Here is a 54,258-nt window from a genome sequence, read left to right on the forward strand (position 1 = left end):
GCCCTGCCGACGTCGTCAAACCCCACTTTTCAAGGCATTTCAGGATTAAACGCTCTCTAAGACCTTGTCTCAAAACTCGGCGTGTCGCCAGGTGAACCAACGGCCCGCCCCTGGCTCCGCACCGCCCGCCTGTGGGCCCGGCCCGACGGACCGGAGGTCTGTCAGGGAGACTGGGGGCCAGTGCCCGCCCTCTCGACCTGGAGCCTTTGATGCTGCAAGGGACCGTCCGTTGGTTCGACGCCGAACGGGGTTTCGGCTTCCTCGCGCCCGAGGACGGCTCGCCGGACGTGTTCGTGCACGCCTCCGAGATCGTCGGGGACGGCGGCGCGAAAGTGCTCCGCGAGGGTCAGGCCGTCGTGTTCGAGGTCGGCGAGAACGACCGCGGGCCCCAGGCGCTGCGCGTTCGCGTCACCGCCGATGCGGCCACCGGCAGCGCCGTGGGCCTGCTCGGCACCGTCAACTGGTACGAGCCGGGCAAGGGGTACGGCTTCGCGTCGCCGGACGGCGGCGGCGCCGACATCTTCGTGCACAGCTCCGCCATCGTGACCGGCGGCGTGGTCACCGAGGGGCAGCGGGTGGCCTTCCTGATCGTCGAAGGCGAGCGCGGCCCGCAGGCCGGGCACGTGATCCCGCTGGGAGCAGGGGCCGGCTCACCCGCTGCGGCTGGTATCGCGGACGGTGCCGACGGCACGGTGGCCTGGTACGACGAGGACAAGGGCTTCGGCTTCATCAACCCCGACTCCGGCGCCGGGGACGTCTTCGTTCACGCCCGGGCCCTGGCCGAGGGGCTGACGTGGCTCGCGGAGGGCGACCGCGTCGCCTACGAGGTGGCTAGTGGAGACAAGGGCCCGCAGGCCCGCGACGTGCACCTGGTCCGGGCCGCAGGGCCGGCGGCGCGGGACGTGCCCGTACGAGGCGGCGAGGGCGTCGTCGCGCGCTACGACCGCGACCGCGGCTTCGGCTTCATCACCCCGGACGCAGGCGGCGACGATCTCTTCGCCCACGTGTCCGTGATCATGGGGTCGGAGCCGCTGCAGAAGGGTGACCGGGTCCGGTACGCGGTGCGTCAGAGCGACCGGGGCCCGCAGGCCGACCGCATCGAACGCCTCTGAAGAGGCGGCCCCACCGATGGCTGATCACTTCCCGACGAGAGTGCTCGTTCATCCCCGTCAATGGTGCCGTCAGCAACGCGGCTGCAGCCTCCTCCAGGAGATCGATCTCCCTCGTGGTGACGGGGCCCCCTGCCGCCCCGAGGACCTGCTCCGCGCTCAGAAGCTCACCAGTCACCCCCACCCAACGACACAGAGCTACCGATGTATCCCAAACGAGTGAATGGATGCGTTAGGCCTGGTCGCAGAGCTCGATCTTTATGAGCCGACGGACGTTGATCACGGTGCAGGCCAGCGTGAGTAGCGCCAGCGTGGTGCGTTCGGTCCGGTCGCAGCGCAGCCCGAGGCGTTTGAACCGCAGCAGCCAGGAGATGGTGCGTTCGACGACCCAGCGGACCCGGCCGAGGCGGGACTTGCCCTCAATCCCGCGCCGGGCGATACGCACCTTGATACCGCGGCGGGTCAGGTAGCGGCGGCAGCGGCGGTAGTCGTAGCCCTTGTCGGCGTGCAGCTTGTCCGGTCGGCATCGTGGCCGGCCCGCCCGGCCGTGGTGGCCGCGCACGGTCGGGTTCGTGTCCAGCAGCGGCTCGAACAGCATGCTGTCGTGGGTGTTTGCCGCCGACAACATGATGTGCAGCGGTAGCCCGTTCGCGTCGCACAGAACGTGGTACTTGGAGCCAGCTTTACCCCGGTCAGTGGGGCTGCGGCCGGTCAGCTCGCCCCCCTTTTCGACCGCGCCGACACCGCGTCGACGCAGCCTCTGGTCCAGTCGAGCTCGTCGATGTTGGACAGCTCGTCGAGCACGAGCTGGTGCAGCCGGTCCCACACGCCGGCGTCCTGCCACTCACGTAACCGCCGCCACGCGGTGTGCCCGGAACCGCATCCGAGCTGCTCGGGTAGGTCTCGCCAGCGGCAGCCGGTGTCGAGCACGAACAAGATCCCCTCTAGCGCGGCACGGTCATCGATCCGGGGCCGCCCACCCGGACCGCGCGGCGCTGGTCGGGACGGGATCAGGGGTTCGATCAGCTCCCAGAGCCGGTCTTCGACCCGCCGCTGCTGCGTCGTCTTCGCCACGACTGCCCACGATCGACGACCAGGACCGGCAGGTTATGCAGTGACACACCCTTAAGTTTTGAGACCAGGTCTAAACCACGCCAGCCAACAGCCACGCCAGCCAACAGCGACAGCAGCCCGAGCACCACAAGCCCGGGCCGATCCGCTCGACGAGCCGTCCCCTGCGGCGCCGACCGCGCCCCAGCAGGGGGCGGCCTGGTCGGCGAAGTCGTTGTCCTGCAAAGGTTTCCTGGCCGAGGGCGCGTCAACCGGCTCGCGAACCGTGGCCGAAGCACCGCGGCATGCCGAAGGCCCCGCCGGGGTGGCGGGGCCTGGTGGGCGCGGGCGGGGTCACCCGACCGGCGGGGCCATGACGAACCAGTTGAAGTTCTCGATCATCTGGCGGGTGGACGCGACGTAGCGCGGGCCGGTGAGCTCCCAGCGGACCACGGTGCGGTAGGTGCCCGGCTGCAGGCTCTCGTCCTCCGCGGTCTCCTCGTTGTCGGTGACCGGCACGTACTCCTTGATCGACTTCTTCGTCAGTGTGACGTCCAGCAGCTCGTAGTCGGACTGGGTGGCCAGGTAGTCGCCCTTGCCGTGGTCACCTGCGCGGCCCGGGTCGGACAGCTTGAGCTGCACGGTGTTGCCGTTGAACGAGCCCTTGGCCGCGACCACGGTCACGATGTGCCCGCCGCTGCGCTGGAGGCTGCCGGTCTCCGGGCCCTCCTTGTAGCGGCCGTATGCGATCTGCAGCGGCCCCTGGTTCAGCCGTTTCGCCAGCTCACCGGCGAAGTCGGGCGAAGTCGCGGTGCTGACGTTGCCGACACCCGTGCTCCACCCGGCGTCGCGGGCGGGCTTGGTCGCGATGTTCCACGCGGTCTGCAGGTTGCTGAGCTTGGTGCCGCCGTCGTACTTGGAGTCGACGCCGATCCGCCAGATCGAGTTGGTGACCACGTTGTAGTCGGCCTGGTTCTTCGGGTCCAGGTTGCCGACCTTGGTGGTGAGCCAGCCGACCGGGGCCTTCTTCACGTGGCCCCAGTAGTGCAGCACGTTGTACAGCGACGAGGGGCCGCAGTAGGCGTTGCCGTTGTTCTCCAGTCCCGCCCGGAACTGGTCAACGTCGCTGACGCCGCACTGCTTGACGTCGAAGTCGGGGCCGGTGACGTCGCTGAGCTTCACGCAGGGCTGAGGGGTCCCGATGACGCCGTCGGCGAACGCGGTGCCCGGAACCGAGACCGCGCTCACGGCGGCGGTGGCAGCGGCTGCGAGGATCAGGGTGCTTGCCTTGCGCATCATGGGTCCTACCTCCTGTTGAGAGCCACCCTCCGTGGCGGTAGGACAAGATTCGCTTCGCGGACCCCCCAAAGGCATGAGGGGCGATCCCTCACATCCGGCACCCCCAGGCCCCAGGGGGTACCCCCGCACCCCTCAGGCGAGTGCGCGGGCCAGCTCGCGGCGGCCGTTGATGCCGAGCTTGGTGTAGATCCGGCCGAGGTGGTTCTCGACGGTCTTGGGGGTGACGAACAGTTCCCTGGCGATCTCGCGGTTGGCCCGCCCGCTCGCGGCGAGGTCGGCGACCCGGCGTTCGCTCGCCGTCAGCGACTCCCGCCCGACGAGCACCAGCCGCCGGGGCCGGTCTCCCAGCGCCTCCAGCGCTTCCACCGCGCGCCTGCGCAGCACCACCGAACCGCACTCACCCGCCAGGTCGATGCCGCGGTTGAGCGGGGCGCGGGCGTCGTTGCGGCGCCTGGCGACCCGCAGGGCCTCACCCAGGTCCACCAGCGAGCGGGCCAGCTGGAGCCGCGCCGGGGAGCCCTCCAGCACCGCGACCGACTCGGCGAGCAGGTCGAGCCGGTTGTCCGCGTCCGCGTGCGCGAGCAGGCGCAGCGCGGCGCCCACTTCCGTTGCCGCGCCCCACTTCCTGGCGATCTCGACCTGTTCCCGCGCGAGCACGAGCGCCGCCGCCTCGTCGCCGAGCAGCATCGCCGCGCGCACCGCGGGCTCCCGCCACGGAACGGTCGGCGGGTCGAACCTGGCCGCGAGCATCGCGTCGCGTTGCAGCAGCGCCTCGGTCCTGGCCAGCACCGGGTCCCCGGTCGCGAGCGCGACGAGCGCCCTCGGCTCGTGCAGCCACATCGTCGGCATCATCGCCGGTCCGCCCGCGTGCTCCGCGTCGAACCTGGCGAGTGCGGCGGCCGCGCACTCGACGTCCCCGCGCTCCAAGGCGGCGTAGGCGGTGAAGTGAGTCGCCGTGGCCCGCAGCGCGATCACGTGCGGAGCCGGCTCCTCGTGCTGCACCGCGGCGAGAGCGCCTTCGGCCTCCGCCTCCACGGAGCTCACGTTGCCCACCCGCCAGTCCAGGAACAGCACGGCGTTGGCCACCATGGCGAACTCGATCGGTGACCCGTGCGCCCGCACCCGCTGCCGCGCGCGATCGACCTCCCTGCGGGCGTCCTCGGTGCCGTCGGTCGAGACCAGGGCGAGCAGCGCGACCAGCCACGCGACCATGGCGTCGGTGCTGCCGGTGGCGTCGTCGAAGTACGCGCCGTTGGCGAGGGCGCGCCGCGCCGTTGCCGCCACCTCCTCCGCCCGCCGGACCTCGTAGCGGCCCATCTGCGCCAGCAACCCGAGCAGGGTCCGCTCGTCCGGGGTGCCGCCCGTCAGCGAGGCGTAGCCGCTCAGGTGCGCCGAGGCCACCTCGCGCTGGTCGGCGAGGAACGACCGGACGACCGCGAGCCGCGCCTCCAGGTGCATGCGGCCCGCGTCCCCGGGGCCACCGGGCCGCTCCTTGATCGCCTTGGTCAGCTCGGCGACGGCGGCCTCCGGTCCGTCCACCACCATGGTCGCCGAAGCCGCCGCCGCGACCAGCTCGGCGTCGGGAAGACCGGCCGCCGCGGCCCGGAGCTGCTCCCGCGCCTCCTCAGCACGTCCGCTGCGCAGCAACGCCCGGCCGAGCTCGGCGCGCAGCCCCGCGTCCTCGGGGCTCTCCTCCACCGCGCGCGCCAGGTGCGCCGCCGCTGTCCGCGGGTCACCCGCCGCCAGCAACGCCGTCGCGGCCGTGCGCAGCACCCCCGCCGCGTTCGGCAGCGTCCTCCTCGGGGCTTGGGCGAGGTGCGCGGCGACCCGGTCGGCGGGTGCCTTGGCCGCCCACAGCTCCTGGGCGGCGCGCGCGTGCAGCCCGGCGCGGGCGACCGGCCCGAGATCGGCGAGGACGGCCTCGCGCACCACGGGATGCACGAACACGAGGTGGTCGGAGTCGCTGGTCAGCACGTTCGCCGCGACCAGTGACTCGACGGCGACCGACAGCTCCATCGCGTCCAGGTCGGCGAGCGCCCCCGCCTGCCACGGGTCGCTGCCGACGCCGAGCACGGCCGCCGCGCCCGCCAGCCGCACGGAGTTGGCGGGCAGCCTGCCCAGCGCCGCGCGGAACACCGTGCTCGGCCCCAGCCGCCCGACCCGCTCGGCCGTCGACGCCAGGTCCAGCGGCAGTCCGAGCGCGTCCAGCTCGTCGACAAGAACCCTTGCCAGGAAAGGGTTTCCGCCGCTCGCCGAGTGCAGCGCGGCCACCACCTCGGCGGCGGGGGAGCCACCGCGAGCCGACACGGACGCCGCGAGCGCCGCCGGGGTGAGCGGTCGCGGCAGCAGGCGCTCGGCCTGCCGGGAGTCGCTGAGCTGCGCCAGCGGCCCGGTGTTCTCCGCCGGCGGCCGGGTGGCGACGACCAGGGCGATCGGCAGGTCGGCGATCCGCCGCGAGAGGTAGACCAGGAACTGCAACGACGACAGGTCGGCCCAGTGCGCGTCGTCCACGGTGATCAGCAGCGGCCGGGTCGAGGAGAGGTCAACGGCCACCCACCACAGCGCGTGCAGCGTCCGCGCGAGCTCGGCCTCGCTCGGGTCGGCCGCCGCCGCGTCCAGCGCGGCCAGCGCGTCGCCGGACGGACCGGCGAGGATGCGCTCGCGGATCTCCCCGGTGTAGCGGGAGACCGAGCGCTCCACCAGCTGCCGGACCACACCCCACGCCATCGCGCTCTCCAGCGCGTCGCCCACCGCCTGGAGCCTGCCGAAACCGCGGGCCTTGGCGAGCTCGCGCGTGTCCTGGACCAGCCGGGTCTTGCCGATGCCCGCCCGTCCCTCGATGACGACGACGTGGCCCTTGCCCCTGGTGGCGGAGTCCAGTGCGGCCGAGATCCGGGTGCGCTCCTCCTCCCGCTCCAGGGTCAGCTCGTCCCCGGTCATCGGAGCAGGCGCGCGAGGCGGTCGGGATCGCGCGCCGGTCTGCCGTGCCCGAACAGCACCAGCCGGGGGCGGAGCGCGGCCAGCCTGCGCATCGACTCGCGGTTCAGGTCGCGGTCCCAGGTCAGGATGTCCGGGGGAGCGGTCGCACCGAACAGGCCGAAGAACACGTCACCGCACAGCAGCACGCCGTCGCGCTCCCGCCACAGCGCGATGTGCCCGGGGGAGTGGCCCGGCACTTCGAGCACGGTGAACCCGGCGACCTCGTCACCCTCGCAGAGGCCACGGGCGACGGGATGCGGATCGGGCATCTTCATCCGGGACAGCAGCTGGGGAATCCTGCCGGGTGCGGTGGCCGGCGTCGCGGTCTCGATCGCCGTGACGTCCTTCTGCCCGGCCCACAGCGGAATGCCGAACTCCTCGCAGACCGCGTGGCTGGACCCGAAGTGGTCGGGGTGCGCGTGGGTCACGACGTGTGCGCTGAGCGGCTGCCCGCGCAGCTGCCGGATGATGCGTCCCCGCGCCTTCGGGGTGCCCGAATCCACGAGCACGTCCTCCACCAGGTACACGTTCATGAAGTGGGGAGGACGGCCCAGAAGCTGACGCACTCCGGGTGCTAGCAGACGCACCGCATGATCGTAACGGTCACCTCGGCAACAGCAGGGTCACGATTTCCGCTGGAGAGAGACCTGATCGGGGGCCGGTGCCACCGCATCGGCGAAAGCCCTGGTCTGGCGCGCCGGGCCGCCCGCGCCGAGCACCCGTCGGGGTCAACGCGAGGCGTCAACGCTTCGGCCAGTGCCAGGCGGGCCGGTCCAGCCGCCCCTGCCCGGCCAGCACGGTCGCGCCGAACTCCTTCTCCAGCTCCAGCGAGCCGATGTCGCCGTCGATGACCTCCAGCGCGCGCACCAGCGGCCGCGCGTGCGAGACGACCACGAGCTGCGCCTGCTTCGCCGCCGTCGAGATGAGCACGGCCAGCGCGGGCAACAGGTCCGGGTGCAGACTCGTCTCGGGTTCGTTGAGCACCAACAGCTCCGGTGGCCTCGGGCTCAGCAGGGCGGCCACCCACAGCAGGTAGCGCAACGTCCCGTCGGACAGTTCGGCGGCGCCGAGCGGCCGCAGCAGGCCGTCCTGGCGGAACCGCACCTCGAACCGGCCGTCGTGGTTGACCTCCACGCTGAGCCGCGAGCCGGGGAACGCGTCGTCGATCGCCCCGGCCAGCGCGTCCGCGTCGCCGATCTCGATGATGGTCCGCAGCGCGGCGGCCAGGTCGGCGCCGTCGTGGCCGAGCACCGGTGTGCGCGTGCCGACCCGCAGCTGCCGCGCCGGGGCCTCGGCGTCGGTGCGGAAGTGGTCGTAGAACCGCCACGACCGGATCCGCTCGCGCACGACCATCACCTCCGGCGCGGTGCGCGGGTCGGCGAACTCGCTCAGCATGCTGTCGGTGAGCCCGATCCGGTGCGCCTCCTTCTCCCACCCGCCGCTGCGGCCACGGGTGCGCACCACGGGGCCCGCGCGGTCGGCCAGCAACGTCACCTGGCGCAGTACCGGGCCGCGCCACACGCACTCCCGCTTGAACTCCGGATCCAGGTTGAACGCCGTCGTCTGGTCCGGAACCGGGATCCCGAGGTCGAGCGCATAACCGAACTCGTTGCCCGCGAAGCCCAGCCGCAACCCGACCGGCTTCGACCGCCGCGTCCCCTGCACCGGCGCCCGGCCCTCGCGCACCGCCCGCCCGACCGTCTCGGGCCCCGCCCACAACGTCGACGGCAGGCCGCCCTCCCTGGCGAGCGCGGCGACGGCACCGTTCCTGGCGGCGTCGGCCAGCAGCCGCAGCGAGCGGTACAAGCTCGACTTCCCGCTCCCGTTGGCCCCGGTCACCACGGTCAACCGGGACAACGGCAACACGAGGTCGCGCAGCGAGCGGTAGTTCTCGATGGCCAGTGTGGTCAGCACCCCCCGACGCTAACGGGTGCCGGTGACAACCCGCCCGCCGCGTCTAGGACAGGAACTGGCCTACACGGGGCTTAGGTTCCCCAGCGCCGCACAACCCGTTGAAGGAGCTCGTGATGAGTCGGATCGTCCACAACCAGCCGTTCGGCACGCCGACGTGGATCGACCTCGCGGTCACGGACCTGGAGAGCGCGAAAGCCTTCTACGGAACCGTGTTCGGCTGGTCCTTCGCCGCCGCCGAGCACGGCACCTCCTGCCTGCTGCGCGGCCTGCCGGTCGCGGGTCTGCGGCACGTCGCGGATCGGTCGGAGGCGCTGCACGGCTGGGACGTGCACCTCGCCACCGACGACTGCGACGACACCGCCCGACGCGTCACGGCCGCGGGCGGCACGGTGCTCCAGGCCCCGCACGACGTCGCCGACCTGGGGCGCGCGGCGTTCGCGGTTGACCCCGCTGGTGGCAGATTCGGTCTGTGGCAAGGAAAGAACCACCCGGGATGCCGTCTGGTGAACGAGCCCGACGCGCTGGTCCGAAGCGACCTCGTCACCGCGCACGCTGCGACCGCGCGTGCTTTCTACGCCACGGTTTTCGGGTTCACCCTGGACGGCAACGAAGACCTCCCTGGTCTCGACTTCACGTTCTTGCGCCGCCCGGACGGACACGAGATCGGTGGCGTCCTTGGTCAGGCGGACGCGCCAAAGTCGTTGTGGGCGAACACTTTCGAGGTCGCTGACACCGACGCGACGCTGGCGCGCGCGAGGGCGGCAGGTGCCGTCTCGACGCCGCAGGAGGACACCCCGTACGGCCGCTCGGCCACGGTCACCGATCCCTTCGGCAACGAGTTCTCGGTGATCGCCCGTCCTTGACCAGCTACTCGCGGCGGGCGCGGGCGCGGCGTTTGCCTTCCTGCATCGCTTGCACCCGCGCGACCGGGATCGCCCGCCCCTCCTCGATGAGGTCGTCTGCGAGGCGTTGCGGCTCGGGCATCTCCTCGGCCCAGGGATCCCGGTCGCCCAGCAGTCGCAGCGCCGTGCGCATGGTGAACTCCGCGGGCGTGACCTGGTCGAGCTGGTCCCAGGACAGGGGGAACGACACGGGCGTGCCGGGCCGGACCCTCGGGCTGTAGACGGACACCACGGTTGCGCCGCCCGCCCTCGTCGAGTCGAGGAAGACCTTGCCGTCACGGTCTTCCACGATGAACGCGGTGGTGGCGACCGCCGGATCGAGGCGTTCCGCCCGCGCGGCGATCGCGCGGGTCGCCGCGGCGACGTCGTCGACCGGAGCGCGGCCGTCGACGGGGACGAAAACGTGGACTCCCTTGGAGCCGCTGGTCTTCACCGCACCGGCCAGCCCCGAGTCGGCGAGCGCCTGGCGGACGAGGTGCGCCGCCTTGACCACGAGTCCGAAGTCACCGCCCTCCGGCGGGTCGAGGTCGATCACGAGATGGGTCGGCCGGTAGACGTCCCCGGCGAGCCCGAGCGTCACGTGGTACTCGACGGCGCGCTGGTTGGCGAACCAGAGCAGCGTCCGGCGGTCGTCGCACAAGGCGTAGGAGATCTCCCGCCGGGACGCCTCGGCCCAGATCTTCGTCGTGCGCACCCAGGGCGGTGTGTACTTCGGAACGTTCTTCTGCATGAAGGGTTTCTGGCCCCGCAGCACGCGCACCACCGACAGCGGGCGGTCACGCAGGTGCGTGATCATCCGCTCGTGCACCCCGTCGAGGTAGTCGACGAGATCCCGCTTGGTCGCTTCGGCGCCGTCGAACAGCGGCTGGTCGAGATTGGTCAGGTCGACCTCGCCGCGCACCTCGTCCTTTCCCATCGGGCAACCATGCCGACCCGGTCACCCCGTGGCAACTCCTGCGGCGGTCCCGGTCGCCAGCAGGTCCCCGGAGTCGGTGCGCCGGTAGACGACTCGGCGGCCCACGCGCTCGCCCACGGCCAGGTTCGCGTCCCGCAGCACGGCCAGGTGCCCGCCGCCGGGTAGACCAGCGCGTGCCGTGCCGGAGGCGCGTCGCACAACCAGGTACCGCGTGAGCAGCTGATCGGCACGAACACCATCCCCTCGTCCCCGACAACGCGGTCGGGGGCCTCCTGGTCGCTGAAGCGGATCGCGTCCACGCCGACCCAGGTGCTCCGACGGTTCATGCGCTTGTTGTCCTACACAGCGATTCCGGTCGGCCAGCTGTGCGTCGGGCCACTGGCCGACGCCTTCACCGTGGCCTTGGCGGCCGGTGTCGTGCACGCGGCGGTGGCGGTGCTCCCGCTCGCCTCCGGAGCCGTCCGGCGACTACGGCACGCCGTGCCCAGCCGACGGGACTGAGCTGCGCGCGTGGCAGGTCATGTGCCAGGGTCGAGCTCGCAGGACGAGCGCGGGAGGGACGTCATGAGCGGGGAACCGATGCTGACGCCGAGGGCGGGTTCCCCGCTCATCGTGGACACCGACGCCGGCGGCGATCCGGACGACGCGGTCGCGCTGGTGCTCGCCGCCGCCGAGCCGACGCTGGCGCTGGTGACCACTGTGGACGAACTGGGCGGGAGGAGGGCCAAGTTCGTCCGCCACCTGCTCGACCTGGTCGGCCGCCCGGACGTGCCGGTGGTCGCCGGGGCGGACCTGGGTGGCACGCGGATGGACTGCATCGACGGGTTGGTGCCGGACTCCGTTGCGGCGCAACCGGTCGGCGTGGTTGACGCTGTCGCGGCGGTGTGCGCCAGGACGGAGGGGCTGGTGCGCTGGGCGGGCTTGGGGCCGGTGACGAACCTGGCGGAGGTGCTCACCACGCGGCCCGATCTCGCCGAGCGGCTCGTCGTCACCCAGATGGGAGGGGCGCTGAACTACCGCGACCCCGAGCGCGCCGAGCACAACTTCCGGGTCGACCCGGCGGCCGCCGAAGTCCTGCTGCGCGCGGCCCGGCAGCCGCGGCTGGTCATGTCGGACACGACGTTCACCCCGGAGATCGAGATCGTCGAGGACTCCGAGCAGCACCGTCGCCTCGCCGACCCGTCGGCGCCCGAGTGGGCGAGGCTGGTCGCCGCGCACATGGACCGGTGGTTCGACCGTTTCCACCCCGGCACGATCCAGCACGACGCGCTCGCCCTCTCCGCCGCGCTCCAGTTGCCGTACGTGGGACTGCGGCGGGAAAGGGTGGTGCTCGACGCGATCGGCCGGATGACCGCCGCACCCGGCGGTCACCACGTCTGGATCAGTGCCACCGCTGACTACCGCGCCTTCATGGCCTGGCTCGGCAAGGGGCTCGGAACGTCCTCCGGTTCCGCGCCGAACCCCGTTTCGTAGGGTGGTGTCAGGCCGGTCAGCCGTTGTGGTGGTGGTACTGGGTGCAGACGAAGCGGGTCCCGCCCGCCGGGCTTCCCGCGCACACGCTGTACCTGTCGGGGTGGGTGTAGTAGGTCGACGTGTTCAGGGAGCGCACGTTCGACTGGGCGATCACCGTCTCGCGGATGGTGTAGTTGCGATCCATCCGGACCATCTCCCCCTTGCGCAGGTTCACGCCCTGGCCGTGGAGCCCGCGGGTCCGGGTGTTGAGCCACAACCGCGCCGTCACCCCTCCGCTGCTGGCCTCCTTGAGCAGGATGAACTTGTCGGCCGCCGCGGCGCTGGACGCGCCGCCGACCATCATCGCCGCCGCGACGGAGGCGACGGTGAGCGTGCCCGCGGTCAACGAGTCCGGTTCGAACAGCGTTGTTCCGCCGTCCCGGTAGGAGGTTCGGTGTCCGAGGACGGCTGGGGCCGCGCGGGCAGCTGCTAGAGCTCGTCCGGGTGGAGCTCCGCCTTCCTGCTCCGCAGGATTCCGATTCCCGGCAGTGGTTCCACCAGTGATTCGAAGAAGGCGGCGAACCCGGCAGTCCAGACATTTTTGCTGATTCGTGAGAGCCGCGTGAAGTTGTGCGGTGAAGTGTGAAAGCGGTGGGCGCGGCGGATGTATTTTGCTTTGGTGGGGTGAAATTATTAGTACCTGATATCGAAACGGGTCCTCGGCGGGGCTGGCTGTGGGTTACTGTTGGTGTCTCGTTCGGAAGGATTCACTATGGTGCGACCGTGGATGGCCGGCGACCACCTTTGTCTTTCTTTTGCCGCGGACGATGAGAATCGTCAGGCTTTGGTCGTGCAGTTCGTCGCCGCCCTGGAACACGGCGACAAGATCGCTTATGTCACTGACGACGCGTCTTCGGACGGTTTCCTGAGCTGGATCGCCGACGCGGGACCGGGCGTGGAGTCGGTGATCGCCAGGGGACAGGCGGTGGTCTTGCCGACAACCGAACTCGCCCTGACCCGGGACGCGTTCGATGTGGAGCGTGTGCTGAGCCTGCTCTCCACCTCGGCGAGCGAGGCCGCGAGTGACGGCTTCGGCGGCTTGCGGGCGTGTGTGGACATGCGCGCGGTCTCGCGCGGGACCGGCGGCGTCGCCGGGGTGGTCGAGTACGAGCAGCGGTTGCGCACGCTGTTCGCCGAGGACCGGCCCGCTGGGTTGACGTTGGCCTGCCACTACGACGAGCGAGAGTTCTCCCGGGATCTCATGGACACCGTGCGGCGGCAGCACACCGTGGCGTTGACCGCCGAACAGGTCCAGCAACGGGAACCCGTGATTCGGATGACACCGCTTTCCGATGTCCCGGGGCTGCGGCTGGCCGGGGAGCTCGACAAGTCGAACATCGCCGAACTGTACGCCGCACTGGAAACCGCCTTCCGTGACGACCGCGAATTCCATCTCGACCTCACCGCGGTGCACTACGCCGATGTGACCGCCGTGAGCACGATCGCCCGGGTCGCCAGTGGTCTTTGCGTGGACTGCCGGTTCGTGTTGCGCTCACCGGCGCCGATCATCCGCACGATCCTGAGGATCTATGGATGGGACCAGTTGCCTGCGCTGCGCCTCGTAGAGGGGATGACCAACTGATGAGCCACCAACAGGCAACGGCTGCCGGAGCAGCGTTCGTGCACCAGGCGTGCTTTTACGGGTCCAACGACGAGTTTCTGGCCATGGCCGTGCCGTTCGTCGAGGACGGCCTGGCGCGGAACGAGCCCGTCCTGGCCGCGGTCACCGCTGCCAACATCGACGTGCTGAACGAGGCCCTCGGATCGTGCGCCGACGACGTGGAGTACGCCGACACGGCCTACTTCGGGCGTCGCCCACCGCAGCGGGTGGCAAGCTTCGACCGCTATTGGAAGCGCCGCTCCACTCCGGCGGCCGAACACGTTCGCATCCTGGCCGAACCGGTCTGGTTCGGGCGCTCCCGGCAGGAGGTGGTGGAGTGGAAGCGCCTGGAGTCCGGCCTCAACAGCATCCTGGCCGCCACCAACATCTGGATGATCTGCCCGTACGACACGCGGGTGGTGGACCCGGCCATCATCGCCGACGCCCGGCGGACCCATCCCGCCCACGTGCAGGGGCATGCGGCCCACACCTGTCCGGAGTTCGTCGAGCCGCAGGAGTTCGCCGCGCGCTGCGACGCCGACCCCCTGCCGCCGCCTCCTGCCCGCGCCGCGGCCCTGCCCTTCACCGGAGACCTGCGGAGCGTGCGCGAGTTCGCCACGACCCAGGCGGACGTGCTGGGACTCACCGGTGGGGCGATCTCCCTGTGGACGGTCGCCGTTGGGGAGATCGCCGGTTACGTCGCGAGCCACGGCAGCGGGCGCGCCGCCGTCCGGGTGTGGGCGCACCGGGGGAACCTCGTGTGCGAGGTGCACGACCCCGGCGGACGCCTCCCGGACCGGTTCCTCGGTTACCGGCCACCCGCCGTCGAACCCGAGCCCGGCGACGAGCTCTGGTTCCCCTTCCAAGTCTGCGAACACGTGGACATCCGGTCCGGAGCGGCCGGTTACACCGTGCGCCTGCACTTCCCCGGGCCACGTTCCGAGCAGACGTTGCTGGCCGCTATCGGTTCTCCCGGCTGAGGAACCCGGTGGCGGTCGGGGTGGTCAACGGGACCGCGTGACCCCGGTGGGGACACCAGCGGTCTCGCGGTCGACCGTCGACCGTGCCGAGCCTTGCCCTGGCAGCAGGGAAGCTGAACCGGGTCGGGGAGCTGGTGGTCTGAGGGCTGCGCGAAGTGCCGGTACGGTGGTGACCGTGGTGACCGACGTCGGCAGAACCTCACGGGCGGAGCAGGTCGGCGCCACCCGCCAGCAGATCCTCGCCACCGCGGAGCGGCTCTTCGCGGAGCAGGGGCTGTACGCGGTGTCCAACCGCCAGATCAGCGCGGCCGCGGGGCAGGGCAACAACGCCGCCGTCGGCTACCACTTCGGCACCAAGGCCGACCTCGTGCGGGCGATCGTGCGCAGGCACACCGAGCGGATCGAGTCGCTGCGCCTGGACATGGTGTCCGAGGCGGGGGAGTCCGCCGACGTGCGGGACTGGATCGCCTGCCTGGTCCGCCCGGTCGCCACCCACCTGGACTCGCTCGGCGATCCCACGTGGTTCGCCAGGTTCGGCGCGCAGGTCATGACCGACCCGGCCTTCCGGGGGATCATGGTCGAGGAGGCCATGGCGACGTCGTCGCTGCGCCAGGTGCTCAGCGGGCTCGACGGGTGCCTGCGCGAGCTGCCCGCCGAGGTGCGCGCTGAGCGCAGCGACATGATCGCCCACCTCATGGTGCACGTCTTCGCCGAGCGCGAGCGCGCCCTCGCCGACCGCACCGCGACGGCGAGGGCGACCTGGGACGAGGCGGCGACGGGACTCGTCGACGCGATCACGGGGCTGTGGCTGGCCCCGGTCACGCGAAGGTCCTGACAGCTCACCCCGAGCCGCTCCAGCGGGTGGTCCACGGCGCGCGGCAGGCGATACCGCGCACCGGGTGCGTCCGGTTCGCCGGAGCTGAACGGACATACCCCCCAGCGCGGCATCGGCCGATCACCAATTTAAGTCAGTCGATTGACTCAATTCGCCGAACCCGCTTAGCTGGGGGTGAACAAGATCGACGCGAGGGGGTCGCCGGGGTGCGAGCCGAGCGCCGTGTCCAACCGGCAGGTCGAGGAGGTGGCGGGGCAGGGCGACGACTTCGCCGTCGGCTACCACTTCGGGACGAAGACCGGCCTGATCGCCGCGATCGTCGGGCTGTGGCCGGCGCCGGTCACAGCGACCGGCCGGTGACACCGGCCAACGAAGGAGTGCAACAGATGAAGGTCTCAGTGGACGAGGGCAAGTGCTGCGGCGCGGGGTCCTGCGTTCTGGCCGCGCCCGACGTGTTCGACCAGCGCGACGAGGACGGTGTCGTGGTGCTGCTCGACGCCGAGCCGGGGGAGCACCTGCACGCCGTGGTCCGCGAGGCCGCCGACGTGTGTCCCGCGGCGGCCATCTCGCTCAGCGAGAAGGCGTGAGCAAACCCTCCGGCGTCCTGGTCGTCGGAGCGTCCGCCGCCGGTCTGGCCACTGCGGAAGCGTTGCGCCGCAAGGGGTACACCGGCGAGCTGACACTGCTGGGCGAGGAGTCCCGTCGCCCGTACGACCGGCCGCCACTGTCCAAACAGGTCCTTGCGGGGGCGTGGTCGCCGGATCGCGCCCAGCTGCGAAGTGAGGACGTGCCGGACGCGCTCGGCGCGCGGTTCGTCCTCGGTGACCCGGCGGTCGCCTTGGACGTGCCCACGCGGACCGTCTCCACCGCAGGAGGGCTCGCGCTTCGCGCGGACGCCGCCGTCGTGGCCGACAATCTCCTTGGCGAGCAACGGTTCTATGCCCCGGTTCCGTACTACTGGACCGATCAGTTCGACGCCAGGATCCACGTCCACGGCGTGCCGACCGCCGACGCCGACGTGACGGTCGTGGAGGGAGACCTCGCCTCCCGCCGCTTCGTCGCGCTCTACCACCGCGACGGTGACCCCGTCGCTGTTCTCGGCTGGAACATGCCCAAGCAGGCGCGGCAGCACCGCCAGTCCCTCCTCGGCGAACCGCGCGTGCCCCACCTATCGGAAGGACGACGATGACGAGCACGGCGGACCCGGCCCGGATTCCCGAGTACCCGATGCCCAGGGCACAGCGTTGCCCGTTCGACCCGCCCCCGGGACTCCGCGACCTCCAGGAGCAGGGGCCGCTCACCAGGGTCCGGCTCTGGGACGGCAGCACCCCGTGGCTGGTCACCCGGTACGCCGATCAGCGCGCCGTGCTCACCGACCCCCGCGTCAGCGCCGACATGACCCATCCCACCTACCCGCGCCATGCGCCCGGCAACGCGAGCCTGAGCTTCATCGGCATGGACGACCCTGAGCACGCCCGGCTGCGGCGGATGGTCGGCGCCACCTTCGCGGTGAAGAAGGTCGAGGCGATGCGGCCCGCCGTGCAGAAGATCGTCGACGACGCGATCGACGAGATGGTGGCCGGTCCCAAGCCGGTTGACCTGGTTGAGGCGTTCGCGCTGCCCGTGCCGTCGCTGGTGATCTGCGACCTGCTCGGCGTCCCCTACGCCGACCACGACTTCTTCCAGAGCAACAGCAAGACGCTGATCAACCGCAACTCCACGCCCGAGCAACGCGCGGCGGCGTCGGGCAGGCTCGCCGAGTACCTCGGCGCGCTCGTCGGCGCGAAGCTGGACAACCCCGGCGCGGACCTGCTCTCCAGGCTCGGCGAGCGGATCAAGGCGGGGGAGCTGACCCACCAGGGCGCGACGGAGATGGCCGTGCTGCTGCTCATCGCAGGGCACGAGACCACCGCCAACATGATCGCGCTGAGCACGCTGACCCTGTTGCGGCACCCCGACCAGCTGGCCCTGGTCCGCGACTCCGACGACCCGAAGGTCGTCACCGGCGCGGTCGAGGAGCTGCTGCGCTACCTCAACATCACCCAGGGCGGGCGCCGCCGCGTCGCGCTGGAGGACTTCGAGGTCGCGGGCCGGCTCGTCCGCGCGGGGGAAGGGCTGGTCCTGCCCAACGACATCGCCAACCGCGACCCCGAGGCCTTCCCGGACCCCGACCGGATCGACGTCACCCGCCAGGCCCGCCACCACATCGCCTTCGGCTTCGGGGTGCACCAGTGCCTCGGCCAGCCCCTCGCCCGGCTGGAGCTGGAGGTCGTCTACCGCACGCTGTACCGGCGCGTTCCCGGTCTGCGCCTGGCCACCGACTTCGACCGGATCCCGTTCAAGCACGACGGGTTCGTCTACGGCGTCTACGAACTGCCCGTGACCTGGTGACCCCGGACAGCGGAAAGCCCCCTTCGGCGTGCCGGAGGGGGCTCGTTCTCTTGCCGGTCAGACGTAGATGGATCCCTGCGTGGTGGTGCAGGTGGGGTCCGCCTCGCCGCGGACGTCGAAGGTGATCTTGATCTTGAAGTAGTAGTCGTTGCCCTTCGCGCGCTTCTTGATGGTCTTGTTCACCTCGCGCTTGGTCCGGCCGGCCTTGACGTTGTCGCCGGACTTCCAGTGGTCCACGACGGCGTCCGCTCCGGGCTGGACCCGCATCAGCCAGTACTCGACGTTGTTCTTGTTGCCGTGGCCGCTGTCGATTTCCCAGTAGTACGAGAGGATGCTCACGCCGTTGCCGTTGTGCCGGTAGCGCACCTCGAAGTCGGCGGAATGGCCCGACTTCGAGCAGGTGCCGAACAGGCCCCTTTCGGTGCCGGCACTGGCAACCGACGCGTTGGTCGCGATCAGCGCGGTGGTCAGCACCAGGGCGCGCGCGGTCGTCCGCAGTGCGCGGCTCATGTTTGTGATCACGGTCCGCCCGACGAGAGGGGCCGGGACGCGGTTGCGTCCCGCCCCGGCATTTCGCGCTCGACCGAAGTCTTTGTGCCACAACGGGTAGTGGCCAGCGAAACACAGTGTCCACTGTGGACTCCCGATGGTGGAGCTGCACCCGGTTCAGCCAGGGCTGAAAGGTCTCGGCCGGTGCCCATGTCGCGAGGGGCGCGGCGTCCTGTTCGCCTAGCATGACGACGACAACGGCGAGGAGGGCGGCATCGACGCGATTGGCCGATACCGGGTGTCGGGCCTGCTGGGCACGGGGGGATTCGCCACGGTGTGGCGCGGTCACGACGACGTGCTCGACGCTCCGGTGGCGATCAAGGTGCTCGCCGACAACTGGTCGCGGCACCTCGACGTGAGCGAGCGGTTCCTCGCCGAGGCGAAGCTGCTGAGGCAGGCGGACTCCGACCGCGTCCTGCGAGTGCTGGACTACGGGGAGCTGGAGGACGGCCGTCCGTACTTCGTGACGGTGCTGGCCGAGGACGGCAGTCTTGAGGACCTGCTCGGCCAGGGCGAGCTGCCGGTGGACGAGGCGCTGCGCCACCTGGTCGAGGTCGCCGAGGCCGTTGTCGTGCTGCACTCGATGCACGTCGTCCACCGAGACCTGAAACCCTCGAACGTGCTGCTCGACCGGGGCCGCGTGGTGCTGGCCGACCTGGGGCTGGCGAAGGCGCTCGCGCACAGCTCCGGGCTCACCCAGGTCGCCGGTTCTCCCGGCTACATGGCTCCAGAGCAGGCCGCGCCCGGCGGAGTGGTCGACGAGCGCACCGACGTCTACGGGTTGGGCGCGCTGGCGCACCGGCTGCTGGCGGGCAGCACCGTGGGACAGCCACCGAAGCGTCCCCTCCCGGGGAGGCTCGGCAGGGTCGTGCGCCGCGCGCTGCGGTCCGACCCGCGCCACCGGTGGCCCTCGGCTCGCGTCCTCGCCGACGAGCTCAGGGACCTGGCCGAGCACGGGTGGGGGACGGGCAGGGGACGGGTGGCCCTGGTCGGTGGCGCCGCTGTGCTGACCGCGACCGGCGTCGTGGTGTCCTGGTTGCTCTGGCCCACCACCCACGACCAGCACGCGGTCGTGGACCCGAACCTGTGCCGGGCCGCCGACGTGAAGGTGGCGATGGGACCGGTCGACACGAACCCCTACGAGTACACCCAGCGGAAGTCGTACCTGACGATGGGCTGGACCGGTCGGCCCTGTCAGCTGTTCGGCCGTTTCCGCGACGTGCGCTTCGTCCTCGGCGACGGGTCCGCACTGCCCTTGCGCTTCGGCGACGGGACCGGAGAGCCGATGCCCGTGGAGATGCTGGACGACTTCGCGGCCGAGATCCCCATCAGCTGGCACATCGAGGACAGGAACGGGGCCACGCCGCCCAAGGTGCCGGTGCGGCTGGAACTGGGGCTGCCGCAGGTGCCCGACGTCGTGACCATGCCCTGGACCTACGGTCCGGTGGGTGACCGCGGGCAGGTGGAGATCGATCCCATCCGGCCCGCCGCGAACTAGCCTCGCGCACGTCGGCGCCGCGTGCGCGTGGACCTGGCCGGCGTGGTCAGTTTTCGCGTTGTGTCACCTTGATGCGCAAGAGAGCGCTCCCATTTCGCATCAAGGTGACAAAACGCGAAAGGAGGGGTGGGTGCCGGGCGCCGGGGATGGCGAGGTGGTGTCACCGCTTACAGGACACGGCCTAGCCTCGTCCGTGCCGCCGTGCACGTCAGCGGCGTTGGGGGACAACGGGTTCGCGGATGCGGTTCCCGGCTCGGGTCGCTTCGAAGCCCTGCTCCGCAGGTACAGGGCGCTCACCGCCAGCGCGCTCGCGAAGATCACCAGGTACAGGTTGCCGAGGAAGGCGATCACCAGCTCGGGGGTCCGGGGGTCCAACGGCGTCCCCGGTGGGGGCATCCCGATGCGGACCACCTTCGGGAAGGTCAACGCCGTCAGCCCCACCAGGGCGGCCCAGAGCGGCCACCGGTGGCTCTGGAGCAGAACCTGGTGGGCGGCGAAGACCAGCAACGGCACCAGCCACACCCAGTGGTGCCCCCACGACCACGGGGACACCGCGGCCGAGCACAGGCCGCACAAGGTCACCGCGAGCAGCTCCGCGCCCCGGCGGCTCGCCCACGCCGCGACCGCCAGCCCGGCCGCCGCGACGGCGAGCACGACGACCAGCCACGCCACCTGGGTCGTCGCCGAGTCTCCGAACCAGCGGACCAGCAGCCCGCGCACCGACTGGTTGCCCGGATCGGTCGGATCGGTGAAGACCCTGGCGGGGCTGGCGAACGTGCCGCCGAGCCAGAACGTCGCCGAGTCCGCGGGCAGCAGGACGAACCCGGCCACGACGGTGCCGACGAAAGCGCCGAGAGCCGTTGCCGCGGCCCGGAACCGCCTTGTCACCAGCAGGTAGAGCACGAAGAACAGCGGAGTGAGCTTGATCCCCGCTGCGATCCCGACCCAGATCCCCTTGGCCGGCCCGCGGTCGTCCCGGAGCAGGTCCACCAGGACGACCGCGAGCAGCAGAAGATTCACCTGACCAATGTGGACAGTCGTCTGCACCGGTTCGAGCACCAGTGCCACGCTCGCTGTCATCAGGCCCAGCGCCGTCGTGGTGCTGCGCCGGTCGGTGCCGAGCGCGCGCCACGACGTGCACGCCGCGAAGACCAACAGCGCGCTGTTGCCGAACACGGCCACGGCGTCGCCGACCCCCTCCGGCACCAGTGCCAGCGGGGTGAACAGGATCGCCGCCCACGGTGTGTAGGTGAAGTTGAAGCCCGGCAACAGTTCCCGCTCGTACAACGCCCCGCCGCCGAGCACCGTTCGACCGGCTTCCCGGTAGACGAGGAGGTCGATGTGATCCGTCAACAGGGAGCGGACCACCAGCACCAGTCCGACGGTGCAGACGACAACGACGAAAGCGCGGACGGCATGCGGATTTCTGGTGATCCGGAGGAGCTTTTCCACTGACGTCCCTTGCGTTTCGTCGCCGACCGTGACGGCGGCAGCCGCTGGCCACGGCGTCTTTCCCGTGATCTCCTGCGGGATCCCCGTCGCCGAGGCACTCGCATTCGCCGCGTTCGTCATGGAGTCTGGCGGCGCTCCGGGCTCGTGTCCGCCGGGGCAGCACGAGAATGCGCAGGGGTGCTAGCCGGTGTAGTGGTTCACAACCCGCTTCGAGTGACGACAACGTCGGCGGCGACGGCGCGGGCGGCCGAGTTCCTCTGCGGAGGCCGAATTCGAAGGATGCTCAGATCAGTGGCGGGAAAGGTCGAGACGGAGGACGGTCTCGCCGTTGTCGATCTCGCCGGTGGGCTGAAATCCGAACCGTCGGTAGAACGGTCCCGGTCCACCCTCGCCCGGTTGGTGACTGGTGAGCAGTTCGGTGGCACCGTCCGCGCGCACGAGATCGACGACCTGGTCGAGTGCTTCGCGGCCGAACCCACGGCCTTGGTGGTGCCTGTCGATGAGCAGCCGCCACAGGAAGTACGGCCCGATGATGCCCGGTCGGCCGGGCGGCACGTTCCAGCTGAGCATCACGAAGCCGACCGGCTCGTCCGCTGAGTAGACGGCCCGGTACCAGGGCTCGCCCTCAGGCGTCGACGCGGCCTCCTCCAGTGACCTGGCCACTGATGCGACGAAGCGCTCCTGCGCGGGGTCGACGCGCAGGGCGCACACCGCGTCGCGGTTCTCGTCGGTGATCTCGACCAGGCGCACACGAGGGGACGTCATGCCGTTCACTTCCCGCCTCCGGTTGGCTGCTGTTCAGGCTGGGCGCGCGGACAACTGCTCCAGGACCGGGCGCAGCGCGTCGAACAACGCTGCTGATGTCTCGTCGGGACTCTGCCCTGTCGTGTCGAGAACGATCTGGCCCGTTCCGGATTCTCGCAGTCGTTCGGCTTCGGCGGCCGCTCGAACAGCTACCTGACGCTGAACGGTGGGCGGCGCTCCGCGCAGCTCGTCGCCCGCGAGCAGGGCCGACTCGCCCTCTGCCCGGCGTCGGACGCGGTCCGCCAGTGTCGCGGCGTCGGCATCCAGGCGGACGACCGTGGGCGAGTTCGGGATCACCGATCCCGGATCGCGGGTCACGACAAGCAGCACTCGGGCGCCGGCCTGCTGGTAGCCACGCCACAGCGTCGCGAGATGTGCGGCCTCCACAAGGGAATCCGGTCCTGGGTGGATGAAGCCGAGCTGGTCGACGTCGATGTACGCGGTGGGAACGCCGTCCTGCCAGAGGTTCTGCAGCACGCTCCACGCGGCGGTGGACTTGCCCACAGCGGTGGCGCCGGACACGACGATCACCGGTGCCGGCGGCACCGCGTCATCGGTGGGAGCCGCGGGCAGCGGGTGAACCGGGCCAGTGCGGACGACGCACCACCGCATCAAGGCGTCGACGGTGTCATCCGGGCTCTGCCCGGTCGTGTCCACAAGGGTGCCGAAACCGGAGCGGTCGAGCTCGTCGGCCACGTTGAACAGCTCGTCCACCAGATCGGCTGGCGAACCACGACCGAGGAACCGGCGACGCAACTCCTCCCGATCGCAGTGCAGACGCACGAGGGTGACGTCGACATCAGTCAGTTCGGCCCTGCCCGCGAGGTACGGCTCGATGCCCCGCTGGGGATCCACGACACCGGAGACGATCACCTGCCGCACACCTCGGCACCGCAGTGTGGCGATCACCCGGATCAGGTTGTCCGCCTTGATCCCGTGGCTCGCCGCGCCGCCCCCTGGAGGGGGGCCGATCAGGCCGAGCTGATCGATGTCGACGTAGGCGACGCTTCCGCCCTGCCCGGCGATGCGCGAGTACAGGCCCCAGCCGGTGGTCGATTTCCCCGCGCCGGGTGCCCCAGTCACCCAGAGCACGGGCGTCTTGTCGCTCCCCACGCCCATGACCCTAGGAACCAGGACAAGCGAGTTTCGCGGGACAATCGTGGCGCGAGCCGGTCCGGTGTGCCCTCGCGACGGGATGAAACTGAGGTCAGGTGACGATGACGGGCGCTGCTGTCCCGCCACGGCGGCTCAGGCCGGAGGACTGGGCGCTGCTCAACTACGAAAAGCGGGGTCGCCACACCTCGCTGGAGTTCGGCATCGCCTGTCGGTTCACCACCACCGCGCTGTCCGCATCGGCCCTGCGCGCGCTGGTGGCCGCACGCCTGCCGGAGGTTCCCGATCTCACGTTCGTCCTCGACCAACCGGGACACCGCTGGCGCAGTCCACAATGGAGGACCACGGACCCGGACCTGACCTGGCACGTCCGCGATGTGCCGTTGTATCGGGTCAACGGTGTCGCGAGTGTTGCCCGAACGCTGGAACGAGCCGCGAACACGGTGCTCCCGCGTGATCGGCCGCTGTGGGAAATGCTGGTGCTGGAACCTCTCGACGGCAGTCAGTGGGTGGCGCTGCGGGTCAACCACGCGCTCTTCGACGCGGTGTCGGTCATCGAGGTCTTGCGCAGGCTCTTCGGTGACCGCGTCACCGCCGCGTCCATCACGTGCTCGCCGGAGCAGCCGATGCCGCTCGGCCGGAGGCTGCGTGAGACCGCGAGGCTCGGCTGGGCGTTGCCACGGATGGCACGCCGGATGGTCCCGTTGACCGGGCCTGCGTTCACCGCCTCTGGGCTCACCGGTCAGCGGCGGATGGCCTGGGCCCACCTCGACGACGACCGCCTGCGCGCCGCTGCCGCGCGACATGGGGTCACCTCGAACGAGGCGTTCCTGTCAGCCCTCGCCGGAGCGCTGCGCGAGTGGCCGCACACCCCGTGGCGACGGGGTATCCGTCCTGTGTGGACGTTCGTGCCGTGCGACCTGCGCGATGGTGCCGATCCGGTCGAGCTCGGCAACAACATCGGCGCGCTGCGCATCCGGCTTCCGTGTGACGAGCCTGATCCGGTGCGCCGACTCCACGTGGTCGCCGCGGCGAGCAGCGCGGAGAAGGCTCGGAGCATGCCTGTCATGCGGATCGCCCGGGCGGTCCTGCCTGGCTGGTTGATCCGCGTCATGTTCGCGATTTCCCTGTCGCGACAGCAGGTCGACATCATCGCCAGCCACGTCGTCCAGCGCGGTGCCGGCATGACCTGTGCCGGGGGCACGATGCCCGAGATGATGGCGTTGGGCCACCTGCCCCGGCACCGTCCCCTCGGCGCCCTCCTGGTCCGGCACTCCGGCAAGCTCGTTCTGCAGGTGACCGCGGATGCGGGCATCGCCGACCCCGGCACGTTGTGTCGACTGTGGGCAGAGAAGGTGGATGAGCTCGCGGCGCTGCCGCCGCAGGGTGACGTGATTCCCCCGAGGCCGTCCGCGCCCCGCATTCCCCTTTCCTGAAAATGAACCTTTCTAGGTAAATTCGCAATCGAAAGCAACCCGGGTTCGAGGAATGGCGTAGAAGAGGCGAGCCACCACTCCGATGGCTCCACTTGGTGCCATTCCGGCAGAACTTGGGGGTGCGATGTGTATGCGCACAAGACTGTGGTGACCGTGGCGTCGCTGGCCGCGGCAGGACTGCTACTGGCGATGCCGACCGTTTCCCACGCGCAGAACGCGGTCCAGCACAATCCGTTGACCAGCGCGGCGACATCAGAACAGCCGAGGGTTCCCTTCGCCGGCCAGCCGTCCGGGACGGGCTCTCAGATGCCGAACACCGAGACGGGCCAACCCGGCCTGGAGCCTCAGCCTCAGCCGGAGGCGAGGGGCGTGGCCCCGTGCCCGAACCGCAAGGCCAGGGCGTGCGTCGACCTGTCGTCCAACAGGACCTGGTTGCTCCGCGACGGCAAGGTGGTCTACGGCCCGGTGCCGATCACCCACGGCCGCGAGGGTTTTCGCACGCCGGTCGGAACCTTCAGGGTGCAGTTCAAGAGCAAGTACCACAGGAGCAGCCTCTTCAACTTCGCGCCGATGCCGAACGCGGTGTTCTTCCACCGTGGTGTCGCCTTCCACCAGGGCAATCTGCGCAACCTGTCGCACGGCTGCATCCGGCTGTCGGCGGCGGCTTCGCAGATGTACTTCGCCACCCTCAAGATCGGTGACGTGGTTCAGGTCGTTCGCTGAGCACCACAAGGCAACGGGGCGTCTCCCGCGAGGCGCCCCTCCGTCATGTCGGCCCACAGAGCTGGAGCGGCAGGAAAACAACAGCTCCTCGATTTCGCCACCACGATCGACGACCAGTGCGGCACCTCGTTCAACCGCGGCATCCAGTGACGAGCAGAGAAGCAGATGACGTACTACATAGTTGAGCCGGAAGTCGCTGGCGACTTCGGCGACAACACCGTCTTCGACCGCACGGTCCAACCGGCCGCGGTCGCCCGCTTCGAGTTCCGCTTCGCCAACTGGCTGGGCGATGCCATCCTGGAATGCGCACCCTGCTTCATCGTCACCGAGACATTGGCGGACGCCATCACCGACACCGGCCTCACCGGGGCGGTGTTCGACGAGGTGCGGATCAGCCTGTCATCGGAAGGCGAGGAGCTGATCGAGGAGCCACTTCCCGCCTGGAAGTGGCTTCGCTTCACCGGCGATCCCTACCGCGACGACCTCGGTATCGACTTGAGCAAGCTGGTCGTGTCGGAGCGAGCACTGGAGCTGCTGCGTGAGCACGGGCTGGACCACGCCGATGTGGAGGAAAGCGCCCTGTGAGCGGCTCTGCCGGGTACAGCCACGCCGGACGACCGCGCCACCGCGTGGAAGGCTTCCTTCGGCTCACAGCGCGGATCGCCGGGGATGACCTTCACGACACCGACCCCTGCCAGGTCCAGATCCTCGGTCGAAGAACCACCAGCGCATCAGCACCTGGAGCCGGACGAACTCGCGCGGCCCGGCAGCATTCCGCGCAACCGCAACGAGAACTCGCAGCCCACGATGAGCGTGCCCCGCCCGGGGTACTCGGCGCGCAGCCGCTCCGCCCCGGCCACGGCGCGCGAGGTTGGCCAGCACCTCGGCGTGCGGCCGGTCGGCGAGGTTCGGCTGCACCCAGACGTCGAGCCCGGCCTCCAGCGCCGCCATGGCCGCGGTGAGCTGGCGATCGAGGTCGGCACCGTCGAGCACCACGGTGCCGCAGCGCAGCCCCTCCCGGATCACCCGCATGTCCTCCCCGGCGCGCTCGGGCGGGATGTCGTCGACGCGGTAGGTGATCCCTTTGACGGCCAACACCATGGTCCCCGTCGTGGCAGAGCTCCTGGGCCCAGCCGCACCACTCGCCGGGCGGTGGGTGTTCCCGTGCGGTGGTCAGCCGAGCCAGCGGCCGTCGCGCAGGAGGTCGCGTCCCGGCAGCTCGTTCGCTTCACACCAGGCCTGGATGCGCCGCGGCCGGTGACCGAGGCGCGCGGCGTCGAGACGAGGAACGCGGTCCCGTCCCAGAGGTACGAGAGCGGGATGAGGTGGACGCCGCCAGGGGAGCCCGACGTCGCGACCCAGAGATCGACGTCGCTCTCCAGTTTCGCGCGGGTGTCCCGCAGTGTGGATTCTCAAGATCGATTTCGTTCGATCTCGCTGTGAGCTGTGCAGATGGCGGATCCTCACCCGTTGTGCGCTGCCTGGTTCTCATCGGCCTTTCCTGACCACGTAGCGCGCGCACCGGCCATCGCCCGGGCTCAGATCACCAAGCTCCCGGTCGCGAGATCGTCGGATGGGGTTGACCGCAATGATCATGCTCCTTACTTTGTCGTCCTCATGGGCTTCTGGGGAACGCTTGTGGTGTGTCAGTCGCCTAAGCCGGTGGCCGAGCTGATATCAGCCGGTAAGCGTGCCGACGTCGAGTCCATCGATGACTCGCGATGGCCCGATCCATGGCGTGGCTGGCGGGTGTGGGACGGACTGCCCGACGGAACCTGCGACGCGCTCGCCGAGACCGGGTCCGTCCTCAACGCCGAGATCTACGACAGCGACGGCGCGCGACTCACGGCGGTCAGCCACCCCTCGGGACGCTGGATGACCTACCTCAACTTCGAGCGCGTGCTCAGCCACCTGGTCCTGCCGCCCGCACCGTTTGACGCGGACGGCAACGAGCTGACCGGAAACGCGCTCGACGAACAAAACGCCGCCTACCGAAGCGAGGTGGCGCAGGTTCGGCAACGCCTCCTGGCGACGGTCCCCATGGGCCTGGCCGCAGCTCAACGGGCTTCGGCATGGGCGTACGAGTCGGGCTTGACCCCGGCTGCGGTCGATGAGCTCCAACTGGTCTTCGACGGCACCGAACCGTTCGCAGAGGAGCTGTTCTACCGACTCCTGGACCGCCTCGGTATGCCGCAGGCCAGCTAAGGCGTGGTCCCGGTGCCCATCCACGTCATGACTCGATCGACCCCATCGTGCATGCCGGTCGATCCGGCGATTCTCACTGACCTCGCGCAAGCGCGAGGTACGCGCAGCCTCTCTTCACGTTCACGCGGCGGCGCGCCTGTCGTGCTTCCTCCGGTCATTCGTGCGGGCTCCGTCGGTCATCGGTTGTTCACCGCGCCACGGTCGCCGCGGCCTCCCATGCGAACCCGTCCGGGTCGGTGAAAGCCCCGGCATCGCCACCGATCACGAGCCGGTGCGATCCGGTGCCGTCGGGCGAGACGCCGACGTCCTTGGCAAGAGCGCGGCGCCGGTACAGCGCCAGCTTGACGGGACTCGACCCAGTGGCGAACTCGACGTACATGCGGCCGAAGCTCTTCGCCACGACAAGACCCTGGTCGACGTAGAACCGCTTGCTCGCGGCCACGTCCGCGACTCCCAGCAGGAGCACGATCTCGTCGATCCGTCGGGTGGCGGCGCCGGTGTCCTTCTTCGCCGAGGTCGCGATCTTCCAGATCGTCCCGTCCGGGGCTTGTACGACACCGCCGTAGCCCCAGAACGACTTCACGGCAGGCTTCAGCGGCGTGGCGCCGGCGTCGAGGGCGGTGTCGATGAGGCTGTTGACGGTGGCGGGCTGGGACACCGTGAGCGCCAGCGTGAACCCACGGAAGCCGCTTGTGGGCGCATCCGAGGCCCGCAGGCGGATCTGAGTGTCCAACCCGAAGGCAGCGGTGTAGAAGCGGTCGGCGGCCGTGGGGTCGGCCACGTCGAGGGTGACGGATTCGATGGATGCCATGGCCAGCACGCTATGTGCGGCTCGGCGACCGGAGCTTCTTGATTCCTGACCGGTCTTGCCACACGGCCACATCCGGGTCTCTGCGTTCACCCACACCTCCCGGCCTTGCAGGCGCCAGGCTGACCAGCTGAAACGCCAAAGTGGCACCACTATGGCTTGCCATGGCGCCATTCATGGGCCATAGTGGTGCCATGGACTTGAGCTCGTATGTCGAGAACCTCGGGCGGGAGCTCGCGGGACTCGTCGAGGTCGGCGGGCACGACGCCGAGGCGCTGGCCGATCGGATAACCGTGTCGCTGCGGTCGGCGATCCGGCTCACGCTGCTGGAGGTGCTGTCGGAGGCCGCGGACGAGATCACCCGGGACCTGGCGCCGGGATCGGTCGAGCTGCGGATGCGCGGGCGTGACCCGAACTTCGTGGTGACGCCACCGCCACTGGACGAACCGCTCGACAGTGCGCAGGGCCCGGACGTCGAACCCGAGGACTTCGGGGCCGAGGACGCCGCGACGGCGCGGATCAACTTCCGTCTCCCCGAGCAGCTCAAGGCCGCGATCGAGGAAGCCGCCGCCAGGGAAGGGCGCTCGGTCAACGCGTGGCTGGTCCGGAGCACCTCCGCCGCGTTGCGGCAACCGGGCCGCGACCACCGCGCCGACCCGATCGGCAAGCGAGGCGCGCAGCGCTACACCGGCTGGGGGCGCTAGCCCGCACCGGTCGTTCGCTTTCACTCGTCCCCCTGTCCGCGGGGACGTTCACCGAACCACGTAGGGGGATTTGTCATGCCCATTTTCGATACGCCGCAACCGATTTCCGTCACGATCGAGCTCAGCGTCGGGGAGGTGCTGATCACCGCCGGCGACCGGGCCGACACCGTGGTGGAGGTGCGCCCGACCGACAAGGACGACGCCTCCGACGTGAAGGCCGCGCAGCAGACCCGGGTCGACTACGCCGACGGCAGGCTGCTGGTCACCGGGCCGAAGGCGCGGATGCTCGACTTCTCCAAGAAGAGCCGGTCGGTCGCCGTCTCGATCGAGCTGCCCCGTGGTTCGCGCGTGGACAGCGAAGGGGCGATGGTCGACATCCGCAGCGGGGGCGAGCTCGGCGAGTGCAGGATCAAGACCTCCGCCGGGCACGTCCGGCTGGACCGGACCGGGCCGTTGCGCCTGGACACCGGGGCAGGGCACGTCTCCGTCGACCGGAGCGCGGGCAAGACCGAGATCACCACGGGGACCGGGAAGATCCAGATCGGCGAGATCGGTGGCCCCGGGGTCGTCAAGAGCTCCAACGGCAGCATCGAGATCGGCACGGCCACCGGTGAGCTGCAGGTGCGCGCGGCCAACGGCGACGTCACCGTCGACCACGCCGTCGGTGACCGGGTCGACGCCACGTCGTCCAACGGCGCCGTCAAGGTGGGCGACGTGGTCAGGGGGACGGTCGTGCTCAAGACCGGCATGGGGGACTTGGAGGTCGGCATCAGGGAAGGCACCGCCGCCCGGCTGGATCTGAGCACCGGGCACGGTCGGGTGCGCAACGCCCTGGAGGAAGTCCCGTCCCGGCCGGGAGAGGCGGCCGAGACCGCCGAGGTGCGCGCCCACGCCGCCTACGGCGACATCACCATCAGCCGCTCCTGACCCGAAAGGGCCCGGCTACCGCTCCGCCTGGGCGAGCGCCAGGTGGAAGGTCGCCGGGCATGGGGAGAGGACCGCGGTGGCGGATGCCATCACTCACCAGTTGCCCATCCGCCGGGCATCAAGCCCCGCGTGCCGGGCCGGAAACACCGCTCCGTGAACAGTCCCGGTCCTCGTCTCGCGCGTGGAAGTAGGCGCTGATGGAGGGTTCGATCTCCTTGTGGCCGTGTTGCGACCAGCGCAGCGTCCGCTCTTGTTCGTTGATGAGGTGGACGTCGGGGTCGAGGGTTTTGAGGAGTGCGTGCCGGTTGAAGTAGTCGCGGGCGGCTGGTGGGCCGTGCTGCAGAACCTCGATCTGGGCGTCGGCTTCGGCAGGTTCGACGTCTGCGACCCAGCGGCGCATCTGGCGTCGCCAGTGCAGGAACCTGGAGTACAGCTGCGGTGACCAGTCCCTTTCCAGCGTTGTGCGGGTTGAGAGGATCTCAGGTTGAGCGGGGATGGGGAGGTGCCCCACGGCGCCCAGGGTGAACACCGAATCTCCCCCTCCGACCAGCCCGAGGTCGAACAGACCGGGGCCGTCGGTGAACAGCGACCGGTGTGCGCCCCAGCAGAATCCGGGTGCGAACCCGGTACCGGCACCAGGGGTGAAGCTCAGCGTGCCGGCGTAGGTCTTGGCGGATGGGCCCGAGGATGTCCGGTAGCGGGAGATGCGGAAGCACTGGATGAGCGGGGCTTGGGCGAAGGCGTGTGTCACCGCGGCCGCCCAGTCGGCTTCTACCAACACGTCGCTGTCAGACCACACGATGTGGCTGTAGCGGGGCGGTAGGCAGCGGGCCGCCAGGTTGATGAGCCGTTCCTTGTGCCACATGAACGCGCACGCCTCGTCCCAAAAGGCGATCTTGACACCTGGCGGGCGCGGTGTGCCGGCTCCGGCCAGGTACACGTCATCGGCCAGACCCGCCCGGCGGAACGCCTCGATCGAGCGGGCGAGCTTGAGAGGGTGCGAGCGGTAGCCGACGGGGTTGAAGTAGGGGATGACGATCGCGACAGTGCCCATGCGGACCCTTCCTCGCCAGCGGGTAGCACCCGAAGTGATCTGTGGGGTGGAGCGAGCCGACCGGGGGTGGGACGGCTGGCAGGTCACAGCCGGACTTCGGTGACGCTTTCCACGGCGCTGACGAACTCGGCCAGCTCGGCGGTGTTCTCGGCAGTGATCGTCCGCGCCCGGGCCAGCGCGTACTGGGACGCCGCCTCGTAGCGGTCCGGGGCATCAAGGGCAGCGAGGGTCGCCGCCCAGGCATCGAGGTCGTCGCGGTCGGCGAACAAGCCACCGGGCCCCAGCGCCTCCCGCAACCCGGGGGTGGGATGGGCGATGACCGGGATGCCGGAGACCATGGCCTCGACCGCGACGAGGCCGTACGACTCGTGCAGGCTGGGCATCAACACCACGCGGGTCCGGCTCCACACCTCGCGCATGGCTGGGCTGTTCGGGTGGATGCGCACGTTGGGCCGGTCGGTGCGGATGTCCTGCCTGCCGTATCCGCCGATGACCCCCAGAAAGACTCGGCTGGGAAACCGGTCGACCAGCGCGTAGAACACCTCCACCCCCTTGTCAGGGATCAGGTTCACCAATGTCGTCGCGTTCCCCGGCCGAGTCCGGTGCTCATCGGCGTCGACCGGAGGATGAACCACCAGCGACCGGCCGGGATGGTCGGCGAACGTCTCGGCGATCCAGCGGGTGTTGAAGACGCTGAGCGACGCCGGGAGCCTCAGTGCCGCGCGAGAGTTGTCGTCGTCCTTGTGAATGAGCTGAACCCAGGGAATCCCGTACTGGGCACGCAGCCAAGCGGCTCGCGCGATCTCGTCGTACTGGGTGAGGATCACATCCGGAGACAGCTGGACGATCCGGTCATCAGCGTCACGCTCACTGACCTGGTGCACCGGGATGCCGTCGAGGTGGTACCCGTGCCGGCTCAGATGCCAGGTGATGACCACCTGGACCTCGTGCCCCGCTCCTACCAGCGCCCGGGCCAGCCGATGCATCGTGACCTCAGAACCGGCGTTGTACTTGGGGACGTACCGGTTGACCAGCACAACAACCCGCAACAGAGCCTCACCTTCGTCCCCAGCCGCCCGTTCATCGAGGGTGCACAGGGGCATGTATCCACTGTGGACAGGAAAGCGATCACCACCGCTGAGTTCGGTTGCTGCTCTCTCAGTTCGGGGACCTCGGGCGTACCCTCCGGCAAGTTCCCCGGCCGACGCCTCGGCCACCGTCTGCTCGCTGGTCGACGGGCTTGACGGACCGATGGCTGGTGCTGCAAGGCTAGGTCGGGGCGGTCCAGGCGTGGTCCAGCCCAGGTTCACGGGCGGATGGTGTTCCAAGACCTGCCGGTATCAGGCCGGGACCGTCACTGAATCGCTGACGCCGCCCGCTCGTTGCCTTGCACCCTGCGCCCGGTCGATGTCGGTGACGAGGCCCTGGCCGAGCTGGATGTGCTGGTCGGCTTCGACGACGACCTCGCCGGTGAGGCCACCCGGAGCAGCCACCCGGCTGTGCTGGAGATCCTGTCCCGCTGCGGCGGGCCTGCTGGCATCACCAAGGCAGTTCGCCGCAAGCTCGTCGCGGCGATCATGACGGCACTGGAGGAGAAAACCGTGCTCCAGCAACGCAAACAAGTCGCAATCGAGGTTGAGGGGAAGCTCGATGCGCACCTTCTTGCCGGGGCCTGACCTCCATGCCCGGCATCGGGGTCAGGACCGCCGCCCGCATCCTGCTGGAAATCGGCGACGCCTCCAGCTTCGCCTCCTCCGTTCTCCAGCAGCGCGGAGGCTCGTCACCGCACACCCGAAACAGCTCCTCCGCCAAGCTGTGCAGACATTCGGCACGCGCGAATTCCTCCATCTCCACCAGCACCAAGCCGTGTCGCATCAAAGCCATCGCCTCGCGGCGGCCGTCGCCGAGTTCCTGGAAGACCGCCTGGGCTCGCGGTCTGCCGCGGACGTCCGGTTGCCGTACTTTGCTGCCGTACAGCAACCAGCCACACCCGACACCGTCAGCTTGGGAAGGTGGCCGGGCGCGAAAACATCAGCGGCGGCACGCGCCGCACGGGATATGACACACTGCGCGCCCTAGCTACCCGACCTTGCCTATACGGCAGGGCCTTATCGAATTCAATCCCCCGAATCGGAGAAAACGCTCCGGCCTGCGCCGAACAGTGAATCCGATTTCATGCGCTTCTCTGAATAATGTCGTTACGGGGTCGAGGCGGCCTTGATAGCTCTGTGAGAGGAAGTCATGCGCATCATGCGAGTCTCCCTGGTTGTCGGCGCCGTGGTCGCCGCCGTCGCCACCGGTGGAACGGCGGTCGCCGCGAGCGCGGCGGCCAAGAGCCCGTGCTACGTCGTGGCCAAGCGGTCCACCCCCGTCTACGACTTCGGCGCTTCGGCGCAGGCCGGCACGCTCAAGAAGGGCCAGAAGCATGGCTCCGCGTGCAGCCCCGTGTCCCTCGACGGCACGAACGTGGTGTTCCTCAACCGCAGGTTGTACGTGATGAAGGCCGACGTCTCCATCAAAAAGGCCGGGGGCTGAGTGAGCGTGCTTCCCCAATTGTTGGTGCCTTCCCTGCCGCGAACCCGTCGGGATGATCAGGGTGAGGCGAGTCGGAGGGTGACCGTGATTGACCGCTGTTGACCTGGGCCAACAGCATGCGGGTTCGAGTGACCGCCCGTCTCGGTAGCGCAGGGACCCGGACCGCGGGTCCGCCAGGGCCGAGGACCGGAAGCCCTGCGCAGTCGCGCACAGGTCCGCGTAGGGACTGCACCACGTCGAATCGTCACCACGAGCTCGTCTTCGGCCTGTGCTCCTGGAGGCTTCTGCGTGCTCGGGGCCGGTGGTTGCTCTCCCCGATCGCGTGGGCACAGCCCGCTGGCCGGGTCGGCAAAGAACGGGGCCCTGAGCGGCCCTCGCTGTGGACGGATCACCACGGCGGTGCTCCAGGACGCCACCGGTTGGGACGACGTGGTGATGAAGCTCGGGTTCGAGCGCCTTCGGCGACACGATCTCCGGCACACCGGCCTGACGTGGATGGCGGACGCTGGGTGCCGGTGCACCACCTACGCAAGATCGCTGGGCTGGTTGGACGAGCGAACGCTCATGTGAGGTTTGTGATCCGCCTCTGGTGACCGCGATGGGCTTATCTACGCACCGGCTCCCGCGACTGGCGCACAGGAACGCTGACGGGCGCGAGCGGGCCGGCTGGTCCCGGCAGGCGGATCCGGGTCGAGCGTGGCCGTGCCGCCGCGCCGCGGCCGGAGGCGTGGATCTCGACCTCGCGCTCCACCAGGTGGCCGTGTCCAGCGTCCAGGCCGAGCCATCGTCCGCTGGTGCAGCGCAGTGCCACATCAGCGGATGGCCATGGCCCCAGCGGGAGCAGTACCGCGCCGCGCTGCCGTGCCCGCGCGGTCAAGGTCCGTGTCGTCGTGGTGCCGAGTTTGCCGGTGCTGGCGAACGCGACCACGTCAACACCGTCGACCAGGGCTCTGCTACGACCGCCTTCCGCGCCCCCGGAGGCTGCTGACCGGAAGGGTGAGCAGCCTGGCACGTAGCTGCTCGGCGTCCGGTGAGTCGATCGTGTCGAGTGCGGTCAGCGCTCCGGACCAGGCGTGGTGAGCCGCGTCCACCTCGCCGGCGGCCAGTTGTGCCTCACCGAGGTGGGTCAGTGCCTCAGCGAGGTTGATCTGGTCGCCGAGCTCCCGGTTGATGGTGGCTGCTCGCTGGTAGCAGTCGACCGCTTCGGCGTGGTGTCCGAGGTGCTGGTGGGCGTAGCCAAGGCTGTCCAGTGCGTTGGCCTCGTACGATCGCGCGCCCAGTTCCACGTGCACCTCCAGCGCCTGCCCGCAGAACGCCAGCGTCTGTTCGTAGTCACCGAGCAGGGCGTGGCACCAGCCGATCCCGTTGAGCGCCACGGACCGGCCGACGCGGTCGTCGATTGCCGAACTCAGCTCGAGTGCTGTCATCGCATGCGCGAGAGCTTCCGCGGGTTTGCCCTCAAGCAGCAACGTCTCAGTGAAGTTGAGGTGGATGTGGGCTTGGCCTGCGGTGTCCGCGAGCTCTTCCAACACTTCGAGTGCGGCGCTCAGGTGGGTGTAGGTGTCCTGGTACGCGCCGAGGCGCGAGCAGGCACGGGCCAGGCCCCGGCGCGCGTGCGCCTGTGCTTGCAGGTCGCCCAGTTGGTCGGCCGCGGTCAGTGCGGTCCGCTGCACTTCGGCCTGCTCGCTCCAGTGGCCGCTGCGGTCGAGGAAATCCGACAGCGCCCAGGCCAACCGCCAAGCATGTGCCAGGTGTCCCTGGGCGAGGGCCTGCCGTGCGGCCGCGACGACCGTGGCGTGCTCCTGGGTGAACCAGGTGAGCGCTTGACCGAGATCGGCCAGTTCGGTGCGGGTGGTTCCGGGCTGGGACGCGGGCAGCTCGATCGGCCTGCGCTGCGGATAGAACAGCAACGCCGCCAGGTAGGCGGTGTGGAGGTAGTGGTCCCGCAGCCGCAGCACCGCGGCGGTTCGCTCGTCCGCACTGTCGATTGTGGACGTTTGCTGGGCCGCGTAGTCGCGGAGCAGGTCGTGGAAGGTGTACCGGCCGGTGAGGTTCTCGGTGATCAGGTGCGCGCCGGTCAGCTCGGTCAGCAGCTGCCTGGCGGTCGCCGTCGGGAGACCGGTCAGGCTGGCGACGCCGGCCAAGCCGAACTCGGCACCCCAGTGCAGGCCCAGCAGGCGGAACGCGCGGGCGGCGCCTGGGCTGAGGGCCTGGTACGACCAGGAGAACACCGAACGCACATCGGTGCTGGGTTCCGTGCCCGCCAGCCCGTCCAGGTTGCCGTCGGCCTCGCGCAACTCCGCGACCAGTGCGCTCAGCGGGAACGTGGGCCTGGTGGCGGCGCGCGCGGCCACCACCGCCAAGGCCAGCGGCAGGCGGGCGCAGTGATCGATGATCGCGGCCACCGCGTCCGCCTCGGCCGCCGTCCGCGTCCGGCCGAGCCGTCCCGCCAGCAACTGTTCCGCCTCGGTCGCACTGAGCAGATCCAGCGAGAGCGGGTGAGCGTTGTGGGTGGCCATCAGGCTCGTGAGTTGGTTTCGACTGGTGACCACCACCAGGCACCCGGCGGTGCCGGGCAGCAGCGGGCGCACCTGGTCGGCGTCCCGGGCGTTGTCCAGCATGACGAGCATGCGCCGGCCTGCCACCAGGCTGCGGTACAGGCCCACCTGGGCATCAACGTCCGCCGGAATGCGCTGCGGAGGCACGCCGAGCGCGTCGAGGAAGCCGCGGACCGCTTCGGCGGGCTCCACCATCGCACCGCTGGCGTCGAAGCCGCGGAGGTTGACGTAGAGCTGTCCGTCGGTGAAGTGGTCCGCCACCCGGTGCGCCCAGTGCACTGCCAACGCGGTCTTCCCGACGCCTGCGGTGCCCGAGACCGCGGAGATGACCACCGCGGACTGCTCCCGCCCAGCGGTGTGCAGCATCGAGTCGAGCCGCCCCAGTTCGGTGGCGCGGCCGACGAAACCGACGACATCGGACGGCAGTTGACGGGGGACCGGGCTCGCTGACTGCTCGGACGCGCCCGTTGCCGCGGACAGCAGTTCGTTCTGCTCGTTTGGTTGCAGGTCGAGTGCGGTGACCAGTTGCCGGACCGAGGCCAGTTGCGGGTTGGGACGTTTGCCGGACTCGATACCGCGGATGGTCCTGACCGAGACGCCTGACCGCTCGGCCAGCTCCTCCTGGGTGAGTCCAGCTCGTCGCCGGTGGTACCGCAGGACATCGGCCAGTTGTTCCCCCATGGGTGATTAATACCAGCCCGAGCCGGTCACAGGTGGCCGGTCGGTGACCTGGCCGACCGGCTGGCCAGGCGCCACGATCTTCCTCGTGGGATCACCGTTTCGTTCACGGGCCTGAGGGGCGCGGTGTGAGCGGGTGATGTGGGCCAGGCTCCGCTCCCAACGTCGGGCAGTGCCAGGAACCCCTGCTGCGGCGGGGTGGTGCATGAGCTGGAGTCGACCGTCGTTCATGACCTGGTTGCGGCAATCAGGAACAAGAAGATTGTTGTCGCGACTCGCCGTGGTTGGCCGGAGATTCAACATGTCAAAGAGAGGTGCAAGGGCATTGTCTATTGCAGTCAGTAGGCGGGCGGGGGCGCTGATGGCAGCTGTCGCCGCCGGAGCGATGTTCATCGCACCCGGCTCGGCGCTCGCCGCTTCACCAGAAGCGCCTCAGCTGGGCGCCGGTGTCAATTGTCACCCCGTACCAGCGGCACCGGCGGGATACCGCTGGTCCGGTGGTTGCTGGAGTGGTCCACAGGGTTCCGGCGCGGGTGAGTCCTGCGCGAGAACCGGGAACTTCGGGCAGACCGAAGGGCAATGGACTGCTTGGAGATGCCTCGGCACACTCCGCGCCGACAATCTCTTCTACTACCACCTGTACGTCATCTAGCAGTGAATTCTCAAGGCATCACGCGATAGATAGAGGATTACCGTGAAGAAGAGTGTGGCACGAATCCTGGTTGCGCTGGTCACGATGGTCAGCGCAACTGTTCTCTCCACTTCCTTCGCGTCGGCAGAAGCTGCCCCCTTGCCCGATGCGACGGGATGCAACCACGGCGCATGCATCACAGTGAAGGGAGGGCCGGGCAACTATCAGGTGTTCGGCTTTCTCGAAACGAACACCAGCAGATATGGCCACTTCCACATCTGGGGTCCAAACCTGGACTACAACAGTCCTGATCGAACCTGGATCGGCGGCCCAGGCTCCGGTACGCCAATCCAGTACGGCTACGGGGCAGGCCAAGTGTGCGTTGAGTTTTGGCAGTACGTCAACGGCACCTACGTTTCGCGGGGTCTTCCCTGCAAAGACGTGAGTTAGACGAGTAATCTGTAACCAGCGGTTGTCGCAGTCGCAGGCGTTGTGGCCCTCCCGTGCGGAAGGGTCACAACGCCGCAGACGACTATGGCGAACGACGGCAACGCGCTCAGAACCGGCTGCATCCCTTGCCGCAACAGAATCAGCAGGACCTGAGGGCCTACCAACACCGAGTCCTCGCCGACAGCGACGGCGCGTTGGTCTCGCAGGCACCTAGTGGCGGCATCTACCTTGGCCGAGTTGCGCTTCGACGCGAGATGGACGGCACCGCTGCGAGAAAGCTTCTCCTCGGGCTGGGTTGTCGGGGGCAGGCTCACGCTGCTGCCAGTGCTGCGACCCCGCCGATCAGCAGCGCGACGAGTTTCGCGGTCTCCAAGGCGATGTAGGCGTGGTGGGCGTGGGATCGTGGCGCGTCATCGCCGGCGAGGACCGCGTTCGTCCGTCGTGTGAGGCGCGGCCGGACGAACACGAGCTGCGCAGTCAGCGCGGCGGCGGCCAGCCCGAGTGGAACGAGCGTGACCAGCGCGGGCGGATCGAGGACCAGCGCTAGCACCAGTACCACGACCAGTGCCGCCTCGACCGAGTTGAGGGCCTTGAACACCAGCCGGCCGATGCCCAGTCCGATAGGCACCGTCACGCCGGGTGCGCGGAACTTCAACGGTGCCTCGATGAACGAGATGCCCACGACCAAGCCGACCCACATGAACGTGACCGCGATCGTTGCTGTAGCCGCAATGCTCACGCGGCTGTCTCCTTTTTTGTCAGGTGTACCAGGCACAGGTCCGGTCGGACGAAGGGCTCCAGGCGCTCAACCCCGAAGTCCGACTCCAGTGCGTCGAGTGCGCCCTGCATCAACCCGAGATGGACCGGACACACCACGTCCCTCGCGGAGGCGGCCAGCTCCAGGAAGGGGCAGTGCCGCAAACTGATCTCAGAGGCCCCGGTCCGTTCGGGCGCGAAGCCGAGCTCGCCGAGCACCTCGGTCAGGCGAGATACGGGATCGGTCGCGGGGACGTCGGTCCGGTCCGGCTCGACGAGCCGGCCGCCCCACTGCCGACCTGCCCGCTGTGCGCGTTCCGCCGGGTCCGGGGTATCGGCGAGACCGAGGGTCAACACCTCGGCCAGGACTCGGTAGTGCCGCGGACCGGCCGGGTCCATGGCTGCCACCGCTCTCACTCGAACCGCCGGTCGCCCCGGGCCCCGGGGCGGTGTGCGGACCTGCTCGACCTGTCCTCGCTCGGTCAGGCCGTCGAGGTGGAAGCGAACTGTGTTCGGGTGGACCATCAGTTGCTCGGCGACCTCGGCCACGGTCATCTCGCGCGCACTGTTGCGGAGCACGGCGAGAATCCTCGCCCGCGTCGTGGACGCCTCGGCGTCTGGGTATGTCATCGAATCACCTGGTCTTGACGGTGCTGGTTGTGGTGGTGGCTCGGACTCGATCAACCAGCACGACGAGCGACGCCACGTAGGCCACCCGGGCCCGACAGGCGGGCAGACGGGCTGTGGGGAGCGGGCCGAGGGATCGGTCGCCGACGGCAGGCGTGCGCACCGGCCGTTGGAGTGCGCTGCGGAGAGCGCCGACGAGAACGACGAGGAGCACGGCACCGCCGACATCGACGAGATACCGTGCCGCAGCGAGGGTTCCCACGACCACCGCTACGTTCCCGCTGTTCCAGCCGGCGACCTGTATCCAGACGTTGCCGCCGCAAGGGTGGCGGTCAAACCATGAGGGCGCTCGACCCATCGCGTACTGAGCGACGCCACACACCAGCACCAGGTAGGCGGCGAGCCAACTTCCGTGCCGAAGCTCCAGAGGCCCGGTCACGGCGGCGACGAGTCCACCCAGCAGTACATGGCTGGCGCCGAGCGCGACGAGCCAGTCCGAGGGGCTTGTCCTTCGTTCCATGGCGGCGTCGACCGCCGCGTGCGGGTGGCGCGTCATCCTCAGGGGACCTTGGCGATCGTCAGAAGGGCCACCGAGTCCTCCAAGGCCACTAGCCTGTGCCGCCTCTGCGGGATGACCACGTGCCCGTCCGGGCCGAGCTCCCACTCGTCCTCGCCTGCCGACAGCCGCACCCGACCGATGAGAACGTGCAGGAACGCCTCGCCGGGGTTCTCGTGTTCAGACAGCTGGCGCTCGGCTGCAAGCGCCAACAGCACCTGGGACAGCAGGCCACGCGGTGAGGCGCGGAAGACATGCGTGGCCCGGCCGCTCGGTTCGGCAGAGGCACGCGCCAGCAGTTCACCGGCGAGGGACCTGAGATCGGTGCTGTTCACCGGCGCGGGCATCAGCGGCCTCCCCGCAGCGCAGGCGCCACTACGCGCTCGGTCGGCAGATCATCCTCGTAGATGCGGTCCACCGGGCACTCGTCCACGCACGCCCGGTCCTTGACGTCGACTCCGGGCAAGCCGATCACGTAGGTCACGGCTAGAGTTTATACAAGTCCTTGTTGTAATAAATAGGCGTTGCAACAAATGGGTGACCAAGGAGCGAGACGTGTCCACGACGCAGTCCACCGACCAGCCAACCCGCGTCCTCGACGTCAGACCGATGCGGAAACCGGACAAACACCCGGCGATCTTCGCCGCCTACCGGGCTTTGGCGGTGGGTGAGTCGTTCACCCTCCTCAACGACCACGACCCCAGGCACCTGCGCGAGGAGTTCGAGGTCGACCATCCCGGAAGTTACGGGTGGGAGTACGTCAGCCGGGAGTCGCGGGCGTGGCGCATCAAGATCACCAAACGCGCGAGCACCCCGCTGCCCCGTGTGCTGGTCAACACCCGCGACCTGCCCGAGGAAACCGCTGCTGCGGGCGCGGTCTGGAAGCTGGAGACCCGCGAACGAGACCTCGACGCCAACATCATCGCGCTTCCCCCCGGCGGCACCATCGGCACCCACACCGGACCCGATCTCGACGTGCTCGTCCACGTCCTCGGCGGCGACGGCGTCCTGGTCACCGAGCTGGGCGATCAGCCGCTGTCGGTCGGGGCCTTGGTGTTCTTGCCGCGTCGGTCACTCCGCGGCTTCGAGGCAGGGCCCAGCGGGCTCCGGTACCTGACAGTGCATCACAAGCGCAAAGCCCTCGTCCTGGAGGCGCCGTCCGCGTCCGGTCGCAACTAGACCGTGTCCTGCCCGTCCTCCCAGCCACCTCGCCCCGACACCCCAGCGACGAGTCGGCCTGGCCCGGTTTCCGTTTCGTTCTCATAGTGGGGAAAGAGAACGCCCAGACTGGGACCATCACGTTGGGTGTACTCAGCTGCGCGGTCAACAACGTCGGAGGTGGCGACGCAGCCGACACCGTTCTCGGCAACGCTGGCGCCGCTCCCGAATACGGCTGGCGCAGATTGTTTGATCCCAATGTTTTCGCGCCGATCGAGGTCACCCGTGCCGCACGGCCCGGGCTTGAAGTCCGTGCTGGGCAAGGAAGCGGATGCTCAGCGATCAACATCGCCACCATCGCAACCTCGAACCCAGCGCTGCCAGCCCCGCTCCTGCAGCGGGGCGAAAGCCGCCCTGATCAACTGGGGCAAGGCGCTGGCCCGCTGAAGCGCCCCAACCGGAATCCGTGGCAACACAGTCTTCCCAGGACCCGCAGAGACCGACATCTGGACCCGAGCTCACTCTCTTGGCAGCGCGCTCGTCAGGGAAACAGGCCTCGACCACGCGCTGTTCCTGGACAACGCTCCCGCCATGCTGGGCATCCCAACCGGCCGCTTCGTCCGTCCCCGGGAAGTTGCCGCAGCTGCTGCCTTCCTCGTCCCGGCCAGAGATGCTCAAAGCGGAGGATGCGTACGCGGACACCGGTTACGTCCTGGTGGACGAACTCGGGCTTCCGCAACGGCCCGACTGGCTGCGTCGGCGGGTTCAGGGAGTAATGGATTCCGCAAGATTGCGTCGGGTCCGTCTCTACGACTGCCGTCACGCTTGCCTTATCTACCTTGCCTCCTGCGGCGTCCCGGACTGGATTCTGGCGGCCTGGGCGGGCCACGCCGAAGGCGGGGAACTGGCGAAGCGCACCTGCAAGTCGCCGCAGACGCGGTCGACGGGCTTTTCACGGACGAGGGGGCAGCCGCGCCCTTGCTGTGAACTTGTTCTCGATCTTGGTTGAGGGTCATGCGGCAGCCCACCTTCGTGGGTTCATCGATCACCACGTGTGGTGGGGATGCCAAGGTCCACGGCCGTATGCTGCCCGTGGCCCCGACCGAGCTGGCGGAGCTTCTCCTCGGCACCAACCTGGCTGGCCTGGAGACCTTCGACCTCGCCGAGCCAGCCGTCCGTCTCGGCTTCGGCGACTCGGGCGATCAAGTTGTCGCGGATCTCGGCAAGCCGTGCCCATTGGGACGGGTCAGGTCGCAGGAGCGAGCATCTGACACAAGCTTCTCTGGCCTAAAGCCTGCACACCCAACCGAGGTCGACTGTGTGTTGCCTCCACGGTTGGAAGAACACGCTGTCGGCGGCATGACAGTGCGTTCAGTGTCCTGGACGTGGGGAGCGTTCATCCACTCCCTCTCGCGCGTCGGACGCGCGTTGAGTAGCTGCAAGCCTTTGGCTTCATCAAAAACAGGAGTGGTCCGCATTCCCGGCGGTGGGCATTCACCGGCGGCATCGGCAAACCGAGTACGGTCTGGTGATCGATTCGATACCGTCGGTGTATGGCCTCCCGACGTCGCCGCAAACGCCGCGCCGCTGCCTCGAGAACGCCACGGACCCGGCAGGCACCACAGAGGTCCGAACGCCCCGAGCACCGGAGGTTGTGGACCTGGGTGAGCATTGCGCTGATCCCGCTGCTGCTCGGCGGGGCGATCGCGCTGTACTCGGCCAGGCTCGCGCTGGACCAGGCGGGCGAGCAGGAGGCCCGCGCACAGTCCGGCGCGAACAGCGCGAAGGATGCGCACCTGGGCCGCTTTCCCGCAGTCCTGGCTCGTGTGCGCCCACCACAGTACTTTCGGCCCTATGAGTGGGTCTTCCCTCAGGCCCTGAGCGAGGTAAGCGTCGCGAAGCTGGCTGGGCCGTCCAAGCAGTGGTGGGTGACGGAGGGCGAGAAGCTGCCGCGGGACCGGGTGAATGCCATCTGGGCGGAACTCGAGGCGCGCAAGCGCGAACTTGGTGGCGTGCTCTGCACCCAGACTGCCGTCGGCCAGCAGGTGAAGTCGGCCACCAAGCACCTGGTCTCGCTGGTCGGGAACCGACGGGGGAAGGTCCGGGTGGTCGACATCCGGGCCCGGGTGCTGGAGACGTCGCCGCGCATGAACGGCACGCTCCTGGAGTATCCCAGCCAGGGCATGGAGGGCATCGAGAAGGTCAGCATCGATTTGGACGACCCGTCCGGTCAGCTCACCGCCACCACGGCCGATGGCGCCATCCGCCCGTTGCTGGACACGAAAGCCATCGCCCTTGACGAGGGGGAGGAGGTCGGGTTGGAGATCACCGCGGGGGCGGGTGCCCGCTCCTACCGGTGGGAGTTGGAGCTGACCATCGACCACGACATCACCACACGCGAGACTGTCCGGATCCGAGCCGACGGCACAACCGACGGCCCAGCCTTCCACACCCCCGCATGGGGCTACCACGACACCTTCGCCGGCGGTGTCTACGAGCAGGACTACTACACCTACGCTCTCATCCGGAAACGGTGACGCCCTCCGGCAGCAGCCACAACGCGCCAACCGGCGCGCGAGTCGCAGCACCGAACGAACCGATGCACGGTACCCGGTCCGGAGCCGCGAGCGCTGGCCCCTCTAGCCAGCAGCCCCATCCCACTTCGGACAGGCGGTGTAGTAGAGGCGGATGATCGTCTCATCACGCAACTGGGCGAATTCCTTGCCCTTGCACGTCTTGAGGACACGGCTCGTGTCGTCGTCGCGGATGACGGGGATGAGCTTCTTCGGGGGCCTGGGCTGACGGATGCGTTCCATGGGGGAGCGGTCGATCTCCTGCTCGTCGAGCATCAGCCACTTGAAGAACTGCTGGAGCCCCATGTGCTGTTCAGCGCGGTGGCGGCGGAACGCGTCTCGATCATCCACGCCTGGAACGCCTCGACGTGGGCCTTGGTGACCTCGCTGGGCTCCTCGGCGGCGGTGTCGGCGTCCGGATCGGGGGAGTGCTCGGCCAGGCAGCGAGCGAGCTGGGCGGCGGCGAGCAGGTAGTCAGCGGGTGGTCTCGGGGTAGTTCGCCGAGCGCAGGCTGCGGTCTCAGTCCCGCAGGAAGCCCGCCCCAGATGTGGGCTGGGCCGGCGGTGAGCTTGTCAAGATCGAGAAGCGGCATCGGAAGGCTGGCGAGCCAAGGGGCAACGAGCGGCGTGCTCGCCCTCGAAGTCCGTGCCAAGATCAAAAAAAGAAGGCTCTTCACAGGTTCTGACCTGCGAAGAGCCTTCCGACCGTCGGGATGACAGGATTTGAACCTGTGACCCCTTGACCCCCAGTCGTGGAGGGTCGTAGCGGCGTGCTCCGGTCGGTTTTTCGAGGTCAGCTTCCAGCGTAAGCGGCCGAGTAAAGGAGTGTGCGCTGTCACTCGGGTGCGCCTACCGAACGTCCACTATGGATGATGTCCACCGGCCCGATCAAAGAGCCGCATTCGTGATCGCCGTGCTCGCTCTGGTCACCTCGGTGGCGTCGCTCGTTTGAAACAGGGCGTCGTGGGTCATGATGGGCGGACGCGTGATGTCGGTGCGACACCGGAACGGGAAATCAGATCAAATTTGTTCTTACTCGCTTGAGTGTCAGAACTCGATGATGTCCACGCCCAGGTTGGAGATGCCGCCGCCGGCCGGCAGTTCGAGCCTCGACGGCTGGTCGCGGTCGGCGGGGATGCCGTACTCCGTGTTGCACTGGACCCGGCAGTAGGTGACCGAGACCCGGTACAGCTTGTAGGTCGAGCACGTCGCCTCGGCGTAGGTGGAGCCGTCGTGCCATCCCGTGCACCCCGGCGGGGGCGACTGGATCGACATCTCGCTGGCGACGGCTGTGCCCGGTGCGCTCACGACTCCGACCGCGATCGCGGCGACGGCCAGCAGACGCGTGAATCCACGCATGGTTCTTCCTCCCGATGAATGCCGAATCCGACTGATTCTGGCAGAAAGGGCACTTGTTGCGCTGTGCGTGAAATCGCTCGGTACTTGTCCTCGGGTGTGGTTGCAGCTGACATGCCCTCGCCTGGACTGGGGAGGTCGTCGTGGGTTTTTCTGCTGTCGTTGGCGCTGGGGGAGTGGAGTCGAGACCGCTCGGCGACTCGCGGAGTCCGGCGAGGACGTCCGGCTCGTCATGCTCAGCGGCTCCGGGCCGGTGCATCCCGGCATCGAGCGGATCAGGGCCGATGCCGCTCCTTGCCCTTGCACGTCTTGAGGACGCGGCTGGTGTCGTCGTCGGGGATGACCGGGATGAGCTTCTTCGGCGGCCTGGGCTGACGGACCCGTTCCATGGGGGAGCGGTCGATCTCCTCCTCGTCGAGCATCAGCCACTTGAAGAACTGCTGCAGTCCTTTGTGCTTGTTCAGCGCGGTGGCCGCCGACCGGGTCTCGATCATCCACGCCTGGAAGGACTCGACATGGGCCTTGGTGATCTCGGTCGGGTCCTCGGCGTCGGCGTCCGGATCGGGGGAGTGCTCGGCCAGAAAGCGGGCGAGCTGGACGGCGGCGAGCAGGTAGTTGTAGCGGGTGGTCTCCGGGTAGTTCGCCGAGCGCAGGCTGCGATCCCAGTCCCGCAGGAAACCCACCCAGATGTGGGACACGTCGGCGGTGAGCGTGTCAAGATCGAGAAGCGGCATCGGAAGGCTGGCGAGTCAAGTGGTCTACGAGCGGAGTGCTCGACCTCGAAGTCCGTGCCAAGATCAAAAAAGAAGGCCCTTCACAGGTTCTGACCTGCGAAGAGCCTTCCGACCGTCGGGATGACAGGATTTGAACCTGCGACCCCTTGACCCCCAGAACGGTGGAGAACCCGTTTTAGCTGCTCAAGTGGGGTTTTGACGGTGTTCGCCAGGTGTGTTCACGTGCATGTCGTGTGCGACTGAACCGGGCGTGTGGTCCCAAGTTGGTCCCAAGCCAGCGGGGCGCAACCTAGAGCTGTTGGCACGGGTTTCTGCCAAGGTTGTAGCTCGATTGAACCGTGTCTACATGATCGGCTTGTGGCAGGCTCGGTACATGTGGCTAGAGATCGCCGATCAGGTTGCCTCGGTGACCTCGGCCTTCTTTGGCGGGGTCGGACTCGTGCTTACCGTGGTGGCCTTGTGGTCTGAGCGGAAGCGTCGGGCATCGCGGTGCTTCCCGCAAGAACCGGATGAGATCAAGGACAAGTCGCGGTTGGTAGTCCCAAAGCGTAGCGAGTGGGTACCCGACGCTAGCCATCTTCCGGCTCCACGGAGAGTCCGCTGGAGCGGTGTGCCTTTCAGGAAGCACAGTGGATCCCGCCGTATCGGTGGAGCAGGGGGCGGAAGTGATCCTCTTCGGCGACCTCCGCTCCTTCTGCGTGTTGGGGTAGTGCTGCTGATCTTGTCCGTAGTCAGTGCTGTGATTGCGCTCGTTCTATAAGGTCAAGTTGTATTGATTGCGGTGCGGTAGCCGCTGATTACCGGCCGTGGTTGCCGTTGGCTGTCCTTCGGGCTCGTTGCATGTCCCGACCTCGGCGACTAGCGATTGCAACTTGTCGTTGCTTGCCTTCGGTTTCCCCTGGAAGGGGTCGTTTAAGTAGGGTTTCGGTAAGGTCGGTTTCGAGTCGAGGATGCTTCTTGTGTCCGTCCGGTCCAATCCCTCAAGAAGAATCTGGCTCTTTGGCTCGCCGAGAAGCTTCCCATTCGCTGTATTGGCGTTCAATTTCGACATGCGCAGAGTCGTAGTCGTTTCTCACTTCGCGTAGAAAGTTTGACGGCTCCTGAGTTTTCTCTCCGCGTAAATATCGACCTAGGATGGAACGTCCCTCTTGGCAGCAGCGCCATATCACGGTTTGAGGTTCTCCGTGGTCTCCCTTGCCGAAACTAGTCAAAACCCATGCGTCTTCGAGGATTTCGTATACTAGTCCAATTTGTTGGCGCACAGCTTCATCGTTCAGGTACTCGATAGCTTCCCCGAGGCGATCGTGCTGTTCGCGATCAGGGCTAAGTTCGCCCTCGGGTGCGGGACTGTTCCATGCGGCAACTAGCTTGCGGTGTCGTTGTAGATATCGCAGCGCGGCGATGGCTTCTCTTGCCTTCTCTCGACCTTGTTCGCTGAGCTCTTTATCTCGCTCGAACTTTTGCTGTCGTTCCTGGCTTCTTCGGGATTGACGACTGCCAAGCCAGCCGCCAATGCCAGCCGTGATTCCAGCTGCAAGCACGGAATTTGCTGGACCCAGCCAATCCCAAGCCATTGCTCCTCCTGCTGTCCAGTCGCTAACTGTGACGCTAACTCTAGTTAGATTGATCGTATTTCTTGTAGTCGTTCAAGAGTTTCTTTAGGCAGAGTTCTCCAAACTTTGTTATTCTCCAGAATGTTCCGAAGCTTAGACCACCTTCGCTTGCGCTGGTAGCGAGGCCGAGCGCTTCAAGGCGGGCCAGACTAGAGTCCAGTACCGGAGAAAGCTCGGGAAGCTCTATTGCGAGTGTCCGTGAGCCACCTTCATGGTGATACTTGCTCCAGTTCTCTGCGGTTCTCATGTGCAGAAAGATTTTGAGATCAGAGGGTTCCAGGCTTGCGATAGTGGAGAGTATTCGCTGACTTTCATCAACGATTGCAGCATCTGCGGCGAGTATGCCTTCTGCTGCGATCTGTCCATAAAATTTTACTCTCTGGTCCTCCACTGTTTTCTGTGCAGCTTCCATTGCTCGTGCTAGAAGTTCAAGCTTGCGATCATCGTTAAGTGCGAGAGAGATGAACTCCTCTGGGTCTACGCCGGACTTGAGAGCTTCTCCGACTGCCGTATTGATTCTGGCTGCGCGCAGTCGTGCTATTCTTTCGACTAGCTGCAACGGGAGGCTCTTTGTGACTCCTGCCGCAAATCCTCCAATGGCGGAAGAGGTAATTGGATCGACGCCGTAAAGCATTGCTACGGCTTTGGCAACTTCGTTGGCTATGTTGCTGAAAACTTCGGCAGGGACTGTGTTCTTTGAGGGTTCAATTTCGGACATTATTGCTTCCTGTATGGTAACCGTGAATCTGCGTATGGGAATACGTTCGTGTATTATCTGCTTGATCGTGAGAGTAGGGACGCTTGTCGTTAAAAAGACTACCGATCGAGTTCGATTTGTGTTGTCGGAGCAGGTGTTGGCCTGTCGGTTCTGAGTGTTTGTTGCTTGACCAGCCACAGAACTCGAGGCAAAGGGAACCGGACCGCAGGCCCGTCAGGGCCGAGGACCGGAAGCCCTGCGCAGTCGCGGCCCCCCAACCACGCCGCCAACTCAGCCACGCCGAGGGCCGCGTACGGACGAACCCCGATCCGAACTGGGGGCTCGGGCGGCCTGCCTCTGTTCTGGCCGGCCGCCCGAGCCCCCAGTTCCGCGGCTTCCCCCGGCGATAGCTGTCTAACCCGGCATGCTCGGTGTCGTGCTCTTGGTCCAGCTTCACCGCCAGACTCTCGTCCTCGTAGCGCGTTCACCCTCATCCCTGCGGCAGGGACGCCGACAGCTCTCTCCTTGAAATGTGCGCGGCCTTCGCCGACCCGGCGCGGGACCGGCCGCCAGGCCGCAGCCCGCTGGCCGGGGGCGGCAAGATGCGGGCCGCGCCGACACGGATCCAAGTAGATCCGCTGATCAGCGGCCCCGGAGGGGCCGCCTTGATGAAGTAAAGAAACTCTGAACACGCTCGCTCAGGTGGTGTGCTACCAGTGGCAGCGGTGTCGGCTCTGTTGGCGATCATGGGGGTATGAGCAAGGGGAGAGGCGATGACCGCCCGGTGTACCGCGTGTTGGGGTATTCCACGGTGGCGGTGGTTGCGGTGTTGGTGGTGGCTGGTGGGGTGGGGCTGGCGGCGTGGTTGCTGCTGACCTACGGCAGTGGCAACGAGGTGGACCGTGGCCGGTTGGATGCGATCAAGACCGCCGGTGCCATCGTGCTTGGGTCGGGAGGCCTGGTCGCTCTCTGGTTGGCAGTGCGGCGGCAGCGCACCACCGAGATCGCTTTGAAGCAGAAAGACCGCGAGCACGACCACGCCGAGCGAGACGCTGCCGAGCGTCGGACGACAGAGCTGTACACCAAAGCCGCCGACCAACTCGGCTCCGACAAGGCACCAGTACGGCTGGCTGGCATGTATGCGTTGGAACGCCTCGCTCAGAGCAACCCAGCCCAGCGCCAGACAGTGGTCAATGTGCTGTGCGCCTACCTGCGTATGCCCTACACCCCCACCGTCCTGACCTTGGCCTCCGCACATGACCCAACACTGTCGGTGGCTACCGAACAGACCACCCCAGTCGGAGAGCAGCCCGCTCCTGAGGACACAACGGCACAACGGCAAGAGGTCGAACGGTATGAACAGGAGCGTCAGGTCCGGCTGACCGCTCAGCGAATCCTCACTGCACACCTTCGTCCCGGCGATAACCCGTCCCTTCCAGTTGAAACATTTTGGGAAAAGATCGACCTGGATCTGACCGGCGCCACACTCCTAGAACTTGACTTTTCCCAGTGCTACATTCACGCCGCCGAATTCGGCGGGGCACAGTTCAGTGGAGACGCTTGGTTCCATAGGGCACGGTTCGGTGGAGATGTCAAGTTTGGTGGAGCGCATTTCAGTAGTGAGGCTCAGTTTAGTTCAACGAAGTTCAATGGGAGCGCTATGTTCGGTGGGGCGCAGTTCGGCAGGGACGTCTGGTTCGGCTATGCGCAGTTCAGCGAAAGCGCCTGGTTTAGTGGGGCGCAGTTCAACGGAGATGCCTGGTTCAGTCAGGTGCAATTCAACGGAGATGCCTGGTTTGGTGGTGGCCAATTCAATGAGGACGCCTTGTTTAGTGACGCGCAGTTCAGCGGAGGTGCCCGGTTTGGCGGGGCGCAATTCAACGGAAACGCCTTGTTTGATGGGGTAAAGTTCAACAAGAGCGCCTGGCTTAGGCGGGCGCAATTCAATGAAAGAGCTGAATTCGACGAAGTGCGGGTGCGCCTGGATCTATTGGCAGAAGTAATGCGAACCTGGCCAGACAACTACATCGTCACCGAGCCAGCTTCAGAAGCCGACGGACACCTACCAGGACACGACGGTCGGTGGGGCCATCTGGTGCATGCCAACACTAATAACCTCCCGCAACACCACGCAACCTGAGTCAGCGAACTAGCCGCCACCACCGACGTACGCCGCTCGGAACGGACGTCCTCGACTAACAGCGCTCCCGGATCGCCTCCTGTGCTACGGCGGTCTCCTTGCGACGCTGAACGTCAAGGACGTCACTGACTACGTCGAGCACGAAAATTTGCAGATCATCAGCAGGTAGTGCGCTGGACGAACGAAGGGGCTCTCGGATCGACCGAGAGCCCCTGCAAGCTGCGTGTCGTTGTCTTTGCGTTCTTCGTCGCATGGGGTCGCCTACACGTTGGGGATGACGCGCTTGTCGTACCCGGCCTGGACCAGGCGCTCGTAGGAAACCCAGGCCTCGGTGGGGATCTCTTGCGGGATCGCGAGTCCTTGGTCGCCGTAGACCCGGATGCGTTGGGTGTCAGCGACGATGGTGTTGATGACCTTCGCGTCGTCGCCGATCCCAGCCAGGTACTCCACCAGCTCGACGTCCTGGGAGGAGCAGACGACCTCGACCTCGGGCCAGACCTTCCGGCACGCCGCGTAGGCCCGGCGCTGCTGGTACGGCCGCGACACGAGCAGCACCGACCGCACCTCGATGCCCCGCGACTCCAGCAGTGCGCGGGACAGTTCGATGTTGGCGGTGGTGTGCTTGGCCTCGGGCTCCACGAGGACCGCTTCGTCCGGTACGCCAAGGAATAGCGCGTGTTCGCGGTAGTGCACAGCTTCCCCGCGCGGGAACCGGTCGACCGTCGTCGGCGCGTTCGCTCCGCTGAAGACGATCAGCGGGAAGTAGCCCGCGTGAAACAGCTCCGCGGAGTGGGTGGCGACCCCGAGGTCGTGGCTGCCCAGCCCGATCCCGACATCGCAGCGCTGAAGCTCGTGGCCCATGTGGTTGTAGTCCCACAGCACCTGGACGTCCGCCAAGACGCCGGCGGGCAGCTCGTTCTCCATGGCCGCGCTCCTAGTCGGGAATCGGAAAGGTGTAGGACCAGGCGAACCGACTCGCCGCGTGCACGCCACGCGCGAACTCGACCGGCACGCCGTCCTTGGTCACCGTGCGGCGCTTGAGCACCATCACGGGTTCCCCTGCGGGCAGTTTCAGCAGCTCGACCTCATCCGGGCTCGGCATCCGCGCGAACACGGTCTCGGTGATCGCATCGGGCTCCAAGCCCTGCATGGTCAGCACTGCGAACCCGCCGCCACGGCCTGCGGGACCGGGCGTCGGGTCAACCAAGGGCGTTCCCTCGACGTGCTCAGGGCGGTAGTAGCTAGTCAGCACGTGCGTTGGGGTCTCGCCGTCTTTGACCAGGCGGCCGCGCTCGTAGACCTCGCTGCCGACCGCGACGCCTAGAGCCTCGGCGATCTCCGCGTCTGCCTCGGTCTTGCTGACGGTGTTGGTCTGGTCGCTCGGCTTCCACTCGCGGCCGGAAGCTTCACGGTCGGCGGCGAAGGCGACCAGGCCGAACTTCCACTTGCTCTTGGCGTAGCGCTCGGCGCCAAGTCGCTTCATCGCGGGGCGCTCACGGACGACGGTTCCCCGACGCCGGACCGGAGTCACCAAGCCCTCGGCTTCCAGCACCGCGACAGCCTTGCGGACGGTGTTGATGTTCACCCCGTACTCGGCGGCAAGTTCCTCTTGCTTGGGCAGAGTGCTGCCAGGCGGGTAGTCGCCTCGCTCGATCGCAGCCCGCAGGGTGCTCGCGAGCTCCCGGTAGCCAGTGCTCAAGGGGACCTCCTTCGGGAGAGATAACTCTATCTCTAGAGCCCACGACCAGCGGGAACGGTCGATAGAGATAGTTCTATTGACAGTCGAGAGCTTACCGTGTTCAATAGAGATAGTTCTACTGGACACGACGACAGCGCGGCGGCACGGTCGCCTTGGAGGCAGTCATGAAGAACATCCCGCTCCCCGTGGACCTCTCCGGCTACAAGCTGATGATCACTGAAGACCCGGAGATCAAGACGTTCACCAACGACCAGGGCGTGGTGGAGACGGCGGTGGACCGTGACACCAAGACCCCGCTGTACGTGGTGTCGCTGTTCATGAAGTCGGCCGATAAGTCGGTGAAGCGCAAGGGCATCGAGATCAAGGTGACCCTGTCCACCGACCCGGGCGACGCCTTCGAGGAGGGCGACTACGTCGCGTTGGTGGAGCCGACGGTGTCGTTGTGGCAGAACGACAAGGGCTCGGGCCTGACGTTCAAGGCCCTGGGCTTGCAGCCGCTGAACCGGGTCGCCAACGCGGCCTAGCTCTCGGAAGCCCTGCCCCGGTCGGCGGGCGGCCCGTGTTCGAGTCGGGCCAGGGCGCGCAGTGATTCGTATTCGGCCAGTGCATGTGGTCTGCGGTCCTGTTCGAGCCGGACCCGAATACGTGGTCGTGTTCTTTGAGAATTCCACAGTGGGCCGAACTATGCTTTCTTCCGGTGCACTTTGTGTACCGGGGGAAGCGATGATCCCCGACCTGGAATCCGTTTCGTGCGGGTCGGGGGTTGTCGTCTCCCTCGAAAAGGGAAAGGCAGGCTCGGTCAGTGAACGCCCTTCGACTTCACTGGCTGGGCCGTTCCACGTAAAGGAGCGATTCCATGCCCAATAACAACGACACCAACACCGACGTCGAGGACCTGGAGGCGCTGGCCAAGTCGGTCGGGTACCTGAAGTTCGTCGCCACCTGCTGTTTCTGTGGTCACCCGGTCCCGGCTGGTCAGGTGGCCCATCGCGGTTGCGGCTGAGTCGCGGTGGCTCCGAGGTCGGCGGTGGTGGTGTTGCCGCCCGCAGACGTGCATTTCTCCTCCGGGTGCCCGGAATGGAACTTCCGGGATCTGCTGGACGACGAATTGCAGGTTTGCGGGCAGCATCACCACGGCCGCGTCATGGTGAACATCCGCGAGACCAGCAACCCCACCGTATTCGAGGCATTCGTGTGGCTCACGCCCGCGCTGGCCCGTTTCGTCGCCGGGGCCTTGGTCGCCGCCGCTGAGCACGTCGAGAACAACGCACGGGAAATGAGGTGACACAGCATGGAGGACCAGGCGGCCGAGTTCGCCTCACGGTGGCCGGTCGAGCGGCTGGCCGAGTTGCTGGGGTTCGTCCACCGGGACAACCCGCAGTTCTGCCTCATGCGGCACAGCCACCGGCGGGTCGTCTGCTTCTACGCCGACGACCCGGACAAGGAGATGGTCACCGCCGATGCCGACCACGAAGAGATGGTGGAGGTGTTGGCGGCCAAGGGATTCCTCGTCCAGGACGAAGAAGTCCTGTTCTTCTACGACGGCGAACACGACCCCGTCACCGGGCACAGCGTCCGGTTGAGCAGGACGGGCGAGAGCTTGCGTGAGCACTACTCCGGCCTCGCTGGGGCCTAGATGCCACGCGCACCGAGAACGCACCACACGGATAGGAGGGAACGGGCGTGCAGATCACGTTGCCGGGCTCGCAGAAGCGGGCCATGGAGAAGTACCAGGAGCTGGTGTCCGCGATGGATTTCGTCCGTCAGGCACTGGACTTCGCTGAGAAGCTGATCACCACGCACCAGGGTGGCCGCTCGTACTGGGCGGTCCCGTCACAGGACGAGCTGATGGTCCACCACAAGAAGTGCGTGGATGAGCTGGAGTCGTTGCGGGCCAAGGCCAAGCGGTACGAGGCGGCTCTCAACGCCGCGAAGTGGACGGTGAACTAAGCCATGGCAAGCATCCAGTTCGAAGAGACCATCGAGCAGCTGGCGGCCTCGATGAAGCACCTCAAGGACAAGACCAAGGCCGTCCCGCACCAGCAGATGGGCCTCTCCGGCGCGCACCGCCGCACCGTGCACGCGGTGTCGCTGCTGCTGGTGCATCTGGAGGACGCCAAGTCCGCGTTCACCGGCGACTACTAGTCCCCGCGGCTTCACCCCCAACCTTCGAGATCGGCCCCGCCCGGATACGCCGGATGGGGCCGATCTCGTTGTGTCCCAACGATTTCCCTGCACTCAAAGACTTTCCGAGACTTCTAGGTGGTGGTTCGTGATGGGTACCTCGACGCGCAGGAAGGGCCGTGAGTTCGACGTCGCGCTGTGGTTGGCGCGGCACCCCGGCGCGGTGTTGCTGCCGGGTTCGGTGTCGGCCTCGGTGATGCAGCTCGGTGCCACGACCACCGCCTCGATCGCCGGGGGCGCGGCCGCTGGGTTGCTGGCCTGGTACCGGGGGCACCCGGACTCCTTCGACACCGTGGCCGCCCCGCGTTTCCGGGCGTGGTGGCGGCGGTGGGCGAGCAAGCGCTACACCGGGATCTTCTGGCGGGACACGTTGCTCGCGTGTGACCTGGTGCGGGAGAACCGCAAGACCCAGGAACTCTACGTGCCCCGGATCGTCAAGATCCGCTCGTTCACCCCCTCCATCGACACGTTGTGGGTGCGGTTGGTGCCGGGCCAGTCGGCGAAGGCGTGGATCGACAAGACCGAGGAGCTGGCCGACGCGCTGAAGGTCGAGC

59 protein-coding genes and 3 pseudogenes (1 of these 62 only partly in view) are annotated in these 54,258 nt (G+C 67.9%); 32 read left to right on the forward strand and 30 right to left on the reverse strand.

What is annotated here, in order from left to right; genetic code table 11:
- Window positions 1-209 precede the first annotated feature (209 nt).
- Complete coding sequence (locus ACFFQA_RS37205) at window positions 210-1,112, forward strand: cold-shock protein (protein ID WP_446681700.1); 903 nt, start codon at window positions 210-212, stop codon at window positions 1,110-1,112.
- A gap of 229 nt (window positions 1,113-1,341) precedes the next feature.
- Here ACFFQA_RS37205 and ACFFQA_RS37210 read toward each other — a convergent pair.
- From ACFFQA_RS37210 to ACFFQA_RS37230, 5 genes are all read right to left on the reverse strand, one after another.
- Window positions 1,342-2,183 (reverse strand): IS5 family transposase gene (locus tag ACFFQA_RS37210; protein WP_377862518.1). Its coding sequence is split into 2 segments (ribosomal slippage): window positions 1,342-1,847 and window positions 1,847-2,183, totalling 843 coding nucleotides; the frame shifts between segments, so codons are not numbered across the junction.
- Window positions 2,184-2,513: 330 nt separating this feature from the next.
- On the reverse strand, window positions 2,514-3,458 hold the full coding sequence (locus tag ACFFQA_RS37215; protein ID WP_377862519.1) for a hypothetical protein: 945 nt from the start codon (window positions 3,456-3,458) through the stop codon (window positions 2,514-2,516).
- 132 nt (window positions 3,459-3,590) lie between these two features.
- Window positions 3,591-6,398, reverse strand: coding sequence for a helix-turn-helix transcriptional regulator (locus ACFFQA_RS37220; protein WP_377862520.1), 2,808 nt, complete (start codon window positions 6,396-6,398; stop codon window positions 3,591-3,593).
- Window positions 6,395-6,970 (reverse strand): MBL fold metallo-hydrolase, encoded by a 576-nt coding sequence (locus ACFFQA_RS37225; protein ID WP_377862521.1) that lies wholly within the window; start codon window positions 6,968-6,970, stop codon window positions 6,395-6,397. Before ACFFQA_RS37225 ends, ACFFQA_RS37220 begins: the two co-directional genes overlap by 4 nt.
- 208 nt (window positions 6,971-7,178) lie before the next feature.
- On the reverse strand, window positions 7,179-8,351 hold the full coding sequence (locus ACFFQA_RS37230; protein WP_377862522.1) for an AAA family ATPase: 1,173 nt from the start codon (window positions 8,349-8,351) through the stop codon (window positions 7,179-7,181).
- A gap of 113 nt (window positions 8,352-8,464) precedes the next feature.
- Between ACFFQA_RS37230 and ACFFQA_RS37235 the strand changes: the two genes are divergently transcribed.
- Entirely contained in the window at window positions 8,465-9,214 is a 750-nt protein-coding gene (locus tag ACFFQA_RS37235) for a VOC family protein (protein WP_377862523.1), read from the forward strand.
- 4 nt (window positions 9,215-9,218) lie between these two features.
- Here the strand turns inward: ACFFQA_RS37235 and ACFFQA_RS37240 are convergent, their stop codons facing one another.
- On the reverse strand, window positions 9,219-10,169 hold the full coding sequence (locus tag ACFFQA_RS37240; protein ID WP_377862524.1) for a DNA polymerase domain-containing protein: 951 nt from the start codon (window positions 10,167-10,169) through the stop codon (window positions 9,219-9,221).
- A gap of 21 nt (window positions 10,170-10,190) precedes the next feature.
- Window positions 10,191-10,367 (reverse strand): hypothetical protein, encoded by a 177-nt coding sequence (locus tag ACFFQA_RS37245; RefSeq protein WP_377862525.1) that lies wholly within the window; start codon window positions 10,365-10,367, stop codon window positions 10,191-10,193.
- A gap of 126 nt (window positions 10,368-10,493) precedes the next feature.
- Here ACFFQA_RS37245 and ACFFQA_RS37250 point away from each other — a divergent pair, with 126 nt between their 5' ends.
- Together ACFFQA_RS37250 and ACFFQA_RS37255 are read left to right on the forward strand one after the other, a co-directional pair.
- The gene (locus tag ACFFQA_RS37250; protein ID WP_377862526.1) at window positions 10,494-10,670 is read left to right on the forward strand and encodes a hypothetical protein; all 177 of its coding nucleotides are present in this window, start codon (window positions 10,494-10,496) and stop codon (window positions 10,668-10,670) included.
- A gap of 63 nt (window positions 10,671-10,733) precedes the next feature.
- The gene (locus ACFFQA_RS37255; protein ID WP_377862527.1) at window positions 10,734-11,642 is read left to right on the forward strand and encodes a nucleoside hydrolase; all 909 of its coding nucleotides are present in this window, start codon (window positions 10,734-10,736) and stop codon (window positions 11,640-11,642) included.
- A gap of 16 nt (window positions 11,643-11,658) precedes the next feature.
- Here the strand turns inward: ACFFQA_RS37255 and ACFFQA_RS37260 are convergent, their stop codons facing one another.
- Window positions 11,659-12,027 (reverse strand): hypothetical protein, encoded by a 369-nt coding sequence (locus ACFFQA_RS37260; protein ID WP_377862528.1) that lies wholly within the window; start codon window positions 12,025-12,027, stop codon window positions 11,659-11,661.
- 381 nt (window positions 12,028-12,408) lie between these two features.
- Between ACFFQA_RS37260 and ACFFQA_RS37265 the strand changes: the two genes are divergently transcribed.
- The 7 genes and pseudogenes from ACFFQA_RS37265 to ACFFQA_RS37295 all read left to right on the forward strand — a co-directional run bounded on the left by ACFFQA_RS37265 (window position 12,409) and on the right by ACFFQA_RS37295 (window position 17,487).
- Window positions 12,409-13,263, forward strand: a complete 855-nt coding sequence (locus ACFFQA_RS37265; RefSeq protein ID WP_377862529.1) for an MEDS domain-containing protein — start codon at window positions 12,409-12,411, stop codon at window positions 13,261-13,263.
- Entirely contained in the window at window positions 13,263-14,261 is a 999-nt protein-coding gene (locus ACFFQA_RS37270) for an anti-sigma factor RsbA family regulatory protein (RefSeq protein ID WP_377862530.1), read from the forward strand. The genes ACFFQA_RS37265 and ACFFQA_RS37270 overlap by 1 nt, the downstream gene beginning before the upstream one ends.
- A gap of 166 nt (window positions 14,262-14,427) precedes the next feature.
- Window positions 14,428-15,096 (forward strand): TetR/AcrR family transcriptional regulator, encoded by a 669-nt coding sequence (locus tag ACFFQA_RS37275; protein ID WP_377862531.1) that lies wholly within the window; start codon window positions 14,428-14,430, stop codon window positions 15,094-15,096.
- Between the two features lie 219 nt (window positions 15,097-15,315).
- Window positions 15,316-15,417, forward strand: a pseudogene (locus ACFFQA_RS37280) (TetR family transcriptional regulator); the annotation flags it as partial.
- Window positions 15,418-15,482: 65 nt separating this feature from the next.
- Window positions 15,483-15,683: a ferredoxin gene (locus tag ACFFQA_RS37285; RefSeq protein WP_377862532.1), complete on the forward strand. Its 201-nt coding sequence runs from the start codon at window positions 15,483-15,485 to the stop codon at window positions 15,681-15,683.
- Window positions 15,680-16,285 carry an oxidoreductase C-terminal domain-containing protein gene (locus ACFFQA_RS37290; RefSeq protein WP_377862533.1) on the forward strand — a complete coding sequence of 202 codons (606 nt, stop codon included), beginning with the start codon at window positions 15,680-15,682 and terminating at the stop codon, window positions 16,283-16,285. The genes ACFFQA_RS37285 and ACFFQA_RS37290 overlap by 4 nt, the downstream gene beginning before the upstream one ends.
- The gene (locus ACFFQA_RS37295) at window positions 16,282-17,487 is read left to right on the forward strand and encodes a cytochrome P450 (protein ID WP_377862534.1); all 1,206 of its coding nucleotides are present in this window, start codon (window positions 16,282-16,284) and stop codon (window positions 17,485-17,487) included. Before ACFFQA_RS37290 ends, ACFFQA_RS37295 begins: the two co-directional genes overlap by 4 nt.
- A 57-nt stretch (window positions 17,488-17,544) precedes the next feature.
- Here the strand turns inward: ACFFQA_RS37295 and ACFFQA_RS37300 are convergent, their stop codons facing one another.
- Window positions 17,545-17,997 (reverse strand): hypothetical protein, encoded by a 453-nt coding sequence (locus ACFFQA_RS37300; RefSeq protein ID WP_377862535.1) that lies wholly within the window; start codon window positions 17,995-17,997, stop codon window positions 17,545-17,547.
- A gap of 277 nt (window positions 17,998-18,274) precedes the next feature.
- On the opposite strand from ACFFQA_RS37300, the gene ACFFQA_RS37305 reads away from it, so the two are divergent.
- Entirely contained in the window at window positions 18,275-19,534 is a 1,260-nt protein-coding gene (locus ACFFQA_RS37305; RefSeq protein WP_377862536.1) for a serine/threonine-protein kinase, read from the forward strand.
- Between the two features lie 99 nt (window positions 19,535-19,633).
- Here ACFFQA_RS37305 and ACFFQA_RS37310 read toward each other — a convergent pair whose 3' ends face one another.
- From ACFFQA_RS37310 to ACFFQA_RS37320, 3 genes are all read right to left on the reverse strand, one after another.
- Window positions 19,634-20,986, reverse strand: a complete 1,353-nt coding sequence (locus ACFFQA_RS37310) for a glycosyltransferase 87 family protein (protein WP_377862537.1) — start codon at window positions 20,984-20,986, stop codon at window positions 19,634-19,636.
- A gap of 288 nt (window positions 20,987-21,274) precedes the next feature.
- Window positions 21,275-21,751, reverse strand: a complete 477-nt coding sequence (locus ACFFQA_RS37315) for a GNAT family N-acetyltransferase (RefSeq protein ID WP_377862538.1) — start codon at window positions 21,749-21,751, stop codon at window positions 21,275-21,277.
- Between the two features lie 33 nt (window positions 21,752-21,784).
- On the reverse strand, window positions 21,785-22,903 hold the full coding sequence (locus tag ACFFQA_RS37320; RefSeq protein ID WP_377862539.1) for a hypothetical protein: 1,119 nt from the start codon (window positions 22,901-22,903) through the stop codon (window positions 21,785-21,787).
- Window positions 22,904-23,007: 104 nt separating this feature from the next.
- Here ACFFQA_RS37320 and ACFFQA_RS37325 point away from each other — a divergent pair, with 104 nt between their 5' ends.
- From ACFFQA_RS37325 to ACFFQA_RS37335, 3 genes are all read left to right on the forward strand, one after another.
- The gene (locus ACFFQA_RS37325) at window positions 23,008-24,339 is read left to right on the forward strand and encodes a wax ester/triacylglycerol synthase domain-containing protein (protein ID WP_377862540.1); all 1,332 of its coding nucleotides are present in this window, start codon (window positions 23,008-23,010) and stop codon (window positions 24,337-24,339) included.
- Window positions 24,340-24,486: 147 nt separating this feature from the next.
- Entirely contained in the window at window positions 24,487-25,062 is a 576-nt protein-coding gene (locus tag ACFFQA_RS37330) for a L,D-transpeptidase (protein WP_377862541.1), read from the forward strand.
- A 165-nt stretch (window positions 25,063-25,227) separates the two neighbouring features.
- Window positions 25,228-25,647, forward strand: coding sequence for a hypothetical protein (locus ACFFQA_RS37335; RefSeq protein ID WP_377862542.1), 420 nt, complete (start codon window positions 25,228-25,230; stop codon window positions 25,645-25,647).
- A gap of 63 nt (window positions 25,648-25,710) precedes the next feature.
- On the opposite strand, the gene ACFFQA_RS37340 is transcribed toward ACFFQA_RS37335, so the two are convergent.
- On the reverse strand, window positions 25,711-26,163 hold the full coding sequence (locus ACFFQA_RS37340) for a hypothetical protein (protein ID WP_377862543.1): 453 nt from the start codon (window positions 26,161-26,163) through the stop codon (window positions 25,711-25,713).
- Between the two features lie 561 nt (window positions 26,164-26,724).
- On the opposite strand from ACFFQA_RS37340, the gene ACFFQA_RS37345 reads away from it, so the two are divergent.
- Entirely contained in the window at window positions 26,725-27,267 is a 543-nt protein-coding gene (locus ACFFQA_RS37345; RefSeq protein ID WP_377862544.1) for a hypothetical protein, read from the forward strand.
- A 187-nt stretch (window positions 27,268-27,454) separates the two neighbouring features.
- Here the strand turns inward: ACFFQA_RS37345 and ACFFQA_RS37350 are convergent, their stop codons facing one another.
- Window positions 27,455-28,078, reverse strand: coding sequence for a glyoxalase (locus tag ACFFQA_RS37350; protein ID WP_377862545.1), 624 nt, complete (start codon window positions 28,076-28,078; stop codon window positions 27,455-27,457).
- A gap of 191 nt (window positions 28,079-28,269) precedes the next feature.
- On the opposite strand from ACFFQA_RS37350, the gene ACFFQA_RS37355 reads away from it, so the two are divergent.
- Together ACFFQA_RS37355 and ACFFQA_RS37360 are read left to right on the forward strand one after the other, a co-directional pair.
- Window positions 28,270-28,779: an Arc family DNA-binding protein gene (locus ACFFQA_RS37355; protein WP_377862546.1), complete on the forward strand. Its 510-nt coding sequence runs from the start codon at window positions 28,270-28,272 to the stop codon at window positions 28,777-28,779.
- A gap of 75 nt (window positions 28,780-28,854) precedes the next feature.
- Window positions 28,855-29,706 (forward strand): DUF4097 family beta strand repeat-containing protein, encoded by an 852-nt coding sequence (locus tag ACFFQA_RS37360; RefSeq protein ID WP_377862547.1) that lies wholly within the window; start codon window positions 28,855-28,857, stop codon window positions 29,704-29,706.
- 118 nt (window positions 29,707-29,824) lie between these two features.
- On the opposite strand, the gene ACFFQA_RS37365 is transcribed toward ACFFQA_RS37360, so the two are convergent.
- Window positions 29,825-30,760: a hypothetical protein gene (locus tag ACFFQA_RS37365; RefSeq protein WP_377862548.1), complete on the reverse strand. Its 936-nt coding sequence runs from the start codon at window positions 30,758-30,760 to the stop codon at window positions 29,825-29,827.
- Between the two features lie 83 nt (window positions 30,761-30,843).
- Window positions 30,844-31,809 (reverse strand): glycosyltransferase family 4 protein, encoded by a 966-nt coding sequence (locus tag ACFFQA_RS37370; protein WP_377862549.1) that lies wholly within the window; start codon window positions 31,807-31,809, stop codon window positions 30,844-30,846.
- A 312-nt stretch (window positions 31,810-32,121) separates the two neighbouring features.
- On the opposite strand from ACFFQA_RS37370, the pseudogene ACFFQA_RS37375 reads away from it, so the two are divergent.
- A pseudogene (locus ACFFQA_RS37375) lies at window positions 32,122-32,603 on the forward strand (transposase); the annotation flags it as partial.
- A gap of 398 nt (window positions 32,604-33,001) precedes the next feature.
- A complete protein-coding gene (locus ACFFQA_RS37380; protein WP_377862550.1) occupies window positions 33,002-33,295 on the forward strand; it encodes a hypothetical protein in 294 nt (97 codons plus the stop codon).
- Window positions 33,296-33,899: 604 nt separating this feature from the next.
- Here the strand turns inward: ACFFQA_RS37380 and imuA' are convergent.
- Both imuA' and ACFFQA_RS37390 read right to left on the reverse strand, forming a co-directional pair.
- Entirely contained in the window at window positions 33,900-34,307 is a 408-nt protein-coding gene (gene imuA' / locus ACFFQA_RS37385; RefSeq protein ID WP_512699671.1) for a DnaE2-dependent mutagenesis accessory factor ImuA', read from the reverse strand.
- Window positions 34,249-36,534, reverse strand: a complete 2,286-nt coding sequence (locus ACFFQA_RS37390; protein WP_377862552.1) for an ATP-binding protein — start codon at window positions 36,532-36,534, stop codon at window positions 34,249-34,251. The genes imuA' and ACFFQA_RS37390 overlap by 59 nt, the downstream gene beginning before the upstream one ends.
- A 691-nt stretch (window positions 36,535-37,225) precedes the next feature.
- On the opposite strand from ACFFQA_RS37390, the gene ACFFQA_RS37395 reads away from it, so the two are divergent.
- Entirely contained in the window at window positions 37,226-37,612 is a 387-nt protein-coding gene (locus ACFFQA_RS37395) for a hypothetical protein (protein ID WP_377862553.1), read from the forward strand.
- Between the two features lie 310 nt (window positions 37,613-37,922).
- On the opposite strand, the gene ACFFQA_RS37400 is transcribed toward ACFFQA_RS37395, so the two are convergent.
- The 5 genes and pseudogenes from ACFFQA_RS37400 to ACFFQA_RS37420 form a co-directional block, all read right to left on the reverse strand.
- Complete coding sequence (locus ACFFQA_RS37400) at window positions 37,923-38,351, reverse strand: hypothetical protein (RefSeq protein ID WP_377862554.1); 429 nt, start codon at window positions 38,349-38,351, stop codon at window positions 37,923-37,925.
- Complete coding sequence (locus ACFFQA_RS37405) at window positions 38,348-38,998, reverse strand: helix-turn-helix transcriptional regulator (RefSeq protein ID WP_377862555.1); 651 nt, start codon at window positions 38,996-38,998, stop codon at window positions 38,348-38,350. Before ACFFQA_RS37405 ends, ACFFQA_RS37400 begins: the two co-directional genes overlap by 4 nt.
- 4 nt (window positions 38,999-39,002) lie before the next feature.
- Window positions 39,003-39,551, reverse strand: a complete 549-nt coding sequence (locus tag ACFFQA_RS37410; protein ID WP_377862556.1) for a hypothetical protein — start codon at window positions 39,549-39,551, stop codon at window positions 39,003-39,005.
- 2 nt (window positions 39,552-39,553) lie between these two features.
- Window positions 39,554-39,898 (reverse strand): cupin domain-containing protein, encoded by a 345-nt coding sequence (locus ACFFQA_RS37415; protein WP_377862557.1) that lies wholly within the window; start codon window positions 39,896-39,898, stop codon window positions 39,554-39,556.
- Between the two features lie 47 nt (window positions 39,899-39,945).
- Window positions 39,946-40,035, reverse strand: a pseudogene (locus tag ACFFQA_RS37420) (ferredoxin family protein); the annotation flags it as partial.
- 71 nt (window positions 40,036-40,106) lie between these two features.
- Between ACFFQA_RS37420 and ACFFQA_RS37425 the strand changes: the two are divergent.
- Window positions 40,107-40,730 carry a DUF2249 domain-containing protein gene (locus ACFFQA_RS37425; protein WP_377862558.1) on the forward strand — a complete coding sequence of 208 codons (624 nt, stop codon included), beginning with the start codon at window positions 40,107-40,109 and terminating at the stop codon, window positions 40,728-40,730.
- Window positions 40,731-42,373: 1,643 nt separating this feature from the next.
- Complete coding sequence (locus ACFFQA_RS37430; RefSeq protein ID WP_377862559.1) at window positions 42,374-43,246, forward strand: hypothetical protein; 873 nt, start codon at window positions 42,374-42,376, stop codon at window positions 43,244-43,246.
- A gap of 102 nt (window positions 43,247-43,348) precedes the next feature.
- Here the strand turns inward: ACFFQA_RS37430 and ACFFQA_RS37435 are convergent, their stop codons facing one another.
- Window positions 43,349-43,588 carry a site-specific integrase gene (locus tag ACFFQA_RS37435; protein ID WP_377862560.1) on the reverse strand — a complete coding sequence of 80 codons (240 nt, stop codon included), beginning with the start codon at window positions 43,586-43,588 and terminating at the stop codon, window positions 43,349-43,351.
- Here ACFFQA_RS37435 and ACFFQA_RS37440 point away from each other — a divergent pair, their 5' ends adjacent.
- Complete coding sequence (locus tag ACFFQA_RS37440; protein WP_377862561.1) at window positions 43,589-43,756, forward strand: hypothetical protein; 168 nt, start codon at window positions 43,589-43,591, stop codon at window positions 43,754-43,756.
- A 572-nt stretch (window positions 43,757-44,328) separates the two neighbouring features.
- On the opposite strand, the gene ACFFQA_RS37445 is transcribed toward ACFFQA_RS37440, so the two are convergent.
- From ACFFQA_RS37445 to ACFFQA_RS37460, 4 genes are all read right to left on the reverse strand, one after another.
- Window positions 44,329-44,640 carry a hypothetical protein gene (locus tag ACFFQA_RS37445; protein WP_377862562.1) on the reverse strand — a complete coding sequence of 104 codons (312 nt, stop codon included), beginning with the start codon at window positions 44,638-44,640 and terminating at the stop codon, window positions 44,329-44,331.
- 272 nt (window positions 44,641-44,912) lie between these two features.
- Window positions 44,913-45,371 (reverse strand): phage integrase N-terminal SAM-like domain-containing protein, encoded by a 459-nt coding sequence (locus tag ACFFQA_RS37450; protein ID WP_377862563.1) that lies wholly within the window; start codon window positions 45,369-45,371, stop codon window positions 44,913-44,915.
- A gap of 980 nt (window positions 45,372-46,351) precedes the next feature.
- Window positions 46,352-46,945 (reverse strand): hypothetical protein, encoded by a 594-nt coding sequence (locus ACFFQA_RS37455; protein WP_377862564.1) that lies wholly within the window; start codon window positions 46,943-46,945, stop codon window positions 46,352-46,354.
- Window positions 46,946-46,985: 40 nt separating this feature from the next.
- On the reverse strand, window positions 46,986-47,702 hold the full coding sequence (locus ACFFQA_RS37460; RefSeq protein WP_377862565.1) for a hypothetical protein: 717 nt from the start codon (window positions 47,700-47,702) through the stop codon (window positions 46,986-46,988).
- Between the two features lie 733 nt (window positions 47,703-48,435).
- Here ACFFQA_RS37460 and ACFFQA_RS37465 point away from each other — a divergent pair.
- Complete coding sequence (locus tag ACFFQA_RS37465) at window positions 48,436-49,821, forward strand: pentapeptide repeat-containing protein (RefSeq protein ID WP_377862566.1); 1,386 nt, start codon at window positions 48,436-48,438, stop codon at window positions 49,819-49,821.
- Window positions 49,822-50,082: 261 nt separating this feature from the next.
- On the opposite strand, the gene ACFFQA_RS37470 is transcribed toward ACFFQA_RS37465, so the two are convergent.
- Entirely contained in the window at window positions 50,083-50,745 is a 663-nt protein-coding gene (locus ACFFQA_RS37470) for a YdcF family protein (protein ID WP_377862567.1), read from the reverse strand.
- Between the two features lie 10 nt (window positions 50,746-50,755).
- Window positions 50,756-51,520: a GntR family transcriptional regulator gene (locus tag ACFFQA_RS37475; protein ID WP_377862568.1), complete on the reverse strand. Its 765-nt coding sequence runs from the start codon at window positions 51,518-51,520 to the stop codon at window positions 50,756-50,758.
- Window positions 51,521-51,684: 164 nt separating this feature from the next.
- On the opposite strand from ACFFQA_RS37475, the gene ACFFQA_RS37480 reads away from it, so the two are divergent.
- From ACFFQA_RS37480 to ACFFQA_RS37510, 7 genes are all read left to right on the forward strand, one after another.
- On the forward strand, window positions 51,685-52,044 hold the full coding sequence (locus tag ACFFQA_RS37480; protein WP_377862569.1) for a hypothetical protein: 360 nt from the start codon (window positions 51,685-51,687) through the stop codon (window positions 52,042-52,044).
- Window positions 52,045-52,376: 332 nt separating this feature from the next.
- On the forward strand, window positions 52,377-52,523 hold the full coding sequence (locus tag ACFFQA_RS37485) for a hypothetical protein (RefSeq protein ID WP_377862570.1): 147 nt from the start codon (window positions 52,377-52,379) through the stop codon (window positions 52,521-52,523).
- Window positions 52,524-52,547: 24 nt separating this feature from the next.
- Window positions 52,548-52,805 carry a hypothetical protein gene (locus ACFFQA_RS37490; protein ID WP_377862571.1) on the forward strand — a complete coding sequence of 86 codons (258 nt, stop codon included), beginning with the start codon at window positions 52,548-52,550 and terminating at the stop codon, window positions 52,803-52,805.
- A 6-nt stretch (window positions 52,806-52,811) separates the two neighbouring features.
- Window positions 52,812-53,156: a hypothetical protein gene (locus ACFFQA_RS37495; RefSeq protein WP_377862572.1), complete on the forward strand. Its 345-nt coding sequence runs from the start codon at window positions 52,812-52,814 to the stop codon at window positions 53,154-53,156.
- A 47-nt stretch (window positions 53,157-53,203) separates the two neighbouring features.
- The gene (locus ACFFQA_RS37500; protein WP_377862573.1) at window positions 53,204-53,470 is read left to right on the forward strand and encodes a hypothetical protein; all 267 of its coding nucleotides are present in this window, start codon (window positions 53,204-53,206) and stop codon (window positions 53,468-53,470) included.
- A 3-nt stretch (window positions 53,471-53,473) separates the two neighbouring features.
- On the forward strand, window positions 53,474-53,665 hold the full coding sequence (locus ACFFQA_RS37505) for a hypothetical protein (protein ID WP_377862574.1): 192 nt from the start codon (window positions 53,474-53,476) through the stop codon (window positions 53,663-53,665).
- Between the two features lie 130 nt (window positions 53,666-53,795).
- Window positions 53,796-54,258: the 5' portion of a cell division protein FtsK gene (locus ACFFQA_RS37510; RefSeq protein ID WP_377862575.1), read on the forward strand. It continues 896 nt past the right edge of the window; 463 of the gene's 1,359 nt are visible here — the first part of the coding sequence; it begins with the start codon at window positions 53,796-53,798; the stop codon falls past the right edge of the window.

The organism is Allokutzneria oryzae (genome assembly GCF_042429765.1).
In the GTDB taxonomy this organism is placed as follows: Bacteria; Actinomycetota; Actinomycetes; order Mycobacteriales; family Pseudonocardiaceae; genus Allokutzneria; species Allokutzneria oryzae.

Coding starts and splice junctions, on each gene's coding strand:
- ACFFQA_RS37325 (WP_377862540.1), top strand. CDS start 23,008: ATGACGGGCGCTGCTGTCCCGCCACGGCGGCTCAGGCCGGAGGACTGG.
- ACFFQA_RS37505 (WP_377862574.1), top strand. CDS start 53,474: ATGGCAAGCATCCAGTTCGAAGAGACCATCGAGCAGCTGGCGGCCTCG.
- ACFFQA_RS37235 (WP_377862523.1), top strand. CDS start 8,465: ATGAGTCGGATCGTCCACAACCAGCCGTTCGGCACGCCGACGTGGATC.
- ACFFQA_RS37350 (WP_377862545.1), bottom strand. CDS start 28,078: ATGGCATCCATCGAATCCGTCACCCTCGACGTGGCCGACCCCACGGCC.
- ACFFQA_RS37495 (WP_377862572.1), top strand. CDS start 52,812: ATGGAGGACCAGGCGGCCGAGTTCGCCTCACGGTGGCCGGTCGAGCGG.
- ACFFQA_RS37225 (WP_377862521.1), bottom strand. CDS start 6,970: ATGAACGTGTACCTGGTGGAGGACGTGCTCGTGGATTCGGGCACCCCG.
- ACFFQA_RS37265 (WP_377862529.1), top strand. CDS start 12,409: ATGGCCGGCGACCACCTTTGTCTTTCTTTTGCCGCGGACGATGAGAAT.
- ACFFQA_RS37460 (WP_377862565.1), bottom strand. CDS start 47,702: ATGTCCGAAATTGAACCCTCAAAGAACACAGTCCCTGCCGAAGTTTTC.
- ACFFQA_RS37295 (WP_377862534.1), top strand. CDS start 16,282: ATGACGAGCACGGCGGACCCGGCCCGGATTCCCGAGTACCCGATGCCC.
- ACFFQA_RS37465 (WP_377862566.1), top strand. CDS start 48,436: ATGAGCAAGGGGAGAGGCGATGACCGCCCGGTGTACCGCGTGTTGGGG.
- ACFFQA_RS37340 (WP_377862543.1), bottom strand. CDS start 26,163: ATGGTGTTGGCCGTCAAAGGGATCACCTACCGCGTCGACGACATCCCG.
- ACFFQA_RS37250 (WP_377862526.1), top strand. CDS start 10,494: ATGCGCTTGTTGTCCTACACAGCGATTCCGGTCGGCCAGCTGTGCGTC.
- ACFFQA_RS37455 (WP_377862564.1), bottom strand. CDS start 46,945: ATGGCTTGGGATTGGCTGGGTCCAGCAAATTCCGTGCTTGCAGCTGGA.
- ACFFQA_RS37470 (WP_377862567.1), bottom strand. CDS start 50,745: ATGGAGAACGAGCTGCCCGCCGGCGTCTTGGCGGACGTCCAGGTGCTG.
- ACFFQA_RS37410 (WP_377862556.1), bottom strand. CDS start 39,551: ATGACGCGCCACCCGCACGCGGCGGTCGACGCCGCCATGGAACGAAGG.
- ACFFQA_RS37485 (WP_377862570.1), top strand. CDS start 52,377: ATGCCCAATAACAACGACACCAACACCGACGTCGAGGACCTGGAGGCG.
- ACFFQA_RS37390 (WP_377862552.1), bottom strand. CDS start 36,534: ATGGGGGAACAACTGGCCGATGTCCTGCGGTACCACCGGCGACGAGCT.
- ACFFQA_RS37450 (WP_377862563.1), bottom strand. CDS start 45,371: ATGCCGCTTCTCGATCTTGACACGCTCACCGCCGACGTGTCCCACATC.
- ACFFQA_RS37405 (WP_377862555.1), bottom strand. CDS start 38,998: ATGACATACCCAGACGCCGAGGCGTCCACGACGCGGGCGAGGATTCTC.
- ACFFQA_RS37335 (WP_377862542.1), top strand. CDS start 25,228: ATGACGTACTACATAGTTGAGCCGGAAGTCGCTGGCGACTTCGGCGAC.
- ACFFQA_RS37360 (WP_377862547.1), top strand. CDS start 28,855: ATGCCCATTTTCGATACGCCGCAACCGATTTCCGTCACGATCGAGCTC.
- ACFFQA_RS37270 (WP_377862530.1), top strand. CDS start 13,263: ATGAGCCACCAACAGGCAACGGCTGCCGGAGCAGCGTTCGTGCACCAG.
- ACFFQA_RS37445 (WP_377862562.1), bottom strand. CDS start 44,640: ATGCGTGGATTCACGCGTCTGCTGGCCGTCGCCGCGATCGCGGTCGGA.
- ACFFQA_RS37380 (WP_377862550.1), top strand. CDS start 33,002: ATGCGCATCATGCGAGTCTCCCTGGTTGTCGGCGCCGTGGTCGCCGCC.
- ACFFQA_RS37255 (WP_377862527.1), top strand. CDS start 10,734: ATGAGCGGGGAACCGATGCTGACGCCGAGGGCGGGTTCCCCGCTCATC.
- ACFFQA_RS37215 (WP_377862519.1), bottom strand. CDS start 3,458: ATGATGCGCAAGGCAAGCACCCTGATCCTCGCAGCCGCTGCCACCGCC.
- ACFFQA_RS37240 (WP_377862524.1), bottom strand. CDS start 10,169: ATGGGAAAGGACGAGGTGCGCGGCGAGGTCGACCTGACCAATCTCGAC.
- ACFFQA_RS37365 (WP_377862548.1), bottom strand. CDS start 30,760: ATGGGCACTGTCGCGATCGTCATCCCCTACTTCAACCCCGTCGGCTAC.
- ACFFQA_RS37220 (WP_377862520.1), bottom strand. CDS start 6,398: ATGACCGGGGACGAGCTGACCCTGGAGCGGGAGGAGGAGCGCACCCGG.
- ACFFQA_RS37315 (WP_377862538.1), bottom strand. CDS start 21,751: ATGACGTCCCCTCGTGTGCGCCTGGTCGAGATCACCGACGAGAACCGC.
- ACFFQA_RS37205 (WP_446681700.1), top strand. CDS start 210: ATGCTGCAAGGGACCGTCCGTTGGTTCGACGCCGAACGGGGTTTCGGC.
- ACFFQA_RS37285 (WP_377862532.1), top strand. CDS start 15,483: ATGAAGGTCTCAGTGGACGAGGGCAAGTGCTGCGGCGCGGGGTCCTGC.
- ACFFQA_RS37300 (WP_377862535.1), bottom strand. CDS start 17,997: ATGAGCCGCGCACTGCGGACGACCGCGCGCGCCCTGGTGCTGACCACC.
- ACFFQA_RS37480 (WP_377862569.1), top strand. CDS start 51,685: ATGAAGAACATCCCGCTCCCCGTGGACCTCTCCGGCTACAAGCTGATG.
- ACFFQA_RS37415 (WP_377862557.1), bottom strand. CDS start 39,898: ATGCCCGCGCCGGTGAACAGCACCGATCTCAGGTCCCTCGCCGGTGAA.
- ACFFQA_RS37355 (WP_377862546.1), top strand. CDS start 28,270: ATGGACTTGAGCTCGTATGTCGAGAACCTCGGGCGGGAGCTCGCGGGA.
- ACFFQA_RS37435 (WP_377862560.1), bottom strand. CDS start 43,588: ATGGGGCTCCAGCAGTTCTTCAAGTGGCTGATGCTCGACGAGCAGGAG.